This is a genomic window from Pleomorphomonas koreensis DSM 23070, from assembly GCF_000425185.1.
In the GTDB taxonomy this organism is placed as follows: Bacteria; Pseudomonadota; Alphaproteobacteria; order Rhizobiales; family Pleomorphomonadaceae; genus Pleomorphomonas; species Pleomorphomonas koreensis.
In genome coordinates, this window is sequence record NZ_AULH01000008.1 from 113,683 (window position 1) to 170,747 (window position 57,065).

Annotated in this window: 50 protein-coding genes and 2 tRNA genes (2 of these 52 only partly in view); 15 read left to right on the plus strand and 37 right to left on the minus strand. The window is 67.5% G+C overall.

Features of this window, described 5'->3' with window-relative positions:
• From H512_RS0107280 to H512_RS0107290, 3 genes are all read left to right on the plus strand, one after another.
• Positions 1 to 593: the end of an EAL domain-containing protein gene (locus H512_RS0107280; protein ID WP_169507136.1), read on the plus strand. The gene continues 1,888 nt to the left of window position 1, outside the view; only the last 593 of its 2,481 coding nucleotides appear in the window; its start codon lies beyond the left edge, outside the window; its stop codon occupies positions 591 to 593.
• A 462-nt stretch (positions 594 to 1,055) separates the two neighbouring features.
• A complete protein-coding gene (locus H512_RS0107285) occupies positions 1,056 to 1,487 on the plus strand; it encodes a TadE/TadG family type IV pilus assembly protein (protein ID WP_084798348.1) in 432 nt (143 codons plus the stop codon).
• The gene (locus H512_RS0107290; RefSeq protein WP_053239659.1) at positions 1,487 to 3,178 is read left to right on the plus strand and encodes a pilus assembly protein TadG-related protein; all 1,692 of its coding nucleotides are present in this window, start codon (positions 1,487 to 1,489) and stop codon (positions 3,176 to 3,178) included. The genes H512_RS0107285 and H512_RS0107290 overlap by 1 nt, the downstream gene beginning before the upstream one ends.
• Before the next feature lie 127 nt (positions 3,179 to 3,305).
• Here the strand turns inward: H512_RS0107290 and H512_RS0107295 are convergent.
• The 14 genes from H512_RS0107295 to H512_RS0107360 all read right to left on the minus strand — a co-directional run bounded on the left by H512_RS0107295 (position 3,306) and on the right by H512_RS0107360 (position 18,405).
• Positions 3,306 to 3,381 (minus strand) — tRNA-Val (locus H512_RS0107295).
• Between the two features lie 184 nt (positions 3,382 to 3,565).
• Entirely contained in the window at positions 3,566 to 3,910 is a 345-nt protein-coding gene (locus H512_RS0107300; RefSeq protein WP_281170332.1) for an HU family DNA-binding protein, read from the minus strand.
• Positions 3,911 to 4,030: 120 nt separating this feature from the next.
• A complete protein-coding gene (gene lon, locus H512_RS0107305) occupies positions 4,031 to 6,463 on the minus strand; it encodes an endopeptidase La (protein ID WP_026782896.1) in 2,433 nt (810 codons plus the stop codon).
• Between the two features lie 356 nt (positions 6,464 to 6,819).
• A complete protein-coding gene (gene clpX, locus H512_RS0107310; protein WP_026782897.1) occupies positions 6,820 to 8,082 on the minus strand; it encodes an ATP-dependent Clp protease ATP-binding subunit ClpX in 1,263 nt (420 codons plus the stop codon).
• Between the two features lie 199 nt (positions 8,083 to 8,281).
• Entirely contained in the window at positions 8,282 to 8,908 is a 627-nt protein-coding gene (locus H512_RS0107315) for an ATP-dependent Clp protease proteolytic subunit (protein ID WP_026782898.1), read from the minus strand.
• Positions 8,909 to 9,251: 343 nt separating this feature from the next.
• Complete coding sequence (gene tig, locus H512_RS0107320) at positions 9,252 to 10,601, minus strand: trigger factor (RefSeq protein WP_026782899.1); 1,350 nt, start codon at positions 10,599 to 10,601, stop codon at positions 9,252 to 9,254.
• Positions 10,602 to 10,769: 168 nt separating this feature from the next.
• Positions 10,770 to 10,854: transfer RNA gene (locus tag H512_RS0107325), tRNA-Leu, on the minus strand.
• Between the two features lie 237 nt (positions 10,855 to 11,091).
• Positions 11,092 to 11,616, minus strand: coding sequence for a DUF4405 domain-containing protein (locus H512_RS0107330; RefSeq protein ID WP_026782900.1), 525 nt, complete (start codon positions 11,614 to 11,616; stop codon positions 11,092 to 11,094).
• A gap of 100 nt (positions 11,617 to 11,716) precedes the next feature.
• Positions 11,717 to 12,112: a TfoX/Sxy family protein gene (locus H512_RS0107335; protein ID WP_026782901.1), complete on the minus strand. Its 396-nt coding sequence runs from the start codon at positions 12,110 to 12,112 to the stop codon at positions 11,717 to 11,719.
• 41 nt (positions 12,113 to 12,153) lie between these two features.
• Positions 12,154 to 12,816, minus strand: coding sequence for a thiaminase II (gene tenA / locus H512_RS0107340; protein WP_026782902.1), 663 nt, complete (start codon positions 12,814 to 12,816; stop codon positions 12,154 to 12,156).
• Positions 12,813 to 13,949: a tRNA guanosine(34) transglycosylase Tgt gene (gene tgt / locus H512_RS0107345; RefSeq protein ID WP_036790550.1), complete on the minus strand. Its 1,137-nt coding sequence runs from the start codon at positions 13,947 to 13,949 to the stop codon at positions 12,813 to 12,815. The genes tenA and tgt overlap by 4 nt, the downstream gene beginning before the upstream one ends.
• Before the next feature lie 61 nt (positions 13,950 to 14,010).
• Complete coding sequence (locus H512_RS0107350) at positions 14,011 to 17,241, minus strand: efflux RND transporter permease subunit (RefSeq protein ID WP_026782904.1); 3,231 nt, start codon at positions 17,239 to 17,241, stop codon at positions 14,011 to 14,013.
• Positions 17,238 to 18,191: an efflux RND transporter periplasmic adaptor subunit gene (locus H512_RS0107355; RefSeq protein ID WP_026782905.1), complete on the minus strand. Its 954-nt coding sequence runs from the start codon at positions 18,189 to 18,191 to the stop codon at positions 17,238 to 17,240. Before H512_RS0107355 ends, H512_RS0107350 begins: the two co-directional genes overlap by 4 nt.
• A 13-nt stretch (positions 18,192 to 18,204) precedes the next feature.
• Complete coding sequence (locus H512_RS0107360) at positions 18,205 to 18,405, minus strand: YgaP family membrane protein (RefSeq protein WP_026782906.1); 201 nt, start codon at positions 18,403 to 18,405, stop codon at positions 18,205 to 18,207.
• Between the two features lie 169 nt (positions 18,406 to 18,574).
• Between H512_RS0107360 and H512_RS0107365 the strand changes: the two genes are divergently transcribed.
• Positions 18,575 to 19,468: an ROK family protein gene (locus H512_RS0107365; protein WP_026782907.1), complete on the plus strand. Its 894-nt coding sequence runs from the start codon at positions 18,575 to 18,577 to the stop codon at positions 19,466 to 19,468.
• Entirely contained in the window at positions 19,465 to 20,178 is a 714-nt protein-coding gene (locus H512_RS0107370) for a copper homeostasis protein CutC (protein WP_026782908.1), read from the plus strand. Before H512_RS0107365 ends, H512_RS0107370 begins: the two co-directional genes overlap by 4 nt.
• On the opposite strand, the gene H512_RS25690 is transcribed toward H512_RS0107370, so the two are convergent.
• Positions 20,150 to 20,944, minus strand: a complete 795-nt coding sequence (locus H512_RS25690; protein ID WP_053239660.1) for a helix-turn-helix domain-containing protein — start codon at positions 20,942 to 20,944, stop codon at positions 20,150 to 20,152. The genes H512_RS0107370 and H512_RS25690 overlap by 29 nt on opposite strands.
• 12 nt (positions 20,945 to 20,956) lie before the next feature.
• Positions 20,957 to 21,331 carry a cupin domain-containing protein gene (locus tag H512_RS0107380; protein ID WP_026782909.1) on the minus strand — a complete coding sequence of 125 codons (375 nt, stop codon included), beginning with the start codon at positions 21,329 to 21,331 and terminating at the stop codon, positions 20,957 to 20,959.
• Positions 21,332 to 21,521: 190 nt separating this feature from the next.
• Here H512_RS0107380 and H512_RS0107385 point away from each other — a divergent pair, with 190 nt between their 5' ends.
• Positions 21,522 to 22,388 (plus strand): DMT family transporter, encoded by an 867-nt coding sequence (locus H512_RS0107385; RefSeq protein ID WP_026782910.1) that lies wholly within the window; start codon positions 21,522 to 21,524, stop codon positions 22,386 to 22,388.
• A 3-nt stretch (positions 22,389 to 22,391) separates the two neighbouring features.
• On the opposite strand, the gene H512_RS0107390 is transcribed toward H512_RS0107385, so the two are convergent.
• The 3 genes from H512_RS0107390 to H512_RS0107400 all read right to left on the minus strand — a co-directional run bounded on the left by H512_RS0107390 (position 22,392) and on the right by H512_RS0107400 (position 25,065).
• Positions 22,392 to 23,234, minus strand: coding sequence for an alpha/beta fold hydrolase (locus tag H512_RS0107390; RefSeq protein ID WP_026782911.1), 843 nt, complete (start codon positions 23,232 to 23,234; stop codon positions 22,392 to 22,394).
• Positions 23,235 to 23,257: 23 nt separating this feature from the next.
• Positions 23,258 to 24,202 (minus strand): lactate/malate family dehydrogenase, encoded by a 945-nt coding sequence (locus H512_RS0107395; RefSeq protein WP_026782912.1) that lies wholly within the window; start codon positions 24,200 to 24,202, stop codon positions 23,258 to 23,260.
• Positions 24,203 to 24,285: 83 nt separating this feature from the next.
• The gene (locus tag H512_RS0107400) at positions 24,286 to 25,065 is read right to left on the minus strand and encodes an SDR family oxidoreductase (RefSeq protein WP_026782913.1); all 780 of its coding nucleotides are present in this window, start codon (positions 25,063 to 25,065) and stop codon (positions 24,286 to 24,288) included.
• A gap of 537 nt (positions 25,066 to 25,602) precedes the next feature.
• On the opposite strand from H512_RS0107400, the gene glgA reads away from it, so the two are divergent.
• Positions 25,603 to 27,057: a glycogen synthase GlgA gene (gene glgA, locus H512_RS0107405; protein ID WP_026782914.1), complete on the plus strand. Its 1,455-nt coding sequence runs from the start codon at positions 25,603 to 25,605 to the stop codon at positions 27,055 to 27,057.
• A gap of 34 nt (positions 27,058 to 27,091) precedes the next feature.
• On the opposite strand, the gene cydB is transcribed toward glgA, so the two are convergent.
• Both cydB and H512_RS0107415 read right to left on the minus strand, forming a co-directional pair.
• Entirely contained in the window at positions 27,092 to 28,096 is a 1,005-nt protein-coding gene (gene cydB / locus H512_RS0107410) for a cytochrome d ubiquinol oxidase subunit II (protein ID WP_026782915.1), read from the minus strand.
• Entirely contained in the window at positions 28,086 to 29,513 is a 1,428-nt protein-coding gene (locus H512_RS0107415; RefSeq protein ID WP_026782916.1) for a cytochrome ubiquinol oxidase subunit I, read from the minus strand. Before H512_RS0107415 ends, cydB begins: the two co-directional genes overlap by 11 nt.
• Positions 29,514 to 29,952: 439 nt before the next feature.
• On the opposite strand from H512_RS0107415, the gene H512_RS0107420 reads away from it, so the two are divergent.
• Positions 29,953 to 32,286, plus strand: coding sequence for a glucose/quinate/shikimate family membrane-bound PQQ-dependent dehydrogenase (locus tag H512_RS0107420; RefSeq protein WP_026782917.1), 2,334 nt, complete (start codon positions 29,953 to 29,955; stop codon positions 32,284 to 32,286).
• Between the two features lie 62 nt (positions 32,287 to 32,348).
• Here H512_RS0107420 and nirK read toward each other — a convergent pair whose 3' ends face one another.
• A complete protein-coding gene (gene nirK / locus H512_RS0107425; RefSeq protein WP_026782918.1) occupies positions 32,349 to 33,479 on the minus strand; it encodes a copper-containing nitrite reductase in 1,131 nt (376 codons plus the stop codon).
• Positions 33,480 to 33,705: 226 nt separating this feature from the next.
• Between nirK and katE the strand changes: the two genes are divergently transcribed.
• The 3 genes from katE (at position 33,706) to H512_RS0107440 (ending at position 36,733) form a co-directional block, all read left to right on the plus strand.
• Positions 33,706 to 35,817 carry a catalase gene (katE, locus tag H512_RS0107430; protein ID WP_026782919.1) on the plus strand — a complete coding sequence of 704 codons (2,112 nt, stop codon included), beginning with the start codon at positions 33,706 to 33,708 and terminating at the stop codon, positions 35,815 to 35,817.
• A gap of 7 nt (positions 35,818 to 35,824) precedes the next feature.
• Positions 35,825 to 36,433 carry a cysteine hydrolase family protein gene (locus H512_RS0107435; RefSeq protein ID WP_026782920.1) on the plus strand — a complete coding sequence of 203 codons (609 nt, stop codon included), beginning with the start codon at positions 35,825 to 35,827 and terminating at the stop codon, positions 36,431 to 36,433.
• Positions 36,434 to 36,523: 90 nt separating this feature from the next.
• Complete coding sequence (locus H512_RS0107440) at positions 36,524 to 36,733, plus strand: hypothetical protein (RefSeq protein ID WP_026782921.1); 210 nt, start codon at positions 36,524 to 36,526, stop codon at positions 36,731 to 36,733.
• A 145-nt stretch (positions 36,734 to 36,878) separates the two neighbouring features.
• Here the strand turns inward: H512_RS0107440 and H512_RS27330 are convergent, their stop codons facing one another.
• Positions 36,879 to 37,049, minus strand: a complete 171-nt coding sequence (locus H512_RS27330; protein WP_169507137.1) for a hypothetical protein — start codon at positions 37,047 to 37,049, stop codon at positions 36,879 to 36,881.
• Between H512_RS27330 and H512_RS0107450 the strand changes: the two genes are divergently transcribed.
• A complete protein-coding gene (locus H512_RS0107450; protein ID WP_026782922.1) occupies positions 37,036 to 37,830 on the plus strand; it encodes a beta-galactosidase in 795 nt (264 codons plus the stop codon). The genes H512_RS27330 and H512_RS0107450 overlap by 14 nt on opposite strands.
• Here H512_RS0107450 and H512_RS23020 read toward each other — a convergent pair.
• From H512_RS23020 to H512_RS0107525, 14 genes are all read right to left on the minus strand, one after another.
• On the minus strand, positions 37,827 to 38,285 hold the full coding sequence (locus tag H512_RS23020; protein WP_053239661.1) for a hypothetical protein: 459 nt from the start codon (positions 38,283 to 38,285) through the stop codon (positions 37,827 to 37,829). The two genes, H512_RS0107450 and H512_RS23020, sit on opposite strands and share 4 nt — an antisense overlap.
• Before the next feature lie 128 nt (positions 38,286 to 38,413).
• Positions 38,414 to 39,472 (minus strand): LacI family DNA-binding transcriptional regulator, encoded by a 1,059-nt coding sequence (locus tag H512_RS0107460; RefSeq protein ID WP_026782923.1) that lies wholly within the window; start codon positions 39,470 to 39,472, stop codon positions 38,414 to 38,416.
• Positions 39,473 to 39,652: 180 nt separating this feature from the next.
• Positions 39,653 to 40,087 carry an L-fucose mutarotase gene (gene fucU, locus H512_RS0107470; RefSeq protein WP_026782924.1) on the minus strand — a complete coding sequence of 145 codons (435 nt, stop codon included), beginning with the start codon at positions 40,085 to 40,087 and terminating at the stop codon, positions 39,653 to 39,655.
• Between the two features lie 24 nt (positions 40,088 to 40,111).
• A complete protein-coding gene (locus H512_RS0107475; protein WP_026782925.1) occupies positions 40,112 to 41,371 on the minus strand; it encodes a class II D-tagatose-bisphosphate aldolase, non-catalytic subunit in 1,260 nt (419 codons plus the stop codon).
• Positions 41,372 to 41,566: 195 nt separating this feature from the next.
• Positions 41,567 to 42,511, minus strand: a complete 945-nt coding sequence (locus H512_RS0107480; protein ID WP_026782926.1) for an ABC transporter substrate-binding protein — start codon at positions 42,509 to 42,511, stop codon at positions 41,567 to 41,569.
• Between the two features lie 117 nt (positions 42,512 to 42,628).
• Positions 42,629 to 43,651, minus strand: coding sequence for an ABC transporter permease (locus tag H512_RS0107485; RefSeq protein WP_026782927.1), 1,023 nt, complete (start codon positions 43,649 to 43,651; stop codon positions 42,629 to 42,631).
• Complete coding sequence (locus tag H512_RS23025; RefSeq protein WP_053239662.1) at positions 43,648 to 45,219, minus strand: sugar ABC transporter ATP-binding protein; 1,572 nt, start codon at positions 45,217 to 45,219, stop codon at positions 43,648 to 43,650. The genes H512_RS0107485 and H512_RS23025 overlap by 4 nt, the downstream gene beginning before the upstream one ends.
• 83 nt (positions 45,220 to 45,302) lie before the next feature.
• A complete protein-coding gene (locus H512_RS23030; RefSeq protein WP_053239663.1) occupies positions 45,303 to 46,472 on the minus strand; it encodes an iron-containing alcohol dehydrogenase in 1,170 nt (389 codons plus the stop codon).
• 42 nt (positions 46,473 to 46,514) lie between these two features.
• Entirely contained in the window at positions 46,515 to 47,534 is a 1,020-nt protein-coding gene (locus H512_RS0107500) for a zinc-binding dehydrogenase (RefSeq protein WP_026782928.1), read from the minus strand.
• A complete protein-coding gene (locus H512_RS0107505; protein WP_084798351.1) occupies positions 47,531 to 49,024 on the minus strand; it encodes a xylulokinase in 1,494 nt (497 codons plus the stop codon). Before H512_RS0107505 ends, H512_RS0107500 begins: the two co-directional genes overlap by 4 nt.
• Positions 49,025 to 49,369: 345 nt before the next feature.
• The gene (locus H512_RS0107510; protein ID WP_026782930.1) at positions 49,370 to 51,145 is read right to left on the minus strand and encodes an L-fucose isomerase; all 1,776 of its coding nucleotides are present in this window, start codon (positions 51,143 to 51,145) and stop codon (positions 49,370 to 49,372) included.
• A gap of 34 nt (positions 51,146 to 51,179) precedes the next feature.
• Positions 51,180 to 51,896 (minus strand): class II aldolase/adducin family protein, encoded by a 717-nt coding sequence (locus tag H512_RS23035; RefSeq protein ID WP_084798352.1) that lies wholly within the window; start codon positions 51,894 to 51,896, stop codon positions 51,180 to 51,182.
• 16 nt (positions 51,897 to 51,912) lie between these two features.
• Positions 51,913 to 53,388, minus strand: a complete 1,476-nt coding sequence (locus H512_RS23040; RefSeq protein ID WP_036790555.1) for a rhamnulokinase — start codon at positions 53,386 to 53,388, stop codon at positions 51,913 to 51,915.
• 112 nt (positions 53,389 to 53,500) lie between these two features.
• A complete protein-coding gene (locus H512_RS0107525; protein ID WP_156899416.1) occupies positions 53,501 to 54,340 on the minus strand; it encodes a DeoR/GlpR family DNA-binding transcription regulator in 840 nt (279 codons plus the stop codon).
• 197 nt (positions 54,341 to 54,537) lie between these two features.
• Between H512_RS0107525 and H512_RS0107530 the strand changes: the two genes are divergently transcribed.
• The 3 genes from H512_RS0107530 to H512_RS0107540 all read left to right on the plus strand — a co-directional run.
• On the plus strand, positions 54,538 to 54,726 hold the full coding sequence (locus H512_RS0107530; protein WP_026782932.1) for a hypothetical protein: 189 nt from the start codon (positions 54,538 to 54,540) through the stop codon (positions 54,724 to 54,726).
• Between the two features lie 434 nt (positions 54,727 to 55,160).
• Complete coding sequence (locus tag H512_RS0107535) at positions 55,161 to 56,162, plus strand: LacI family DNA-binding transcriptional regulator (protein WP_026782933.1); 1,002 nt, start codon at positions 55,161 to 55,163, stop codon at positions 56,160 to 56,162.
• Between the two features lie 47 nt (positions 56,163 to 56,209).
• Positions 56,210 to 57,065, plus strand: the 5' portion of a protein-coding gene (locus tag H512_RS0107540; RefSeq protein WP_245585365.1) for an ABC transporter substrate-binding protein. Its footprint extends 494 nt past the window's final position; 856 of the gene's 1,350 nt are visible here — the first part of the coding sequence; its start codon is at positions 56,210 to 56,212; its stop codon lies off the right edge, out of view.

Here is a 57,065-nt window from a genome sequence, read left to right on the forward strand (position 1 = left end):
GGCTGATCCTGCCGATCGGCCAGTGGGTGATCGAGCAGGCCTGTCGCGATGCGGCCGCCTGGCCGAAACATATCGCCGTCGCCGTCAATGTGTCGCCGGTGCAGTTCCGCGACAAGGGCTTCGCCGATCAGGTGATCGGGGCGCTCGCCGCCTCCGGGCTGGAGGCGCGCCGGCTGGAGATCGAGATCACCGAGCGCGTGCTGATCGCCGACACCTCGTTGACGCTCGCCCTGCTCCAGCGCCTGCACGAGATCGGCGTCCGCATCGCCATGGACGATTTCGGCACCGGCTATTCCAGCCTCGGCTACCTGCGCAAGTTCCATTTCGACCGCATCAAGATCGACCGCTCGTTCGTCGCCGACCTCGGCGAGGGCGACCAGGAATCGCTGGCCATCGTCCGCGCCGTCGCCAGCCTATCGTCCAATCTCAACATCGCCACCACCGCCGAGGGCGTCGAGACCGAGCAGCAGTTCCTGCGCCTGCGGCAGGAGGGCTGCGACACGGTTCAGGGCTTCCTGCTCGGCAGGCCCATGCCGGTCGATGACGTCGTCCGGATGTTCGCCGACAGCGACAGCGCCATCTCCGCAGCATAGCCGCACCTCACGAGTCACTGGAAATCGGATCCCGGCCGCTCTGCGCCACCGCATCCTCGGAGCTGTGACGGCACATGTCCGTCCACGGCGCTTCCGGCGGCAGTCAGTTCTCCGGAACACCCTGTCACGTTATTTCCACGCAGTTTTGGACCGACATGCGTTCCGGCGCCTCCGGCAATTGTACCCGCCGATCGGCCTCGGCTGACGGCCGGTCGCCATCCCGCCAGAGGTGACAAGGGGCGCCATCGCGGCAATCGCATCGCGTCCGCCCTTCCCTTTCCTCCGGCGACGGAGCGGAGCATCCGGCTTTTCCGCTTTTGCCAATAGGGGGATACAAATCTCCCGAGGCGCTTAGTACACTTTTAATTAGAACTTACTGAATTCATGTCCCTGTAATAGCGACATTCTCATTGGCATCATATCTAATACAGGATGAAATAGACTCAGCAGGACTACCAGGCAATGCAGGTATCCGCCATGCGTCGCTTCTGGATTGATCGAAAGGGAACCGCAGCTGTCGAGTTCGCTTTTGTCGGTCCCCTTTTCGTCATGCTCATGACAGGAGTCGTCTGCTTCGGCAGCTTGTTCGGCATCAATTTCAGCGTGCAGGAACTGACGTCGGAGGCGGCCCGGGCGGCCGTATCCGGCCTGACCGACGGCGAGCGTCAATCGATCGTCCGGTCCTTCATTGCCGGCAACGTCGGAAGCTACCCGCTCCTCGATCCCACGCGGGTTACCGTCGAAAGCCGGACCACCGACAATGCGACGCGGTCCTACACCGTCACCGTGACCTACGACGCCTCCACATCCTACGTCTATTCGTTTTCCGGTCTCATCCCCCTTCCGGATCCCGTCGTCCGTCGCAGTGCGGTCATCCGCCATGGCGGCTACTGATGAAGGAGATCGTGGTGCATCGTGCCGCGCTGACTTTCGCGCGCCAATGTCAGGGCGCCATCGCTCCACTGACGGCTGTCGTCATGACGGTGATCATCGGCTTCGCGGCGATCGGCCTGGATGTCGGCAGCTTCTATCTGGCGCGGCGCACCCTGCAAACCACCGCCGATCTTGCGGCCATCGCCGCGGCCAACGATATCGGCAACGCTCGCAAGGCCGCTCTCGCCACGATAACGGCGGCCGGCTATCCGGCCGACACCCTGACCAGCATCGAGACGGGCACCTATTTCGCCGACAAGGCTTTGGCGGTCGATCAGCGGTTCAAGACATCCGGCAGTTCGCCCGTCAACGCCGTACGCATCGCCCTCAACAGCCAAACGCCGATGTTTTTCGGTCGCGCCCTGCTGTTCCTGACCGGCCGCTTGTCGGACACCGGCGCCCGGAACGGCGTCGAGATCAGCGTTCGGGCCACCGCCACCACCAGCCGCTTCGCCAGCCTGTCGGTGGGGTCACGGCTTGCCAGTCTCGACGGCGGCATGTTGAACGCCTTCCTGGGGGCACTGCTCGGCACGAAGCTGTCGCTGTCGGTCATGGACTACGACGCGCTCGCTTCGACCAACATCGACCTGTTCACCTTCAGCCAGGCTCTTGGCAGTCAGATCGGGCTGACCGCCGTTTCCTACCAGGAGATCCTCGCCGCCAACGTCACGACCGGACGATTGCTCAGCGCCGCGGTTTCGGCGGCGCGGGCATCCGGTGGCAATTCGGCGGCGACCGCCGCTCTGGTGACGCTGGCCAACGCCACGGCGACTGCCTCGGGCAGGATCAGCCTGTCCAGGCTGATCGACCTCGGGCCCTTCGCCAAGATGCCGGTCGAAGACCGGCCGCTCATCGGCGCACGTGTCAACGCGCTGGATGTCGTGAGAGCCGTCGCCGAACTGGTGGGGAGTGGCCGGCTGGTCAAGACCTCCGTCTCCCTCGGACTGCCAGGGATAGCATCCGCCTCGTTGAGCATCGCCGTCGGCGAGCAGCCGGTCGGCAGCCCGTGGTTCGCCGTCGGAGCCGAGGCGGTGTCGGTGCACACGGCGCAAACGCGCGTGCTGCTGGATCTGGCGCTGGTCGGCGATTCCACCTTCTCGCTGGTCAGCCTTTCTCTCTATGTCGAAGCGGCGGCGGCCACGGCCACCATCCAGCGGATAAGCTGCTCGGATGGTTCGGTGCAGGTTGCCGTCAGGCCGTCGGTCATCGACCTGTGGATCGGCAGCGTCAGCGACGCCGAGATGACCAACATGAAGGTCCGCCCCACGCCCAAACCGGCAACCCTGGTCAACGTTCTGCTGCTCGCCCAGATCAGCGGCCTGGCCCATGTCACCATTTCCAACATGGATGACGTCAAGCTTGCCTTCAGTGCCGCCGACATCGCCGGCGGCAAGCCGAAGACGGCCAGTACCAGGGACTTCCTGACCAGCCTGACCGCGTCGCTGCTCGGCGACCTGAAGCTCTATGTCAACAATCTCAGCCTGCTGCCCACCGCGCTGCTGAATACGCTGCTGACCAACATCCTCGTCAAGGTGACGGCGCCGATCGATACGCTGCTCTATCGAACGCTCAGCCTGCTCGGCATTGGTCTCGGCAATGCCGACGTCTGGGTGCACGGCATGCGCTGCGAAGGCGCGGTGCTGGTCGGATAACCGCGGAGAGGAAATCAGCCGATCGATACCGGCCGGGTTTCAGGCGCCGGAACGAGCCGCAAGCCGTCTGCTGCCGCAACATGCAACATGCGGACAGGTGTCGTCGTCTTGATTGTCCGGGAAATAATGGTGGGCGGTGACGGTCTCGAACCGCCGACATCCAGTGTGTAAAACTGGCGCTCTACCAACTGAGCTAACCGCCCGCAGCGATCACCCGACAGGGCCGATCGGCCCCCTGCTCTAAACACTCGGCCACCCGAATGCAAGATCATCGGCCGCCCGCCGGCAAGGGCGGAGCGGAGCAAAAAAGGCGCGACCGTTGCCGGCCGCGCCATTCAAACTCCGACCGGGCTCCGATCCGGGAAAGGACCGGCACGAACCGGCAGATCAACCGTTGACCGCGTCCTTGAGGCCCTTGCCGACGCGGAACTTCGGCTGCTTGGAGGCGGCGATCTTCAGCGGCTCGCCCGTCTGCGGATTACGGCCCTCGGAGGCGGCGCGCTCGGTCACAACGAAGTTGCCGAAGCCGACGATGCGGACTTCGTCGCCCGCCTTCAGCGCTTCGGTGATCGTCGCGAAGACCGCGTCGACGGCGGCACCGGCCTGCGCCTTGTTGAGCGACGCCTTCTCGGCGACCTGCGTGACCAGATCGTTCTTGTTCATGTCGTGTCCCTTTGTCTGACTCTTTCGGCAGCGGACTTGTCCGTCGCCCCGGCGGCACGTTTCCCGGATTTCCGGGGAAAATCAAGTGCGGAAAGACCGCTTATGCGCGATTTTTTGACCGGAGACGAAAAAGACCCGGGCTTTGGAGGCCCGGGCCGGAAATTTGTATGACAAGCGGACGCCGTCGGTTCAGTGCGCGGTCACCGCCGACAAATCGGCGGCATCACCGTCGGCGACCGGCGCCGAGGCGACTTCCTTCGATTCGTCCCAGGCGATCGGCTCCAGCGGACGCACCAGCGCCACCTTCAGCACGTCGTCCATGTGCGCCACCGGAATGATCTCCATGACGCTCTTGACGTTCTCCGGGATGTCGGCGAGGTCCTTGGCGTTCTCGTCGGGGATCATCACCGTCTTGATGCCGCCGCGATGGGCGGCGAGCAGCTTCTCCTTGAGGCCGCCGATCGGCAGCACGCGGCCGCGCAGCGTGATCTCGCCGGTCATGGCGACGTCGTGGCGCACCGGCACGCCGGTCATCACCGAGACGATCGAGGTGACCATGGCGATGCCGGCCGACGGACCATCCTTGGGCGTCGCGCCCTCCGGCACGTGCACGTGGATGTCGCGCTTGTCGAACATCGGCGGCTCGATGCCGAAGTCCACCGCCCGCGAGCGGACGTAGGACGCCGCCGCCGAGATCGACTCCTTCATCACGTCCTTGAGGTTGCCGGTCACCGTCATGCGGCCCTTGCCGGGCAGACGCACGCTTTCGATGGTCAGCAGCTCGCCGCCGACCTCGGTCCAGGCCAGACCGGTGACGACGCCGACCTGGTCGGTGCCCTCGGCCTCGCCGTGGCGGAAGCGCGGCACGCCGAGATACTGCTCGACCTTGTCCGGCGTCACGGTGATCGACTTTAGGGCGCCCTTCGACTTCTGGAGTTCCGTCACCGCCTTGCGGGCGAGCGACATCATCTCGCGGTCGAGATTACGGACGCCCGCCTCGCGCGTGTACTGGCGGATCACCGTGCGGATGGCGTCGTCGGTGATCTCGTACTCGCCCGCCCGGAGACCGTGGTCGGCGATCGACTTCGACAACAGGTGCCTTTTGGCGATCTCGACCTTCTCGTCCTCGGTGTAGCCGGCGATACGGATGATCTCCATGCGGTCCATCAGCGGGCCGGGGATGTTCAGCGTGTTGGCCGTGGTGACGAACATCACGTCCGAGAGGTCGTATTCCACCTCAAGGTAGTGATCCATGAAGGTGTGGTTCTGCTCGGGGTCGAGCACCTCCAGGAGCGCCGACGACGGATCGCCGCGGAAGTCCATGCCCATCTTGTCGATCTCGTCGAGCAGGAACAGCGGATTGGACTTCTTGGCCTTCTTCATCGACTGGATGACCTTGCCGGGCATCGAGCCGATGTAGGTGCGGCGGTGGCCGCGGATCTCGGCCTCGTCGCGCACGCCGCCGAGCGACATGCGCACGTACTCACGGCCGGTCGCCTTGGCGATCGACTTGGCGAGCGAGGTCTTGCCGACGCCCGGCGGGCCGACGAGGCAGATGATCGGCCCCTTCAGCTTGTTGGCCCGGCTCTGCACGGCCAGATACTCGATGATGCGCTCCTTGACCTTGTCGAGGCCGAAGTGATCCTCGTTGAGCACCGCCTCGGCATAGGCGAGGTCGTCGCGCGTCTTGGAACGCAGCTTCCAGGGGATGCCGAGGATCCAGTCGAGATAGTTGCGCACCACGGTGGCCTCGGCCGACATCGGCGACATCTGCCTGAGCTTCTTCATCTCGGCCGTCGCCTTCTCGCGGGCCTCCTTGGAGAGCTTGGTCTTCTTGATGCGCTCCTCCAGCTCGGCCAGCTCGTCCTTGCCTTCCTCGCCGTCGCCGAGTTCCTTCTGGATCGCCTTCATCTGCTCGTTGAGGTAGTACTCGCGCTGCGTCTTCTCCATCTGCCGCTTGACGCGGCTGCGGATGCGCTTCTCCACCTGGAGCACGGAAATCTCGCTCTCCATCAGGCCAAGCACGCGCTCCAGCCGCTCGACCACCGATTTCAGCGACAGCACGTCCTGCTTCTCGGAGATCTTGACGGCCAGATGGCTGGCAATGGTGTCGGCAAGCTTGGAATAGTCGTCGATCTCCTTGATGGTGCCGAGCACCTCGGGGGAGACCTTCTTGTTCAGCTTGACGTAGTTGTCGAACTCGACCAGCACCGAGCGGGCCAGCGCCTCCACCTCGACGCGGTCGCTTTCCACCTCTTCGAGCGGACGAACCTCGGCCTCGAAGTAGTCGGTACGGTCGATGAAGTTGACCACCTCGGCGCGGCGTGCGCCCTCGACCAGCACCTTGACGGTGCCGTCGGGCAGCTTCAGGAGCTGGAGAACCGTGGCCAGCGTGCCGACGGTGTAGATGTCGGCGGCGGCGGGATCGTCGTCGGAAGCGTTGCGCTGCGTCGCCAGCAGGATCTGCTTGTCGGCCGTCATCACCTCTTCGAGGGCACGGATGGACTTCTCGCGCCCGACGAACAGCGGCACGATCATGTGCGGGAAAACGACGATGTCGCGAAGCGGCAGGACGGGGAGGACGTCCCGTTCGGCGCCAGTCGTTGGGGTGGATGCGGCCATGGAGGAGGTTCCTTATCTGGTGGCCCGCCGGCTGGCCTGTCGGCGCCGGCGTCCGTCGCACGCGGTTACGGCGGGGGCCGCCGACCGCAAAAGTCGGAAGGCCCGGATTCGGCAACGGGTGAGAGGATCGGGAGAGATGATCCGCTTGCTGGCCGTCCGGTCCGCCCCGTCATGGGCGCAAGGCCGGACGCCGTCCCGTTTCCGTCGCCGCCGCGTAAGCGGATACATGGATCGCGGCGACTGTGCTTTCAAGGTCTTGACACGAACCTGTCTCAGGCCCCGAGCATCAGCGTCCCCGGCCCTGAAGCGGGCCGGGCATGAGGCGGCGAACGACGCGTCGCCGCCCGGAGCGGTCGTCAGGCACCCGTGCCGGTGTCGTCCAGACGCTCGCCGTAGACATAGATCGGCTTGGCCTTGCCGACGACGACGTCGGCGGAAATCACCACTTCCGACACGTCCTCGAGGTTCGGCAGCTCGTACATGGTTTCGAGCAGGATGCCCTCCATGATCGAGCGCAGGCCACGGGCGCCCGTCTTGCGGTCGATCGCCTTGCGGGCGATGGCGCTGAGCGCATCGTCCTGGAACGACAGCTTGACGTTCTCCATCTCGAACAGCCGCTGGTACTGCTTGACCAGGGCGTTCTTCGGCTCGGTCAGGATGATCACCAGCGCGCCCTCGTCGAGGTCTTCCAGCGTGGCGAGCACCGGCAGGCGGCCGACGAACTCGGGGATCAGGCCGAACTTCAGGAGGTCTTCCGGCTCGACCTGGGCGAACAGCTCGCCGGTGCGCCGGTCCTCGGGGGCCGCCACCTGCGCCTGGAAGCCGATCGACGTCGACTTGCCGCGCGCCGAGATGATCTTCTCGAGGCCGGCGAAGGCGCCGCCGCAGATGAACAGGATGTTGGTGGTGTCGACCTGCAGGAATTCCTGCTGCGGATGCTTGCGGCCGCCCTGCGGCGGCACCGAAGCCACCGTGCCCTCCATGATCTTCAGGAGCGCCTGCTGCACGCCCTCGCCCGACACGTCGCGGGTGATCGACGGATTGTCGGACTTGCGGCTGATCTTGTCGACCTCGTCGATGTAGACGATGCCGCGCTGCGCCCGCTCGACGTTGTAGTCGGCGGCCTGCAGGAGCTTCAGGATGATGTTCTCGACGTCCTCGCCGACGTAGCCGGCCTCGGTCAGCGTCGTGGCGTCGGACATGGTGAACGGCACGTCGATGATGCGGGCGAGCGTCTGGGCGAGCAGCGTCTTGCCCGAGCCGGTCGGGCCGATCAGCATGATGTTCGACTTGGCCAGCTCGACGTCGTTGTTCTTCGAGGCGTGGTTGAGGCGCTTGTAGTGGTTGTGGACGGCCACCGCCAGCACCTTCTTGGCCTTGTCCTGGCCGATGACGTAGTCGTCGAGCACCTTGCGGATTTCCGAAGGCGTCGGCACGCCGTCACGCGACTTGACGAGGTTGGACTTCGACTCCTCACGGATGATGTCCATGCAGAGTTCGACGCATTCATCGCAGATGAACACCGTCGGGCCCGCGATGAGCTTGCGGACTTCGTGCTGGCTCTTGCCGCAGAACGAACAGTAGAGAGTGTTCTTCGACTCGCCGCTAACCTTGGTCATCCAATCATTCCCGCTCGGTTGCCGGGCGCCCCGTCTCCCCGCTTGCGCGGAAAAGGCCGGACCGACCGTCCCTCTCGATCCCTTTCCGGTGACCGGACCCGCTGGAACCGCCACCGGCGCATATTGCGCAACAAGGACTCAAGATAGCTTTAACGTACCGATCTCACGCGCCGTCGCCAGCCGCCGGCAAACCTCTTGCTCAGGGCTGCTCGGGAACCGCCCGGCTGGCGATGACATCGTCGACGAGACCGAAGGCCTTGGCCGCGTCGGCGTCCATGAAGTTGTCGCGCTCCAGCGCTTCTTCCACGGCCGCGAGGTCGCGACCGGTGTGCTTGACGTAGATCTCGTTGAGGCGGCGCTTCAGCTTCAGGATCTCCTGGGCGTGCAGCATGATGTCCGCCGCCTGGCCGCGGAAGCCGCCCGACGGCTGGTGCACCATGATGCGCGCGTTGGGCAGCGAGAAGCGCATGCCCGGATCGCCGGCCGCCAGCAGCAGCGAGCCCATCGACGCCGCCTGGCCGATGCAGAGCGTCGACACCTTCGGGCGGATGAACTGCATGGTGTCGTAGATGGCGAGGCCGGCCGTCACATAACCGCCGGGCGAATTGATGTAGAGGGAGATCTCCTTGTTGGGATTCTCCGACTCCAGGAACAGCAGCTGCGCGCAGACCAGCGTGGCGACGCCGTCGTCGATGCCGCCGGTGATGAAGATGATCCGCTCCTTGAGGAGGCGCGAGAAAATGTCATAGGCGCGCTCGCCGCGGTTCGTCTGCTCGACGACCATCGGGACCAGCGTACTCATGGTGAAATCGACCGGATCCTTCATGCGTTTCCTCGGCGTTCGACGGACGAACCGCCCTTTCCGCTCCCCCGTTCGGGGCGCCAGCGGACGGCGGTGGCGTCGCTTGCAAATCAGTCTTGCCGTGATCGTTACATCCCAAGCTGACGCTTGGCTACACCAAAGCCTCTGAATTTTCGGTGCATGGTGTACGGCCTGCCATGCCCTTTGAACAGCGGGGAAAGTCCCTTCTCTGGGCACTTATGCATCGCCGGCCGGCTTCGCAAGTCGTCTGGAACGACACGCAAACCTGCCCCCCGCAAAACGAGAACCGGCCAGGGCGTCGCCGCCCCGGCCGCTGACCTCGTCAGGGGATGGGAGGAAAGGCCGATCAGACGGCCGGCTCCTCGTCGTCCTTGAACAGCTCTTCCTTGGTGACCGTCTTGTCGGTGACCTTGATCAGGCCCAGGAGAACGTCGACCACCTTCTCCTCGAACACCGGCGCCTGCAGCGAGGCAAGCGCGTTGGCATCGCGACGGTAGAAGTCGAACACCGCCTTCTCCTGACCGGGGAACTGGCGGGCCCGCTCGATCAGGGCGCGCTGCAGCTCCTGCTCGTTGACCTGCACCTTCTCGCGCTCGCCGAACTTCGACAGCACGAGACCGAGACGGACGCGGCGCTCGGCGATCTTGCGATAGTCGGCGCGGGCCTTCTCCTCGGTGGTCTCCTCGTCCTCGAAGGTCTTGCCGGCCGACTTCATCTCGGCTTCGACCTGACCCCAGATGGCGTTGAATTCCTGATCCACCAGCGTCGCCGGCAGCTCGAAGGAATACTGCGCGTCGAGCGCGTCGAGCAGCTGGCGCTTGACCTTCTGGCGGGTCTGGCCGCCGTTCTGGGACTCGATCTGCTGGCGGACGATGCCCTTCAGCGCGTCGAGGCTGTCCATGCCGAGCGTCTTGGCCCAGTCGTCGTCGAGCTTCATCTCGCCAGGGGCGGCAACCTCGAACACCTCAATGTCGAAGGTAGCCGGCTTGCCGGCCAGATGCTTGGCCTGGTAATCCTCGGGGAAGGTCACCTCGATGACCTTCTTGTCGCCGACCTTGAGGCCGATCAACTGCTCCTCGAAGCCGGGGATGAAGCGGCCCTGGCCGAGGAAGATGGCGGCGCGGTCGTCGGCGCCGCCCTCGAAGGGCTCGCCGTCGATCTTGCCGAGGTAGGAGATGGTCAGCCGGTCGCCGGTCTCGGCGGCAGCGCCTTCCTCGCGGGCGACATAGCTGCGGGCGCCCTCGGCGATCTGGGTCAGGCGCTCGTCGACTTCCGAATCGCTCACCTCGACCACCGGCCGCTCGATGGCGATATCGTCGACCGGCGCCAGCTCGAACTCCGGCACGATCTCGTAGGAGAGGTCGTAGGCGAGGTCGAGGTCGCCCGACAGGATCTTCTCGGCGTCCTCGTCGGAGAGCTTGATCTGCGGCTGCATGGCCGCCTTCTCGGAGCGCTCCTCAAGAGCCTTGTTCGACGTCTCGCCGATCACCGTGTTGACGATCTCGGCCATGGCCGACTTGCCGTAGAGCTTCTTGAGATGGCCCTTCGGCACCTTGCCCGGACGGAAACCGCGGATCTGGGCGCGGCCCTTCAGATCCTCGAGATAGGCGTCGAGCTTTTCGGCGAGTTCGGAGGCCGTGACGACGATCTTGAGCTCGCGCTTCAGGCCTTCGGTCGAGGTTTCAGTCACCTGCATGGATGTTTTCTTTCGTCTCTGATCCCGAGAACGCCTCGAAGGCCCCTCCGGCGGTCTTCCCATCCGGCCCGGTCCGAAGAAGCGGTCCAATTCTGCCTTCACCACCGGTGGGACGCCGAAGGCGTGCCCCACACCGACCGCATCACCCTCGATCGCGGCGGGCCAATCTGGTGCGGGCGAAGGGACTTGAACCCCCACGGCTTTCGCCACTGGAACCTAAATCCAGCGTGTCTACCAATTCCACCACGCCCGCGATCGAAACCGCGCCGACCATCGCCTCCGATGCTCGAAGCGGGGTCTCCATAGCAAACTTCCCCGCAGGCACAAAGCAAAAAGGGGACGATTCGTCACGAACCTCCCCTTTGGTCGAGTTTGCCGGCTGAGCCATCGGACCGAAAAGCGGATTCACTTTTCGGGAAAGCCCGAAGCATGCGCAAGAGGCCGGAGCGGCGGCCGGCATTTATCCGGCCATCCGACGCTCCCGTTTCGGTCAAGGTACCGGCCGGGCCGTGGCGGCGCCCTTGTCGAGCGCCGCGCCGATCAGCTCGATGCCGTCGCGCCCCGACGCCTTGGCGAGCGCCGATACCGTGTCCTCCGCCGACGTCACCTCGACGCCGAGCGCTTCGAGGCGGGCGATCACCGTGTCGGCGTCGGTATGGCCGAGCGCCGCCAGCGCCGTCACCGAGGCGCCGTCGAGCACACCGAGCACCGCCATGCGCGGGTTGCCACCGCCTCCGCCTGCACCGGCATAGGCGAAGGCGGCGGCCGCCGCGAGGCAGACGACCGTCGACACCCACATCGCCGAACGGCGGAAATAGCCGAGAAGCGTCCGCCAGTTGCGCCAGACGTGCAGCCCGAAGGGCACGATCAGCGCCATGGACAGCACCTCGTGCATGGCCCGGAAATAGGCGTTGCCGACGTGGAAGAACAGCGCGACGCCGGATACCAGCGAGATCAGGAACAGCCACGTGGTGAGCGGCGTGGCGTAGCGCATCAGGATATCTCTGACGGACATGGGACTCTCTCGGGAGGCCGCGCGCCGAAGGAGCGGCGGAACCGTTGCCGGTCTACCACCTGGCCGGGCAACGATCCTCTCAGAAGTCCACCAAAGTGTATCAGTCGGTATCGGTGGCCACCCTCTTGCGGCGGCTGGCCTTGCGGGCCTTTTCCTCCGCCTTGGCCGCCTCGGCGCGGCGGGCGACGCGAACGGCCGCCCGGCACCAGTCGAGGAACTCGTCCGGCTCGTCATAGAGCCGTTCCGGCGCCCGCCAGTAGGACATCTGGGTGGTACGGCCGTCCTTGGTCACATACTCGAACTGCGGGCAGCCTTCCTCGATGAAGCGGCCGCGCGTCTCGTCGTCGACCTTGAAATAGAGGCTGCCATCGCCCTCGATGGCGAACGCCAGGCCGTCCTGGTAGATGGTCAGGCCGCCGAACATCTTGCGGAAGCTGACCCCGCCGAGCGGCTCCGTCAGCTCGCGCAGGAACTCCCTGAATCCGTCGTCCGCCATCCTTGCCCCCAACCATCGACGTCAGGAACATAAAGCGAACATCAAGCCCTGTCGAGTCCCATCTGCCAGAAGGCGGTCTCCAGCCGGCTCGCCTGCGCGAACAGGCCGGCGAGCTGGCGGAAGCGCGTTTCCCCCACCCCGTCGCCGGCCAGCGCGTCAAGATGGGCGATGGTGGACGCGGCGACCTGCTGGTAGCCGTCGCCGGCGTATTCGGCGATCCATGGCGCGTAGGGGTTGGTCGCGGCGAGCGCGCCGGGAACGGCGGCCAGCCGGCGGCCGATCTCCGCATAGCCGATCATGCAGGGGGCGAGCGCCACATGCAGATCGAGAAGGTCGCCGCGCACGCCCCAGTCGAGCACGAAGCGGGTGTAGGCGACGGTCGGCAGATCCTCGTCGGCCGCTTCGAGATCGGCGGGCGTCAGGCCCCAGCCCTGGCAATATTTGACGTGCAGGGCCATCTCGCCATCGAGGATGGCGCGCAGCCCGTCGAGGCCGTAGCGCATCTCCGCGAGAGTCCGGCCCTTGTAGGCGGCGAGCGCGTAGGCGCGGCCGAACTGGATCAGGAACAGGTAATCCTGCACCAGATAATGGCGGAAGGCGGCTTCCGGCAGCGTGCCGGCCGCCATCGCCTCCACGAAAGGATGCGTCACATAGGCGCGCCAGTCGTCGCCGGCCGCCGCCACCAGACGGTCGTAGAGGCTCATGCCGCCTCCCCCCGTGCCCAGGCCGCCTTGGTCTCGGCCTTGAAGTCGGCGAAGCGGCCGGCCGCGATGGCGTCGCGGATGCCGGCCATCAGGGACTGGTAATAGGCGACGTTGACCCAGGTCAGCAGCATGGCGCCGAGCGTCTCGCCGGTGCGGACGAGATGATGGATGTAGGCGCGCGAATAGTCGCGGGCGGCCGGGCAGTCGGACGTCGGGTCGATCGGCCGGGGATCGTCCATGTGGCGGGCGTTCTTGAAGTTGAGCTTGCCGAAGCGGGTGTAGGCGAGGCCGTGGCGGCCGGCCCGCGTCGGCATGACGCAGTCGAACTGGTCGATGCCGCGGGCGACGCTTTCGATGATGTCGTCAGGCGTGCCGACGCCCATCAGGTAGCGCGGCTTGTCCCTCGGCAGGATGGGATCGACGACGTCGAGCATCTCCAGCATCACCGCCTGCGGCTCGCCGACCGCGAGGCCGCCCACCGAATAGCCCTCGAAGGGCATGGCCGAAAGCTCCAGAGCGCTCGCCTGCCGCAGCGCCGGCACGTCGCCACCCTGCACGATGCCGTAGAGCCCCTGCCCTTTCTCCGGCCCGCCCATCGCCTCGAACTGCCGGCGCGACCGCTCGGCCCAGCGCAGGGAGAGGCGCATGCCGCGCTCCACTTCCTTCGGCTCGGCCGGCAGGCGGACGCATTCGTCGAGTTGCATCTGGATGTCGGAACCTAGCAGGCCCTGGATCTCGATCGACCGCTCCGGCGTCAGCTCGTGCCGGCTGCCGTCGATGTGGCTCTGGAAGGTGACGCCGCGCTCGTCCATGCGCCGGAGCTTGGCCAGCGACATCACCTGAAAGCCGCCCGAGTCGGTCAGGATGGTCTTGTCCCAGGTGGAGAACTTGTGCAGGCCGCCGAGCGCCGCCACCCGCTCGGCGCCGGGCCGCAGCATCAGGTGATAGGTGTTGCCGAGGATGACGTCGGCACCGCTTGCCTTGACGTCGTCCATGAACATCGCCTTCACCGTGCCGAGCGTGCCGACCGGCATGAAGGCCGGCGTGCGGACGACGCCGTGCGGCGTGGTGATCTCGCCACGGCGCGCCCGGCCGTCGGTGGCCTGGAGGCGGAAGGAAAAAGGCTGGCTCATCGGGCGGATACTCCGGGGTTCGCCCGCCAATAGCGAAAAACGCCGCCGGCAACAACGGCCGTCAGCTTCGGAGCAGCCGATAGATCGCCGGAATGACCAGCACGGTGAGCAGCGTCGACGATGCCAGGCCAAACAGCAGGGAGATGGCGAGCCCCTGGAAGATCGGATCGGTCAGGATCACCGCCGCGCCGATCATCGCCGCCAGCGCCGTCAAGAGGATCGGCTTGAAGCGGATGGAACCGGCCTCGATCAGGATGTCGGAGAGCGGCCGCCGCCTCACATGCGGCACCCCCTCCGCGTCCTTCACCGTCACCTCGCGCGGCGCGTGGCGGATGAAGTCGACCAGCAGGATCGAGTTGCGGACGATGATGCCGGCCAGCGCGATGAAGCCGATCATCGACGTCGCCGTGAACGGCGCATGGAACAGCCAGTGGCCGCCGAGGATGCCGATGAAGGTCAGCGGGATCGGCGTCAGGATGACCAGCGGCAGCTTGAACGAGCCGAACTGCGCCACGACGAGGATGTAGATGCCGAGCACGGCGATGGCGAAGGCGGCGCCCATATCGCGGAAGGTCACCCAGGTCACCTCCCACTCGCCATCCCACAGCAGCGTCGACTGATGCTCGTCGGAGGGCTGGCCGTGCAGGGCGATGACCGGCTTCTCAAGGCCGGTCCAATCCTGTCGGTCGAGCGCCTCCTGCACCGCCAGCATGCCGTAGAGCGGCGCCTCGAAGGCCCCGGCCAGTTCCGCCGTCACCATCTCGGCGAAGCGGCCGTTGTGGCGGAACACCGGGTAGGACGCTTTCTCCTCGCTCACATGCACCACGTCGCCAAGCTCGACGACGCCACGGTCGCCGGGCAGCACGTTGGCGGGGATCGGCGTGGTCAGCGCCGTCTCGTCGAGCACCTTGTCGCCCTTCGGCCGCTCGACGACGATCGGGATGGCCGCCCGGCCGCCGCCGCGATGCGAATAGCCGACCGTCGACGAACCGCCCAGAATGGCCAGCGTGTCGAACACGTCGCTCTCCTCGACGTGGAAGAAGTCGAGATCGTCGGTGGAGATGGTGGCCCGGAGACGCCGGGCCGGCACGCCGAACGAGTTGTCGATATCGACGACGAACGGCACCTCGCGGAAGGCGGCTTCCACCTTTTCGGCCGTGCGGCGGCGGGTATCGGCGTCGGGGCCGTAGATCTCGGCGAGCAGCGTCGCCATCACCGGCGGACCGGGCGGCGGCTCGACCACCTTCAGCGACGTGCCGGCCGGCACGGTGAGCGCTATCACGCGTTCGCGGAGATCGAGGGCGATGTCGTGCGACGCCCTGTGGCGATCGCCCTTCGGCGTCAGGTTGACCTGCACGTCGCCGAGCTGCGGCTCGGCGCGTATGTAGGAATGGCGAACGAGGCCGTTGAAGTTGAACGGCGCCGCCGTGCCGGCGTGCGTCTGGACGGACACCACCTCCGGCAGATCGAGCGCCACCCTGGCCACCGCCTGCGCCACGGCGTCGGTTGCTTCCACCGACGCCCCCTCGGGCAGGTCGATGGTGACGGCCAGCTCCGCCTTGTTGTCGAAGGGCAAGAGCTTCACGGTGACGTGCTTGGTGTAGAAGAGGGAGAGCGAGCCGAGCGTCAGCACGCCGACGGCCAGCAGGAAGACGAGGCTCCGGCGCTTGCTGGCCAGGATCGGCCGGGCCACGGCGGCATAGCCCCGGCCCAGCACGCCACCGGCGCCGCCGCCCTCGTGGGCGTGATGCACCGGCCCGTGGCCGGCCACCTTCAGCATCAGCCAGGGCGTGACGATCACCGCCACGAAGAAGGAGAAGATCATCGCCGCCGAGGCGTTGGCCGGAATGGGGCTCATGTAGGGGCCCATCATGCCGGAGACGAACAGCATCGGCAGCAGCGCCGCGACGACGGTCAGCGTCGCGACGATGGTCGGATTGCCGACCTCGGCGACGGCTTCGATCGCCCCGTCGCGCCGGCTCTTGCCGCCGCCCAGCGCCCAGTGGCGGGCGATGTTCTCGATCACCACGATGGCGTCGTCGACCAGGATGCCGATCGAGAAGATCAGCGCGAACAGCGACACGCGGTTGAGCGTGTAGCCCATCACCTTGGCGGCGAACAGCGTCAGGAGGATGGTGACCGGGATGACCACGGCCACCACCACCGCCTCGCGGAAGCCGATCGCCACCCAGACGAGGGCGATGATCGACAGCGTGGCGAGGCCGAGGTGGAACAACAGTTCGTTGGCCTTCTCGTCGGCCGTCTCGCCATAGTCGCGCGTCACCTCGACGCTGACGCTGTCGGGAATCACCCCGCCTTCGAGGCTTTCGACGCGGGTGAGGATGGCGTGGGCGACGGTGACGGCGTTGGCGCCGGCCCGTTTGGCGACGGCCAGCGTCACCGCCGGCCGGCGTTCGATCGAGCCGTCGGCGGCCTTGCTGACGGTGGAAACGTAGAGGTCGGCGGTATCCTGGACGAAGGACACGTCGGCGACGTCGCGCACGTAGACCGGCCGGCCGTCGCGCGTCGTCAGGAGAAGGTTGGCGATCTCGGCCGGCGATTGCAGCGTCTCGCCGGCCACCACCTGGATTTCCTCGCCGCCCTGCCGCACCGTGCCGGTCGGGAACGACCGGTTGGCGGAAGTGACCTTGCCGGCCAGTTGTTGCAGCGTCACGCCGTAGAGGGCGAGCCGGTCGGGGTCGGGCGCGACGCGGATGGCGTCGCCGGTCTCGCCCACCAGATAGGTGAGGCCGACGTCATCGACCTTGGCGATCTCCGAGCGCAGCTCGCGGGCGACGCGGGTGAGATCGGCGGCGGTGACTTCGGCGGCCGCCCCCGGCTTCGGCGACAGCGTCAGCGTGACGATGGCGACGTCGTCGATGCCGCGTCCGACGATGCGCGGCTCGGGGATGCCGACCGGCATGCGGTCGAGATTGGCCCTGATCCGGTCGTGGACGCGCAGCACCGCCGCGTCGGCCGATGTGCCGACCAGGAAGCGGGCGGTGACCATCACCTGCTCGTCGCGCGTCTGCGAGTAGACGTGCTCGACGCCGGGAATCGCCTTGACGATGGTCTCCAGCGGCTCGGTGATCAGCTTGCCGGCATCCTCGGCCTTCAGGCCGGGCGCCGAGACATGGATATCGACCATCGGCACCGAGATCTGCGGCTCCTCCTCGCGCGGCAGCGTGACGAGGGCGACGAGGCCGACCGCGAAGGCGGCCAGCAGGAACAGCGGCGTCAGCGCCGAGCCGATGAAGGCACGGGTGAGATGGCCGGCAATACCGAGCTTCATGGCAACACCACCGCATCGCCGGCGGCAAGGCCGGACAGGACTTCCACGTCGTCGCCGTGCCGCTCGCCGAGCACCACCGTGCGGTCGAATTCGCCGCCGGCCGCGGCGACGCGTAACGTGTCGATGCCGGAGCGGCTGGTCACCGCGCTGGCCGGCACCATCATCGCCGGCCGCGAGCCGACCGGCACCCGCACCAGCAGGCGGGCGTCGACGAAGGCGGTCGGCAGATCGGGCACGTCGACGTCGGCGGTGACGCGGCCGCCCTGGATCAGCGGATAGACCTTGACCAGCCGCCCGGCGAGGCTGCCCTCCGCCGTCTCGACGGCGAGCGAGGCGCCCTCCTCAAGCAGCGAGGCGTGCCGCTCGGGAATGGACAGGCGCAGGAAGAAGCCGCCGCCGCCCAGCGTCGCCACCGTCTCGCCGGCCATCACCACCGACCCCCGCTTCGAGGCAAGCGTCAGCACCCGGCCGGCGGCCGGCGCCAGCACCTCGCCCTCGGCACCCTGCTGCAGCACCACCTGCCGCTGCGCTTCCGTGGCGGCGATCTGGTTGCGGAAGACATCGACCTGCGTCGAAAGCTGGTCAAGCCGCTGGCTGGTGGCAACGCCCCGATCGACCAGCGTCTGGCCGCGCTTCAGCTCCGATTCGGCGTTCTGAAGCTGGGCGGCCAGCGCCTTGAGCTGGGCATCGAGCGCCGACACCTGGAAGGCGATCTTGTCGTCGCGCACCGTGGCGATGCGCTGCCCCGCCGTAACGGTATCACCCTCCGAGACGTCGAGCGACACCAGCGTGCCGCCGATGCGGGCGCGGGCGGCGAGAGCGTCGCGCGCCTCGACACGGCCGTAGACCGCCTTCCATACGGGGACAGCCACCGGTTGCACGACCAGCGTGCCGGCCGGGGCGGCGGTGACGAGGCCGAGCGACAACAGGACGGCGAGGACGAGACGCATGACGATTCCCCGATCAGAAAGCGGCGCCGGGGCGAACGCCCAACTTGCGGAAGACGATCGCCGCCGGACAGAAGCCTGTGAAAGCCGATTGCAGGAGGTTAAGGCCGACGAACACTGTCAGCCATACGAAATAAGGCGACACGTAATAGGTGAGCAGCAGCGACAGCAGCAGCATGCTGCCGGCGAAGGCGAGAACGACACGATCAAGGCTCATGGGACATCTCCATCAAAACGTATATTATAATATACTCATATAATAGGAAAAGCAAGGGGCAACCATAAGGAGTTGCCCTCATTCCGGCCGACCGGTCGCCGCGGCCGCGCCCGTCGCTTTCCGCTGCGCTTTGGTGATAGCTTCGCCCGCGAATCTCGGAGAGGAATGCATGGTCATCGCTTTCGACATCGGCGGCTCGAAAATCGCCGCGGCGCGGGTTGGCGCCGATCTGGCGGCGGTCGAAATCGGCCGCCTGCCGACGCCTATCCACGACTACGGTGCCTTCTGCGCCGCCATCGGCAAGCTGGCCGGGCCGGGCGACGAGCCGATCGGCATCTCGATCGCCGGCGTGGTCGATCCGCGCGACGGGCGGCTCACCGTCGCCAACATCCCCTGCGCCGACGGCCGGCCGCTGGCCGCCGACCTGGAGGCGCGACTCAAGCGCCGCGTGCGCGTGCTCAACGACGCCAAGGCGTTCGCCCTGGCCGAAGCTGCCGTCGGCCTCGGCAAGGGCCATGCCGCAGTGTTCGCGGCGATCATCGGCACCGGCATCGGCGGCGCCTTCGTGCTGAACGGGCGGCTGGTGATGGGCTCGACCGGCAGCGCCGGCGAGTGGGGCCACGGCCCGGCGGCGGCCAACCGCACCGGCGTCTCGCTGCCGATCGTCCGCTGCGGCTGCGGCCGGCCCGGCTGCGTCGACACCATCGGCGGCGCCCGCGGCCTCGAACGCCTGCACAAGCACCTGTCGGGCCTGGAGGCGGACAGCCCGGCCATCCTTGCCGCCTGGCAGGCCGGCGAACCGGCCGCCGTCCGCACCCTCGACGCCTATCTCGACGTGGTCAGCGGCGCGCTGGCCAATGCCGTCAACATCCTCGACCCCGACATCGTGCCGATCGGCGGCGGCCTGGCCCGCAACCCGGCGCTGATCGCCGCCATCGACGCCGAGGTTCGCGCCCGCGCCCTCGGCATGCGCGGATCGGCGCTCTGCGTGCCCACCGAGACCGGCCCGGAGAAGGGCCTCGTCGGCGCGGCGCTGCACGTCATGGAGACGGCGCAGCCATGACCGTCCGTCTCGAAGTCTGCATCGACGACGTCGCCGGCCTCGACGCCTGCGCGCGCGGTGGCGCCGACCGCGCCGAGCTTTGCTCGGCGCTGGACCTCGGCGGCCTGACGCCGTCGCCCGGCCTGATCGCCGCCGCCGCCAGGGCGTCGGTGCCGGCCCGCGCCATGATCCGGCCGCGCGCCGGCGACTTCCGCTTCGGCGAGGCCGAGGTGGAGGTGATGCTCGCCGACATCGCGGCGGTGCGGGCGGCCGGCCTCGCCGGCGTCGTGCTCGGCGCCGCGACGGCGGCGGGCGAACTCGACCGGCCGCTGCTGGCCCGCCTCGTCGCGGCGGCCCGCGGCCTCGGCAAGACGCTGCACCGCGTCGTCGATCTCATGCCCGACCCGGTCGTTGCCGTCGATATCGCCGTCGATCTCGGCTTCGACTGCATCCTGACCTCCGGCGGCGCGCTCCGCGCCGAGGACGGCGCCGCCGTCATCGCCGCCATGGTGGAGCGGGCGAACGGCCGCATCGCCATCATGGCCGGCAGCGGCGTCGCCCCCGGCAATGCCGCCGCCCTCCGCCGCGCCACCGGCGCCGGCTGGCTGCACGCCTCATGCGCCAGCGCCGAGCCCAGCGGCGGCGACATCCGCCGCTTCGGCTTCGGACCGGCCGAACGGCGCCGCACAGACCCCGACCGCATCAGGGCGCTGAAGGCCGCCGCCGGCTGACGGCGGAACTTCGCCGCACCTGCCGCGCCCAGAGACCGGGCGGCACTCCCATCAGCCGCCGGAAGGCGCGGCTGAAATGGCTCTGGTCGGCAAATCCGAGCGCCGCCGCCGCGTCGGCGATGGCCGCGCCGCCGAGAATGAGGCGCCGCGCCAGACGGAGCCGCGCTTCGAGCCGGTGCTCGGCCGGCGTCAATCCATAGAAGCGGCGGTAAAGACGGTGCAGGTGGAACGGCGACAGGCCGACCTGCCGGGCCAGGGCGGAGAGGTCCAGCGGCCGGCCGAGGTCGCCGGCGGCGACGCGCCGGGCAAGCCGTACCGGCCGGCAAGCGCCTGGAGGCGCATCGCGCGAGGCCATCAGCGGGCCGGTCAACTCCAGCAAGGTCGAGACGAGCGGCCCGATGTCGGCATCGCCGGCCTCCGCCGCGCCGTGCAGGGCGTCGAAGGCGTCCGACCACGCCCGGTCGCGAACGATTCCCGCCGTCCAGCCAGGGATGGCAAAGGCGGCCGGATCCACCGCGACGATGCGATGGCCGCCGCCGGTGGCGGCCGATAGGGCGTGCGGAACGTCGGGCGGGATGACGAAGCCGTCGCCGGCCTGCAGCCGCCACGTTTCGCCGGGCAGCGTCAGGACCCGGCTCCCGGCATCGACCCGGCCGGCCACCAGCGAGCGGTGCGCGTGCATCGGCGTCGCCGGGGCGCTGCCCGCGCAGCGGACGGTGCCGACGCGCCCCGTGCCGTCGAGCCCGTGCCGAATGATCGCCGCCACGTCTCTGCCCCGTCAGTTGATTGCCGGCGAGAACAACGCCATCAGCACCATACCATCGGCGCCGGCGACGATCGAGTGCGGCCGCCCGCGCGGGATCACCATCAGCGCGCCCGGCGCGTAGGCCACCTGGTGGCCGTCAAGCTCCGCCCGCCCGTCGCCGGACACCACGAAATGCTGCTCGGTCTGCCCGTCGTGGCGGTGCGACAGCATGGCGCCACCCGGCGCGATCCGCACCATCAGCGTCGAGAAGGCGCCGCCGGTGGCTGTTCCCACGACGAGCGGCTTCAGCTCGACGCCGGGGAAAGCCGGATGGGCCGACCAGCCGTCGGCACCAGATGTCGGAGCGGCCCTGTTTCCCTCGGCCAGCCGTTCGGTCATCGTCGTCATGATCATCTCCATCCGGCAGCATGCGGACATGACGAAGATAGCCGGCGGCGCGCCTTGCGGATTGGACGATCTTGCTTTTTTGGCGATTGCCGCCGCTTGCGAGCCGCCCACCCCTCGCCTAACCTTGACGGGACTGAGTCCGGCGGCACAGGGACGCGATACGGGACTCCGCGACACTGGGGGATCCTTCGTGGCCATCAGCGACAACATCAGGGGCGCCGTGCTTACCGTCTGCGCCTTCGGCATCTTTTCGTGCGCCGATACCGTCGTCAAATTCGAGAGCCAGTTCCTGTCGGTTCCTGCCGTCACGGCGATGGTCACCGGCGCGGCGACGCTGTTCGTGGCGCTCTACGCAGTTCTCAAAGGCGAGGGTCGCACCCTTCTGCCGGCAACGCCGGCCTTCACGCTCGGCCGCGGCGCGCTCCTGGCCAGCGAGACGGCGATCATCTACTACGCCTTCTCGGTCATCCCGCTCACCGATGTCTACGTGCTGACCTTCCTGACGCCGATCTTCGTGTCGGTGATCGCCGTGCTCGGTCTCAGGGAACGGCCGTCGCCGCTGGTGGCGGCCGGCGTGGCGCTCGGCTTCGTCGGCGTGCTGGTCGCCTTCCAGCCCGGCGCCATGGGCCTCAGCCTCGGCCATATCGCCGCCGCCGGCTCGGCGCTGATCTTCGCCGTGACGCTGGTGATGATCCGCATCGCGCCGCCGCGCGAATCCGACCTGGCGCTGGTGATCAGCCCCTTGGCCATCCTGGCGATCGGCAGCGGCCTAGTCACCGCGTTCAGCGGCGGCTTTCCGGCCATCACGGCCGGCGAAGCGGCGATCCTGCTGCTCGGCGGCGCCTGCCTGTTCGCCGGCAACCTGTTGATCGTCCGTGCCTATCGCCTCGGTGCCGCCTCGTTCCTGGCGCCGTTCCAGTATTGCCTGATCTTCTGGGGCGCGCTGGCCGGCTGGCTGGTGTTCGGCGCCTCGGTGGAGCTGTTCACCTGGATCGGCGCGGCGATCATCATCGCTGCCGGCCTGATGGTGCTGAAGGCCGAACGGGCGCCGGCCTGAGCCTCAGACCGTCCGGAGGAAGGCCAGCATCTCCGCCGCCAGCACAGGCAGCTCCGGCGGCGGCAGTTCGTGGCCGACGCCGTGCAGCACGGTGAACCGCGCGCCGGCGATGCCCTCGGCCAGCGCCCGGCCGTTGACCAGCGGCAGCACCGGGTCCTCGGCGCCGTGGATCACCAGCACCGGCTGGCGGATGTCGCGGAAGCGGCCCGTCCAGTCGCCGTCGAGCGCCAGCCGGCTATGGTTGAAGGCGGCGGCGATCGTGCCGGTGCGATCGAGGACGCGCTCGATTACCGCCCGTTCGCCCCTGGCGTCGAAGCCGTGACGGGAGCCGGCGCAGAGCAGCGATCCGTCGAGGAGGAAGCCGGCCACCGCCGCCCGGTCGCTCCAGTCGAGCGTCGCCGCCTCGTCGAAATGCGCCATGACGGCGTCGGAGATATGGGAGAGCGGCTCGCCGTCCCAGCCGAGCGGCTCGCTGGCGATCAGCGTCAGCGACCGCACCCGTTCGGGCTGCGTCAGGGCGGCCATCTGGCCGATCAGGCCGCCGAGCGACATGCCCACAACATGCGCCGCCGGCAGATCATAGCCGTCGAGCACGGCGAACAGATCGCCGACCATGTCCTCGACCGTATAGCCCGGCTCGCCGGCCGGGCCGGTGGTCGACTGGCCGGTGTCGCGGTGATCGAAGCGGATCACCCGGAAGCCGCCGGCGGCGAGGCGCCGGCAGAGCGCGTCCGGCCAGCCGAGCATGGAGGCGGTCGCCCCCATCACCAGCACCAGCGCCGGGTCCTCCGGCGCGCCGAAGCTCTCGGTCATCAGCGAAACCGGTCCGTTGGCCACCTGTTTCATCGCTGCCTCCCTGTTCGTTCCCGTCAGCCGGTCCGCCGCCCCTCGGCCTCATCGAGCAGCGCCAGCACGTGGGCGTGCGACGCCTCGAAGGCGGCCTGCTCCTCGTCGGTGAAGCGGCAGGCGACGACGCGCTCGCGGCCGGCCCGGCCGATGACAGAGGGCACGCTCATCACCACGTCGGAGACGCCGTATTCGCCGTCGAGCAGCGTGCCGACCGGCAGCACCGAGCGTTCGTTGCCGGCGATCGCCCGGATGATGCGGAACACCGAAGCGGCGATGCCGTGGTTGGTGTTGCCCTTGCCGGCGAAGATGTCGAGACCGATCTGCAACACCCGCCGCCGGACCTCGGCGCGGTCGATCGGCGGCAGGCCGTTGAGCTGGCAATAGCTGTCGACGTCGAGGCCACAGACGTTGCAGAGGCTCCACGGGATGAAGCCGGTGTCGCTGTGGTCGCCGAGAACCCAGCCGAAGATGTTCTTCGGGTCGATCGCCACGTGCTCGCTGACGATGCGCATGAAGCGGGCGGTATCGACGATGGTACCGAGGCTGATCACCCGCTCCTTCGGGAAGGAGGAATGACGCAGCACCACCTGCACCAGGATATCGACCGGATTGGTGACCATCAGCACGATGGCGCCGGGCGAGGTCTTCTCCACCTCGGCGATGATCGACCGCATGATGGCGCTGTTGATGCGGGCGAGCGCGTCCCGCGTCTGGCCGGCCTTGATCTGGGCGCCGGCGGTGATCACCACGATGTCGCTGCCGGCGGCGTCGGCGTAGTCGCCCGAAACGAGGCGGGGGTTCTGCGCGTAGATGAAGGACGTCGTATGCGAGAAGTCCCAGATTTCCGCCTGCGCCTTGGCCACCGCCTGGTCGATCACCACGATCTCCGAGGCGATGCCGCTGTTGAGGAGATGGCCGACCACCTCGGTGCCGACCGCCCCCATGCCGATGACCGTGATCTTCATCGCCGCCCCCGCCGCTGCAACCGCTGACCGAAGTCTAGATCACGTTCGCGGCGGCGGGGCAATTGCCGGGATGTCGCAACGCGTCAGCGCAAAAGGCCCTGGCCGCCGTCGATCCACACCGGGGTGCCGGTGATGTGGGTGGAGGCGTCGCCGACCAGGAAGGAGATCAGCCGGGCGACATCCTCCGGCTGGCCGGGATCGCCGCCGGTGATCGGTATCTCGCCTTCCGGCCACTCCACGGGAACGGCGGTCTCGTGCTCGCCGCGCACCGTCGTGTTGTCGTCGATGCTGGTCTCGATCGCTCCCGGACAGACGGCGTTGACGCGGATGCGGTAGCGGCCAAGCTCCAGCGCCAGTTGCTGGACCATGGCAAGCTGGGCCGCCTTGGTCGCGGCATAGGCGGTGGCGCCGGGGGTGGTGAAAGTGCGCGTGCCGTTGATCGAGGAAACGATGACGATCGCCCCGCCCTCGCCGCGCTTCATGTGCGGCACCGTCGAGCGCAGCGTCAGATAGGTGCCGCGAAGGTTGACGGCGATCGTCTTGTCCCACTCCTCGGGGGTGATGTCCTCGATCGGTGCCCACGTGCCGTTGATGGAGGCGTTGGCCACCACGGCGTCGAGCCGGCCGAAGCGCTTGACGAGGCGGGCGATGGCCGCTTCCATCTCGTCCTCGCGGGAGATGTCGGCGTCGAGCGTCTCGGTGTCGGCGCCCGCATCCCGCAGCAGCGCCGCCACCTCGTTCAGTTCCGATACCGTATGCCCGAGCAGGCCGACGGCGAAGCCGTTGCCGGCCAGCTCGATGGCGGTGGCCCGCCCGATGCCCGAACCCGCTCCCGTCACCAAGGCGACTTTTCCTGTGCTCATGTCCCCCTCCCAACCGTTTTGCGATGGATCGCAGCCCGACGCTCCGTCCGGTTGCATCGGCGCTGCCTTTTGACCTCGCTTCTAGTGGCCCCCGACCTTTTGTGATGCCGGCCCCCGTCTTCCGGCGCAGGACTCACTGGAGTATGATGCTCGCTGGAATCTCCACTTGCTGGTTGTACGCTTTTCAGCGTTTGACGGTTCCCGCGTCCAGAAATCCGTCCGGTCTGTTTCGATTTCCCGGCACACCTCGATCGGCGAGCGTTCAGGCTTCTCCTGTCGTCGGTCGAACCGCGTTGCTCGACGATTGTTCCCTTGCGTCTGCTTTCCCCCATTTCACGGGGAACAAATTCATGACGGCCCAGTTGCGCAATGTCGTTTGGGGCGAGGGATTGCAGCCCGTCGTCCGGCAGGGAGAGGTTGATGCAGTTGACCCGGAAAATCGAAACCCCCGAACCGGACGGCGACGACAACAGGGCCTTCCGCCTGGTCTCGCCGGATGCCGGACGCGACAATCGCCCGGTCCGCCTGTTCGAGCCGCTGACCATCCTTGCGGTGGCTTCGGAAGTGTTCCCGCTGGTCAAGACCGGCGGGCTGGCCGATGTCATCGGCTCGCTGCCCAAGTCGCTGCTGCCGCAGGGCATTTCGACGCGGACGCTGATCCCGGCCTATCCCCTGGCGCTCGCCAACTGCCGGCGGCGGGAAGCGATCGGTCGCCTGTCGGTACTCGGCGCGGACGCCACGGTCTGGCGGGGCCATTGCGAGGGACTGGAGTTGCTGCTGCTCGATTGCCCGGAGCTGTTCGAGCGGCGCGGCGGTCCCTATATCGACGGTCACGGCCGCGACTTTCATGACAACTGGCGGCGCTTCGCCGTCCTGTCGGCCGCCGCCGCGCAGATCGCCGCCGAGGGCATCGGCGGCTGGCGGCCCGACGTCGTCCATCTGCACGACTGGCAGGCGGCGCTCACCGCCGCCTACATGCGGGCGGCCGGCCTCGATCTGCCGATCGTGCTCACCATCCACAATCTCGCCTTCCAGGGCCAGTTTCCGGCCGGAGTATTTCCGGCGCTCGGCCTGCCCGACCATTTCTCAAGCGTCGACTGCCTGGAGTATTACGGTGACATCAGCTACCTGAAGGCCGGCATCCGCCTCTCGGATGCGGTGACCACCGTCTCTCCCACCTACGCCCGCGAAATTCTGACCGAGGAGCAGGGCATGGGCATGGCCGGCGTGCTCCAGTCGCGGCGGCAGGTGCTCTCCGGCATCGTCAACGGCATCGACCAGACCATCTGGAACCCGTTCACCGATCCCCACATTCCGCAGAACTACGACGCGCGCAGCATCGACCGGCGGCGGGTGAACCGGACGATGATCGAGCGGCAGTTCGGCCTGACGCCGGGCGACGGGCCGATCCTCAGCGTCATCAGCCGCCTGACATGGCAGAAGGGTATCGACCTCCTGGCACCGCTGGTCTCCGGCATCGTCGAGCGCGGCGCCCGGCTGATCATCCTCGGCGAGGGCGACCCCGGCATCGTCTACGGCCTACTGGAGCAGGTGCGGCAGCATTCCGGCCATGTCGTCATTCACGTCGGCTACAGCGAGGAGTCCGCTCATCTGCTGCACGCCGGCAGCGACATCGTGCTGCAACCGTCGCGTTTCGAGCCCTGCGGCCTCACCCAGCTCTATGCGCTGCGCTACGGGGCCATCCCGATCGTCGCCCGCACCGGCGGTCTGGCCGAGACGGTGATCGACGCCAACGAGGCGGCGGCATCGGCCGGCGTGGCCACCGGTTTCAAGTTCCATCCCGGCTCGTCCGACGATCTCTACCACGCGATTCACCGAGCGCTGACCGCCTTCGACAATGTCGATTTCTGGCGTGAATTGCAGACGCAGGCGATGCGCACCGATTTCGGCTGGAGCCGCAGCGCCGAGCGTTACGCCCGGCTCTACCGGCAGCTCGTCCGCAGCCGCGTGGCGGCGCGGCGGGAAGCCTGAGCCGTTCAGCCCGCGTCAGCCGGCTGCGCCTCAATCAGTGGTAGCCTTCCCCCGGCCGCACCTTGCCGCGGAACACCCAGTAGGCATAGGCCGTGTAGATAAGGATGATCGGGATCAGCACCGCCGCCCCCACCAGCAGGAAGGCAAGGCTGGCCTCAGGCGCGGCGGCCTCCGCGATGGTCAGCGACGGCGGCACGATATAGGGATAGAAGCTGATGCCGATGCCGGCATAGCCGAGCACGAACAGGCCGAGCGCCGCCAAAAACGGCTGGAGGTCCTTCTCACGGTTGAGGCCGGACAGGATGGCGGCGGCGGCCGCCAGCACCAGGAGCGGCACCACCACGCTGAAGATCACCGTCGGGAAGCTGAACCAGCGGCCGAGATAGTGCGGCGCGATCAGCGGCGTCCACAGGCTGAACACCGCCATGCCCGCCAGCGTCAGATAAGTGGCCGGCCGGGCGATCTGCCGTGCCCGGGCGGCGAGGTCGCCGGTGGTCTTCATCGCCAGCCAGGTGGCGCCGAGCAGCGCGTAGCCGACGACCAGCGACACGCCGGTCGCCACCGAGAAGGGCGTCAGCCAGTCCCACCAGCCGCCGGCATAGGCACGGTCGACCACCGGGATTCCCTGGATCAGCGTGCCGAGCGAGATGCCCTGCATGAAGGCGGCGATCATCGAGCCGCCGGCAAAGCCCCAGTCCCATACCCTCAGCCAGCGCTTGGTGCGCCAGCGATACTCAAAGGCGACGCCGCGGAAGATCAGTCCGAGCAGCATGGCGATCAGCGGCGCGTAGAGCGCCGGCAGCACCGTGGCATAAGCCAGCGGGAAGACGGCGAGCAGGCCGCCGCCGCCCATCACCAGCCAGGTCTCGTTGCCGTCCCACACCGGCGCCACGGTGTTCATCATCGTGTCGCGGTCGCCCTTGTGGCGGAAGAACGGGAACAGGATGCCGATGCCGAGATCGAAGCCGTCCAGCACCACGTAGGCGAGTACCGAGAAGGCGATCAGAAAGGCCCAGACGAAAGCGAGGTCAATGCCCATCGGTATCTCCCTGCAGTTTGGGCTGCGCCGGACCGGGCGTGATGCCGGCCGTTCTGACCGGCCCCTTGTCCAGCTCCTCCTCCGCCGTATCGACCGTTTCGGCCGGCAGACGCGCCAGCAGGCGGAAGATGTAGAAGACGCCCGCCCCGAACACGAAGAAATAGACCAGCATGAAGGCGATGAGCGAGGCGGCGACGGCCGGCGTGGCGATCGGCGACACGGCATCGGCCGTCAGCAGGTGGCCGTAGACGAGATAGGGCTGGCGACCGACCTCGGTGGTGATCCAGCCGGCCAGCACGGCGACAAAACCGGCCGGCCCCATGGCGACGGCGGCCCTGAGCAGCCAGCGATCCTCGGTGAGCCGCCCGCGCCACCAGGCGACGGCCGACCACAGCCCCAGCAGCAGCATCGCCATCCCGAGCCCCACCATGACGCGGAACGACCAGAAAACCACCGCGACGGGCGGCTGCAACTCGTCGGGAATGGTGTCGAGGCCGGCGAGCGGCTCGTTCCAGCCGTGCTTGAGGATCAGGCTGGAGAGGCCGGGGATCGATATCTCGTAGTCGACGCGCTTGTTCGCCTGATCGGGCAGGCCGAACAGGATCAGCGGCGCGCCGTTGGGATGGCTGTCGAAATGGCCCTCCATGGCCATCACCTTCGCCGGCTGGTGTTCCAGCGTGTTGAGGCCGTGCTGGTCGCCGGCGAAGATCTGTAGCGGCGCCACCACCGCCACCATGCCCATGGCCATGGCGAACATGGTGGCGCTGCGGCGCGGCGCCAGCCCGCGCAGCAGGTGCCAGGCGCCGCAGGCGCCGACCGCCAGCGCCGTGGTGAGATAGGCGGCGAGCACCATGTGCACCAGGCGGTAGGGGAAGGACGGATTGAAGATGACCGCCCACCAGTCGAGCGGCACGAACTGGCCCGCCTCGTTGATGCCGAAGCCGGCCGGCGTCTGCATCCACGAATTGGCGGCAAGGATCCAGGTGGCCGACAAGAGCGTGCCGAGCGCCACCATGCCGGTGGCGAAGAGGTGCAGGCCGGGGCCGACACGCTTCAGGCCGAACAGCATGACGCCGAGGAAGCCCGCCTCAAGGAAGAAGGCGGTCAGCACCTCGTAGCCCATCAGCGGCCCGATCACCGGCCCGGCCTTGTCGGCGAAGCTGCTCCAGTTGGTGCCGAACTGGTAGGACATGACGATGCCGGAGACGACGCCCATGGCGAACACCACGGCGAAGATCGTCTTCCAGAACTCGAACAGCTCCTCGTAGACCTGCCGCTTGGTGATCAGCCACAGCGCATTGAGAACGAACAGATAGCTCGCCAGCCCGATGGTGAAGGCGGGAAAGAAGATATGGAAGGAGATGGTGAAGGCGAACTGAAGCCGCGCCAGCAGCAGCGCGTCGAAGTGCTCAAGCATGACACGCGCCCCTTGCCTTGCCGCCCGGTCCGGACGATCGGCGAAGGGCCGGAGAAATGCGGCTGGCGGACATGGTCAACCTCCCGAGAACCGATACGGGTGTAACCCGTATCCGCCGTTCGGGTTCCATGCCGATGCGTCCGGCGCCAAAAACAAACCACCACCGCGCCGGCCCGCCAGCCGCGCGACAGGGGTTGCCCCCTTTCCGACTGTCGACGCGGCCGCGATGCCGCCATCCGCATCGCCACGACGACCGGCGCGGCAAGGATGATCGACGGCGGCGGACTTTCCCTCCTCTCGCCATGGATTGATACCAGCGGCCCAACCCCGCCTGCCCCGGTTTGTTCCGGCGCCCTGCCCGAAAACCGCGTTGTGATGGAACGAAAAGCCGCCTCGGCGCTTGTCTAGGCACCGCCATCCGTGCCGGAGCGACCGCGCAATGATCATCTTCACCGTTTTTCTGATGGGTCTGTTCGGACTGATCCTTCTGGGAGGCGGATTGAATCTCCTCCTCCTCGGCGGCAGCGCCTACTACCTGATCGCCGGCATCGGCCTGCTGCTCACCGGCTTCCTCCTCTACCGCCGCAATGCCCATGCGCTGACCGTCTTCGCCGTGGTGCTGCTCGGCTCGCTCGGCTGGGCGCTGTGGGAAGTCGGCTTCGACTGGTGGCAACTCGGCCCGCGCGGCGGCGTGCTGGTGCTGCTGGGCATCTGGCTGATGCTGCCTTTCGTGCGGCGGCGGCTCGATGGTGCCGCAGTGTCGCCGCGCCTGTCGGCCGCGCCGGCCCTGATGCTCGGCGTGGCCTGCCTCGCCTCGGCGGCCGTCGCCGGCGGCTCGATGTTCGTCGATCGCTACGACGTCGCCGGCCGGCTGCCCGACCGCCAGACCCCGACGGTCGACCACGGCGGCAACGTGCCCGACGGCGAATGGTGGCAATACGGCCGCACGCCCTACGGCCAGCGCTATTCGCCGCTCACCCAGATCAACGTCGGCAACGTCGGCTCCCTCAAGGAGGCCTGGCGCTATCAGACCGGCGACGTCAAGCAGCCGGGTGATGTCGGCGAGACCACCTATCAGGTGACGCCGCTCAAGGTCGGCGACACGCTCTACCTCTGCACGCCGCACAACTGGGCCATCGCCCTCGACGCGACGACCGGCAAGCAGAAATGGAAGTACGACCCCAACGTCGGCCTCAACCCCGACCGCCAGCACCAGACCTGCCGTGGCGTCACCTACTATCGCGACACCGCCGCCACCGCCGGCACAGCCTGCGCCGAGCGCGTCTACCTGCCGACCTCCGACGCCCGGCTGATCGCCCTCGACGCGCAGAACGGCGCCGTCTGCACCAGCTTTGCCGATGGCGGCACGCTGCATCTCGAAAGCGGCATGAAGTACCAGCCGAAGGGCTACTACTATTCGACATCGCCGCCGGTAATCGCCGCCCGCAAGATCATCATCGGCGGCGCCGTCAACGACAACTATTCCACCGAGGAGCAATCCGGCGTCATCCGCGCCTTCGACGTCGACAGCGGCGCGCTGATCTGGAACTGGGATTCCGGCAATCCCACCGAGACGCTGCCGTTACCAGCCGGCCAGACCTACACCACCAACTCGCCCAACAGCTGGTCGGTGTTCAGCGTCGACGAGACGCTCGGCCTCGTCTACATCCCGCTTGGCAACCAGGTGCCCGACCAGCTCGGCATGGGCCGCAGCGAAAATGTCGAGAAATACTCATCGTCGATCGTCGCCCTCGACATCGATACCGGCCGCGACCGCTGGGTGCGACAGACCGTTCATCACGATCTCTGGGACATGGACGTACCGGCCCAGCCGGCTCTCCTCGACCTGACGCGTCCCGACGGCACCACCATCCCGGCGCTGGTCGGCCCGACCAAGCAGGGCGACATCTACGTGCTCGACCGGCGAACCGGCGAACCGATCCTGCCGGTGACGGAGGTCCCCGCGCCGGGCGGCACCATTCCGGAAGACTTCTCGTCTCCCACCCAGCCACTGTCCAGCCTCACCTTCACGCCCCCGCCGCTTCAGGAGAAGGACATGTGGGGCGTCACCATGTTCGACCAGCTGGCCTGTCGCATCCGCTTCCACGAGTTGAACTATGCCGGCCGCTACACGCCGCCGTCGCTGAAGGGCTCGCTGATCTATCCCGGCAACTTCGGTGTGTTCAACTGGGGCAGCGTGGCGATCGATCCCGAACGGCAGGTGATGTTCGGCATGCCGACCTACCTCGCCTTCACCTCGCGCCTGGTGCCGCGCGCCGAGGTTCCGCCACGCGGCCAGGACGAGAAGGGCAGCGAGCAGGGCCTCAACCGCAATGATGGCGCACCCTACGGCGTCTACATGGGGCCGTTCCTCGGCCCGTTGCAGATCCCGTGTCAGGCGCCCCCGTGGGGCTACGTCGCCGCCGCTGATCTCACCACCGGCCAGATTATCTACAAGCACCGCAACGGCACGGTCCACGACATGACCCCCCTGCCCTTGCCCTTCGAGGTCGGCGTGCCCGGCATCGGCGGCCCGATGATCACCAAGGGCGGCGTCGCCTTCCTGGCGGCGGCGGTCGACAACTATCTGCGCGCCTACGATCTCTCCACCGGCCGCGAACTGTGGAAGGGCCGGCTGCCGGCCGGCGGACAGGCGACGCCGATGACCTACGCCCTCGACGACGGCCGCCAGATGGTGGTGATCGTGGCCGGCGGTCATGGCTCCATCGGCACCAAGCCCGGCGACTACGTCATCGCCTATTCGCTGCCCTGAGCCTCGTGCATCCGGACCGGGCCGCCGTCCGCCTCACTGGCGGGCGGCGGCCCGTTTTCCGTTCAGCCCTTGATCGGCCCCGGCGCGCTGACCTGGGTCATCAGGTCGTGGTTCCAGGCGCCTTCCACCTTGACGTGAGCGGTGGCGCCAAGCTGCTCGGCCTTGATCAGGTTGTGGTCGACGTAGTTGTAGATGCCCGGCTGATGGAAGGTATAGACCATCGCTCCGGCGCTGCCGCCGCGGATGAACCAGGTCTCGAAATCGCGCTGCGGCGGGTTGGAGAACTTGCCGTGCTCCCAGACCCAGTCGGCGTGGCCGCCGATCAGATGCGGCCGGCAGTCCATCATGGCCGACGAGTGGATGAACAGCACCGTCTCACCGACCTCGGCGGTCATGGCGTTGTCACCCGTCAGCGAGCCGACCTTGCCGTTGAACACCGTGTGGGTGGGGATGAGCTTGGTCATCACCTCCAGCGTGTCGGCGAAGGCATCGCCGGCGCTTTCGTAGCTGCGATAGGCGCCATTCTCGTCGCGCGGCACGTAGAGATCGAACTCGCCGATCGTGTAGGCGCGGTCATAGTGGATCGGCTTGCCGGCAGCATCCTTCAGGCCGTCGCGCGGCAGCACCATGATCGCCCCGCTCATGCCGGACATCACGTGCCAGGAGATCATGCCCGGGGGAGCGCAGTGGTAGATGAACACGCCGGCCCGCGTCGCCTTGAAGCGTAGCGTTGCCTGCTCGCCGGGGTTGACCAGCGTCAGCTGCGCGCCGCCGAGGGCACCGGTCGCCGCGTGAAAGTCGATGTTGTGCGGCATGCTGTTGCTGTCGGGGTTGATCAGGGTCAGCTCGACATAGTCGCCCTGGTGCACCACCATGGTCGGGCCGGGCAGCGAGCCGTTGAAGGTCAGCGCCTGAAACGACGTGCCCTCGCCGTCGATGACGATCTCCTTCTCGGCGATGGTCATGCTGAACTCGACGATCTTCGGCCCGCCCTTGGCCACCTGATCATGCTTCATGACGTTCGGCGGCGGCACCAGTTCGGCCTTGACGCGCGGCAGCTTGGCAAGCGCCCTGGGGTCGGCGACGGTACCGCCGGTGGGATCGTCGGATTCGTCGAGGGCGAGCGTCGGAGTGGCCGAAACCACGGCGGCGACGGCGGCGGCGCCGAAAAGAGCGGAACGACGGGTCAGCATGGTCTGTCTCCTTGTGCGCGATGACTGCAGAGGAAACCCCGCTTCGCGCGTTCTGTTCCTTGGCAGTCGCCTCTCCCGGCCGCTTCCAATCGATTATTCTCGCCTCTTTGCGGAACAAAATCCGGCACCTCGGGTTCTACCGTCCATTGCAGGACGGGGGAGCACGGCAGGAAAGGACCCATATCCGCCACGCACCCTCGGCCCGACCAGCGAGGGAGCGACGGACATGGCCAGGAAGGCGACGGCAGAGACGCGGACCACGGCGAAGGTGCACGACCAGACCCTGAAGCGGGGCGAAGGCGGCGAGTTGCACCAGATACAGGCGGGCGATATTCCGACCCTCACCACCGCGCAGGGCGCCCCGGTCGCCGACGACCAGAACACGCTGAAGGCCGGCGCCCCCGGCCCCGGCCTGATCGAGGACTTCCACTTCCGCGAGAAGATCTTCCATTTCGACCATGAGCGCATTCCCGAGCGCGTGGTGCACGCACGCGGTTACGGCGCCCACGGCTATTTCGAGACCTATGACTCGCTTGCCGATATCACCCGTGCCGACATCTTCCAGCGGCCTGGCGAGAAGACGCCGGCCTTCGTGCGCTTCTCGACGGTGGCCGGCTCCAAGGGCTCGTTCGACCTCGCCCGCGACGTGCGCGGCTTCGCCGTCAAGCTCTATACGAAGGAAGGCAACTGGGACCTCGTCGGCAACAACATCCCGGTGTTCTTCATCCAGGACGCCATCAAGTTCCCCGACGTCATCCACTCGGTGAAGCCGGAGCCCGATCGCGGCTTTCCGCAGGCCCAGTCGGCGCATGACAATTTCTGGGACTTCATCTCCCTGACGCCGGAATCGATGCACATGGTCATGTGGATCATGTCCGACCGGGCGATTCCCCGCTCCTTCCGCTTCATGGAGGGCTTCGGCGTCCACACCTTCCGCTTCCTCAACGCGCGCGACGAATCGACCTTCGTCAAGTTCCTGTGGAAGCCCAAGTTCGGCCTGCAATCGGTCGTCTGGAACGAGGCGGTGAAGATCAACGGCGCCGACCCGGACTTCCACCGCCGCGATCTCTGGGAGGCCATTCACGCCGGCGATTTCCCCGAGTGGGAACTCTGCGTGCAGCTGTTCGATCAGGAGTTCGCCGACAGCTTCGACTTCGACGTGCTCGACCCGACCAAGCTGATCCCCGAGGAGATCATCAAGCCGCGTCCCGTCGGCCGGCTGGTGCTCGACCGCATGCCCGACAACTTCTTCTTCGAGACCGAGCAGGTCGCCTTCATGACCCAGAACGTGCCGCCGGGCATCGACTTCTCCGACGATCCGCTGCTGCAGGGGCGCAACTTCTCCTACCTCGACACGCAGCTCAAACGGCTCGGCAGCCCCAACTTCACGCATATCCCGATCAACGCGCCGAAGTGCCCGTTCCACCATTTCCAGCAGGACGGCCACATGGCCATGCGCAACCCGGCGGGACGCGCCAACTACCAGCCCAATTCCTGGGGGGAAGGCCCGCGCGAGGACCCGGAACGCGGCTTCCGTTCCTTCCGCCAGCCGATCGACGCGCCCAAGGCGCGGCTCAGGCCGGAAAGCTTCGCCGACCACTACAGCCAGGCGCGGCAGTTCTTTAACAGCCAGACGGTGACCGAGCAGAAGCATATCGCCATGGCGCTGACCTTCGAGCTGAGCAAGTGCGAGAACCCGCTCATCCGCGAGCGCATGGTCTCCCACCTCCTCAACATCGACGAGGCGCTCGGCGCCACCGTTGCCGACAAGCTCGGCATCGACAGGCTGCCCAAGCCCGCCGATCCCGCCGTGCCGCCGCGCGACGACCTGCCCGCCTCGCCCGCCCTCAGCATCATCGAGAACGGCCCGAAGAATTTCGCCGGCCGCAAGCTCGGCGTGCTGGTCAGCGACGGCTGCGACGGCAAGCTCCTCGAAGCGCTGCGCGCGGCGATCGATCAGGAGGGCGCGACGACCGAGCTGATCGCTCCCAAGGTCGGCGGCGTCGTCACCGCCGACGGTACCCACCTGCCGGCCCGGCACATGATCGACGGCGGCCCCTCGGTGCTGTTCGACGCCGTGGCGCTGGTGCTGTCCAAGGAAGGCGCCGCGATGCTGGCGAAGGAGGCGGCGGCGCGCGACTTCGTGGCCGATGCCTTCGCCCACTGCAAGTTCATCGCCTTCAGCGCCGAGGCCGCGCCGCTGCTCGAAAAGGCCGGCGTGGCGCCCGACGCCGACGAGGGCCTCGTCCGCCTCGACCGGTCCGCCGCGGTGGCCGCCTTCGTCGAAAGCTGCCGCAAGCTGCGCCTCTGGGCGCGCGAGGCGGCGGTGAAACTCTGAGACGGCGATGGGCGACCGGGGCCTTGTCCACGGCCGGCTGGGCGCCGGCAGCCTGCACCTCTGCGTCGACATGCAGCGGTTGTTCGCGTCCGGCTACCCATGGGCGGTGCCCTGGCTGGAGCGGGTGGTGCCGGTGATCGAGACGCTGTGCGCCCGCCACGCCGAGCGCACCCTGTTCACGCGCTTCGTCCCGGCCGACCGGCCCGGCGAGGGGCGCGGCGGCTGGGCGCGCTATTATCGGCGCTGGGCCGAGGTGACGCTCGAAGCCATCGGCAGCGACGCCGTGCGCCTCGTTCCGGCCCTCGAACGCTTCGTGCCGCCGGCTCGCGTGCTCGACAAGCGCGTCTACGCGCCATGGACCGAGGGGCGACTCGACGCCCTGCTGGCCGGCTCCGGTATCGACACGCTGGTCATCACCGGCGGCGAGACCGACGTCTGCGTGCTGGCCACGGCGCTTGGCGGCATCGACCGCGGCTATCGCGTCGTCCTGGCGAGCGACGCCCTGTGCAGCTTCTCCGACGACACCCACGACGCGCTGATGGAGCTTTATCTCACCCGCTTCAGCGAGCAGCTGGAGGTCGCCACCACCGAGGAAATCCTCGCCGGCTGGCCCTAGACGCAGGCAATTGGGGCGGGAACCCGCAACCATCTCGCGGGTTGGAAATCCAGCAAGCCCGATCCGTCCACTCTCGAACGGGAGAGCCCCATGACCAGCCGCCTGGAAACGCTCGAGGACGAGTATCGCGACTATCTCATCGAGAGCGGCGAGCCGCCCGAACAGGTGCTCCGCCTTACCGCGCGCGACTTCGTCGATCGCAACGAGGCGCTTGCCGACCCCGGCCAGCGCCTCGGCGGCGACCTCTGCGATCCCCGCATCACCGAAATGGCCGCCCTTCTGGCCGGCTACCGGTCCTGACGCCCGCCGAGGCATATCAAACCCCCACCTTGGGCGCCTGCCTCGGCCAACTTGCCCCTCGCGTGTCCCGGATACACCGGCACGCAGGGGTATTCTTTTTTGCGCGCGACCAGCGCAAAAACCGGCCTCAGCCGCCCGGCGAGCGCTAGAAATCGAAGATGCCTTGCGTCGCCAGCGCAGCCGCGCCGCGCGCCCAGGAACCCGGCACCCCGTCCGGCAGCAACTCCGGCTTTGCGAAGAACACGCTGCCCTCCATCGCCCGCCGGATCGGCCCGATCAGCGCTTCGCCGAACTGCATCGCCTTGCCGCCGACCACGATCACCTCGGGGTCGAACAGGTCGACGAGATCGGCCGCACGGCCAGCCACGGCTCGCGCCAGCACGCCGGCAGAGCGAGCCCGGTCTACCGCGTACAGCCGCCGCATCACCTCGCCGCCGGCCGAGCACTATCGCGACAACCCGCATGTCATCGGCTGGCAGGCCGACAACGAACTGAACACCACCGTCTCCACCTCCTATTCGGAGGCCACCTCACGCGAGTTCCGCCGCTATCTCCGCCGCCGCTACGAGGAGGCGACCCGCTTCGCGTCCGACATCACCCGCATCAAGGGCGACCTCATCGGCACCTCGTTGCGCATGGACGTCGGCATCGCCGGCGCCGACTTCGACAACCACGTCATCCGGACGCAGGCGCCCCGGTTGAGTCTCGCGCGGCTGTACGGCATCCGGGTCGAGAAGTGCGGCCGGGTGGCCGAGCCCCGCTCCGACGGCCTGTTCCCGCTGCCGCCCGCTGAAGCCGGGTTGAACGAGCCGGCAGAGCGTTTCCCGGCCGGCTCGACGGCGCGCCGCTACCGCTTCACGCTCGGCCACCGCGAACGCGAGGCGGCCCATCTCTACGAGTTGCTGGACACGCACGGCGATGTCGGGCTGCCCGGCCGCTGGAGCAACCGCCTCGCAAGCGGTCGCGCCGCCGTCACCAGCCGCGAGGTTGGCGCCGGGCGGGCGGTCTACGTCGGCACCGATCTCCTGACCGGCAAACCGGTCGACGGCACCTTGCCGCTCGAAGCCCGCGGCTGCGCCGTCGTCCGGCTGGGCTAGATGCCCTCGACCGGCTGCGACAGGGACATGCGCGGCGCGTCCATCTTCGGCGAGAACACCACCGCCGTCACCGGCACGTCGCCTTCGGCAACCGGCACGAAATGCGCCTTGCCGGCGGCAATGTTGAGCTGGGTATCCGGCTGGATGCGGACGATTTGCAGCGTGTCCTCGTCGACGGTGCCGTCCGTCACGTCGGCGAAGGCCATCAGCGCCGTCCCCGAGACGAAGAAGAAGCCCTCGTCGTCGTCATGCGTCTCGAGTTCGCTGAACACGGGCGTGTGCTTCCAGGCGCGCAACACGCCGCCGCTCACCTCCGAGCTATGGAAGGAGGCGACGAGCGGCGTCGCCTTCCAGACGAAATAATCCTCCTTGTAGGGATCGAAGTCGCGTTCGGTGACGACCGTGACGCCCTTGATGGCGGTGTCGGCGATGTCGGTGATCCTGACTTTCCTCATGTCTTTCCTCCCTTGCCCCGACGGCGGTCTTTGCAAAGCCGCCCTCGTCCTCGATGATCACGCAATACTAAAACGTATTAGTATATGGATGAAATGAATCCCTCGGGGGCCGGTCGCCGGCGGCCGGTTCAGCCGTCCGGCGAGCGGTCCTCCGTGCCGGTCGGCACCATCAACTGGTAGGGAACGGAAACGGTGACGCCGGTATCGAGCGGCGCTCCGGAGCGGAACAGGTCGAAGGCCGCCCGCATGATCCCCTGCGAGTCCTGCTTGACGCTGAAGATCTTAAGGTCGGTCAGCAGGCGCATGTAGGGATGGTAGTCGAACACGCCATAGTGGATGTGGCGGCAGAGTTCCGATGCCTCGGGGAAGAAGCGGATCAGCCCTTCCATCGGCAGGATCGAGTTGACGAACATGCCGCCGACGTCGTCGTGCTCGCGGAGATGGCGGCTGATGATCTCGTAGGACGCCTCGGCGTCGAACGGCGACCAGATCACCTGATCCTCGGAGAACGGCAGGCCGGCCTCGGCGAGCGCCGCCTTGAAACCCTCCAGTCGCAGCCAGGTCACCTTGTGGTTGGCCATGCCGCCGAAATAGTAGATGCGGCCGCCCCGCCCCTCGCGCGCCATCGAGGCGATGACGGCGCGGCCAAGCTCCAGCGCCGCGCCGAAGTTGTCGGTGCTGACGGTGTTGCGGTCGTTGGCCTCGGCATCGATGAAGATCTGCCGCGCGCCGCCGTTGGCGCCCAGCGCCGACACTTCCTCGATCTCCATCGGGTTGGCCACGAAGACGCAGTCAACCTGCTGCGACAGAAAGTAGCGCATGGCGCTGAGTTCTTCCGCCCGCTCGTATTGGGTGACCGAGATCAGCGCCAGCTTGCGCTCAGCGCGCGCCAGCGCCTCGAAGGTCTCCGCCATCTCGCCGAAGAAGTGGTTGCGCAGCGTCGGCACCATCAGGCCGAGGATGTCGGTGCGGCCGGCCCTCAGGTTGCGGGCGTGCAGGTTCGGCTGGTAGTTGAGTTCCCGCGCCTTGGCGAGGATCAGGTCGCGGGTGTCGTTGGAGATGTTGAAGTCGCCGGCGCGCCCGTTCAGCACCATGCTGACCGTGGTGACGGAAAAGCCGGTGACCTGCGAGATCCCCTTGATCGACACCGGCCGCGTGCCGGAGGATTTGGCCTTCTCATCCCGCATCGGGTCAGCAACCTTTCAGGCGCGACAGGACGATGTCGCGAAGCGCGCTTGCCGGATCATCCGCGTTCGCGCGTCGGCATCGACCGAAAGGGCCGTATATCCTTCCATCCGGACGCATTCAAGTTGCCGCAGGCGTCGGCCGCCATGCGGTGATGCGTCCGGGGCCGGTATCCGGCCGTTTCAGTCCACCGGCGTCACGCCCTTCTTCAGGATGATGTTGCCGTATTTCGCCGTCTCGCCGGTCAGCACCACCGCGAAGGCGGCCTTAGCCCGATCGTAGAAGGCGAAGCGCTCGATGTGCCGGGTGGGCGGCGCGTCCGGGGCCTGACGCTCGATCGCCGCCCGGTAGCGGGCGAGCACCGCCGGATCCAGCGTGTCGCCGGGCACCGCCGCCATCATGACGATAGGGTCGTCGACGTAAGGGTCGAGCACGAAGAGCGGCAGGATCGCCTCGATCAACGCGGGTATGGCGAGGCCGTCGGCGCGGATCACCCTGCTGTTGCAGGTGTCGCCGGGGAAATGGGCGTCGGCGAGAACGATCTCGTCGCCGTGCCCCATGCGATGGAGCGTCGACAGGAGATCGGGGGAGAGAAGCGGGGAAATGCCGCGCAGCATGGACTTTTTCCTTTTCCGGGATGATCAGGCGACGCCGGCGTCGAGATAGAGATCGACGATGTCCGCCACGTGGGAGATCATCAGGTCGGTGGGCGTCGGCACCAGGCCGCCCGAGCGCAGGGCGCGATATTCGCGCGGCAGGTACTGGCTGATCAGCGCCTCGGGAATGCCCCCATCGAGATTGGCGACGAGTTGGTCGATGGCCGCCCTGATCTCCGGCCGGCCGAGATAATAGCGGGCGCGGTCGGAGTAGCTGTAGACGAGCTTGTAGTCGATCTCGGCCGCATCGCCGGTGTAATAGGCCTTCCAGTAACGCGGGTCCGCCTTCATGGTCGCCGTCAGCACCTCGCGGAAGCGCGACGGCACGGCCGGCCGCATCTCCCCCTCGATCATCTCCAGCGCCAGCAGGGCCTCGCGCAGCGCGTAGGTCAGCCACGGGCCGACTTTCAGGATGCAGAAGTGGTCGGCGGAAAGGCGGGCGAGATTGGCCGGCGACTGGTAGTCGGTGGAATGCGCCTCGAACACCATGCCGGGATGGTCGAGGATGGCGCCGGACAGCGCCGGCACCGGCACGTAGTCGTGCACCATGCCGTCGCCGAACTCGACGCCCGGCTGCACCACCAGGCCGGTGACCCGATCCCAGGCCGCGTCAAGGCCGCGCCGCTTGAACGCCGCCTCGAAGGCGGCCAGCGTCCGCTCGACGTCGGCGGGCCGGGTGACGTGCAGCGCCTCCTCCTGGACGACGCCGCCCGGCGTCGGCACCTCGGTGCCGATGATGTAGACCGGCGGCGTTCCGGTGAAGCTCGCCTCGGCGACGGCCGCCATGTCGGCGGCGCGCTCGGCGACGATCTCGTCGGTCAGCGGCGCCTTGTCGTCGGCGCAGACGAAGGAGGCGTCGAGATGGATCTTGCGATAGCCGGCCTTGACGTAGCTCTCGACGAGATGGCGCGTCTCGGCCATCGCCTCGACCGAACCCCGGCCGCGCCAGCTGTTGGGACCGAGGTGGTCGCCGCCGAGCAGCACCAGCTCGCGCGGGAAATCTTCTTCATCGGCAAGCTCATAGACCAGTTGGGCAAAATCGGCCGGCCGCAGACCGGTGTAGCCGCCGTACTGATCCACCTGGTTCGAGGTGGATTCCACCAGCGCGAAGGTGCCGCGCCGACGCGCCGAGCGGAACAGCGCCCTCAGCACCAGCGGATGCGCCGAACAGATCGAGGCGATCACCCCGCCCTTGCCGGCGCGGTTGCGTTCGAGGGTTTCGCGATAGAGTTCAAGCGACTTCATGACAGGTCTCCGGTGGCGCCGGGCGCGGCCTTGTCGCGCAACGGCAATCGGCAGGCGGATCGGCGGCCGCTTCAAGAGGAGCGCCTCCCCCCGTCGGCGCTCCCCTTGCAGGCGGCGCGGCCGCTCGGCGGCACGCATCCGCAACGGTTCCATCCCGGCGCCACTCGGGCGACCGGCGCCGGGACGGATTGTCGATCAGTAGAGAACGTTCTGGGCTTCCGGCTTGTCGAGGTTGTCCTTGGTGACGAACACGACGCCGGTGTCGATCATCTTCTCGACCTTCTCGCCGCCAAGGATCTTGGCGATGGTCTCGACGCCCTTCTCACCCATCTGGAACGAGCCCTGCACGGCGATGCCCTGCAAGGTACCGTTGCGGACGAAGTCCTGAAGGTCCTGGTTGCCGTCGAAGCCGATGCCGACGACCTGACCCGCCTTGCCCGACTGGGCGAGCGCGCGGCCCATGCCGGCGGCGGTCGGCTCGTTGGCGCCGAAGATGCCCTTGAGGTCCGCGTTGGCCGAGAGCACGTCGACGGTCTGGTTCAGCGCCGTCGCCATCTGCGACTGCGAGTAGTAGGGACCGACGATCTCCAGCTTGGAGTTGGCCTTGATATAGTCGGTGAAGCCACCGACGCGGCCGATTTCCGAGCCGACGCCGGCGACATAGGACATGATGGCGATCTTGCCCTCGGTGCCCACCGCCTTGATCATCGCCTCGGCGCACAGCTCGCCGGCCTTCTTGTTGTCGGTGGCCAGGAACGCCTGATAATACTTCTCGCCATCGGGGGAGATGGCGCTGTCGATCAGCACGACCGGAATGGAATTCTCCCAGGCCTTCTTGATCGACGGCACGAGAGCGTCCGGATCCGACGGCGCCAGCACGATGCCCGCCACCTTGCGGTTGATGGCGTTCTCGACCATGTTCACTTCGTCGGCGACGTTGGCCTCGGCGGCCGGTCCCTGGAAGGTCATGGTGTAGTCGGGCAGCTTTTCGATGGCGGCGCTGGCACCCTTGTTGACGTTCTGCCAGAAGTTCGAGTTCGCCGTCTTGACGATGACGGCAATCTCGCCGGCGGCCAGCGCGGCCGGAGCCGTGAAGGCGACCAGGGCAGCGGCGAGCACGCCGCAGGCAAGCTTCTTCATGATGATCTCCTCTCCATTTGGGTGTTTTTCAGTCCTCGGATGCAGCCCCGTTCCTCTACCGGGTATGCTGCGGCACGGCGGCGGATGCACCCGCCGCCGGATGGGGTGGGACCGACGTCAGCGCTTGGAATTGCGCATCTGGTCGATCCAGACCGTGCCGATGATCACCAGGCCGATGATGATCATCTGGATGAAGCTCGAGACGCCGTTCATGTTGAGGCCGTTCCGGAGAATGCCGATGATGAAGGCGCCGATGATCGTGCCGGAGATGGTGCCGACGCCGCCGGCCAGCGACGTGCCGCCGATCACCGCCGCGGCGATGGCGTCAAGCTCGTAGGCGACGCCCTCGTTGGGCTGCGCCGTAACGAGGCGCGACATCAGCACGCAGCCGCACAGGCCGGCCAGCAGGCCCGACAAGAGGTAGGCACCGATCTTGGTGCGGCTGACGTTGACGCCCGACAGGCTCGCCGCCTCCTCGTTGGAGCCGAGGGCGTAGAGATGGCGGCCGAAGGTGGTCTTCTGCAGGATGACCGCCACGACGATGGCCAGGACGATCATCAGGATCACCGGATAGGGAATGCCGGGGAAGATCACCCGCGGGAAGCCGTTGGCGCCCTCCTCGACGACGCGCCACAGCGAGCCGTTGCCGAGTTCGCCGAAGCTTTCGCCGAGGCCGGAGATGGCCCGGGCGCCGGTGAACTGCAACGCCAGACCGCGCGCCACCATCATCATGCCCAGCGTGGCGATGAACGGCGGCAACCGCATGCGGGTGATGACGAGGCCGTTGACGGTGCCGCACACCCCGCCGGCGATGATGCCGAACAGCATGGCGACCGGCACCGGAAAGCCCGCCTTGACCGCCAGGCCGGCGATGACGCCGGACAGCGCCAGCACCGAGCCGACGCTGAGGTCGATGCCGCCGGTGATGATGACGCAGGTGGCGCCGAGGCCGAGGTAGGCGATCGTCGACGTCTGCAGCGCGATCGTCACGCCGTTGCTCATGGTCAGAAAGGCGTTGCTCGTCACGGAGAAGGCGAAGACCAGCAGCAGGAGGCCGGCGAGTGCGGCAAACTTCTGAATCAGCTCTTTGCGGTCCTGCAACCGCTTGGCATCCCTGGATGCACTGTCAATGGTAGTCATCTCGCTCCTCCAGCGATCGTATTCGTGAAGTTCATGCTTTTGACGCCGGAGGCGTATTGCATGATTTCTTCCTGGCTCGTCTTGGCGGTCTCCAGGATGCCGGTCACCTGACCTTCGTGGAACACCACGACGCGGTCGGTCATGCCGAGAATTTCCGGCAGCTCCGAGGTGATCATCACCACGCCGATGCCCTCACTCGCCAGCTTGTCGAGCAGCTGGTAGATGGCGAACTTGGCGCCGACGTCGATGCCGCGCGTCGGCTCGTCGAAGAACAGCACGCGGCTGTCCCGGAACAGCCACTTGCCGATCACCACCTTCTGCTGGTTGCCGCCCGACAGGTTCTTGGCGATCTGGTCGATGGACGGCGTCTTGACGTTGAGCTTGACCACCGTTTCGCGCGCCGCCCTCGCCTCGCGCGCCTTGTCGATGAAGCCGCGCCGGCTCACCGCCTCCATGTTGGCCATGGTGATGTTTTCCTTCACCGTCATCTTGACGGCGAGGCCGTTCAGCTTGCGATCCTCCGACAGGTAGGCGATGCCGGCGGTGATGGCGTCGATCGGCCCGCCGATCGACAGCTCCTGATCGCCGAGCATCACCTTGCCGCCGGTCTTGTGGTCGGCGCCGAAGATGGCGCGCGCCGTCTCGGTGCGACCGGCGCCCATCAGGCCGGCGAAGCCGAGGATCTCGCCGCGCCGGAGGTCGAAGCTGACCTTATGCCGGCTGCCCGGCCGGGTCAGATCAACCACCCGGAAGATCACCTCGTCGGTCGTCGTCGAGGTACGGGGCGGGAACTTGTCCTCCAGCGCGCGGCCGACCATGGCCGCCACGATGTCGTTGACCGTCACGTCGGCGAAGTCGCGCGTCGACACGTAGCCGCCGTCGCGCATCACCGTCACGCGGTCGGCGATGCGCCTCAGCTCCTCCAGGCGATGCGAGATGTAGATGATGCCGACGCCATCGCTCTTCAGCTCGCGAATGATCTCGAACAGCCGGTCGATCTCCGACTCGGTCAGCGACGAGGTCGGCTCGTCCATGATCAGCACTTCGGCGTTGAGCGACAGCGCCTTGGCGATCTCCACCATCTGCTGGCGGGCCACGGTCAGCGTCAGCACGAGGTCCGATGCCCGGATGTTGACCTTCAGCCGGTCGAGGAACACCTGGGCGTCGCGCTCCATCTTCTTCCTGTCGACGAACCAGCCTTTCTTCGGCTCGCGTCCCAGGAAGATGTTCTCGGCCACCGACAGATGCGGCACCAGATTGAGTTCCTGGTGGATGATGGTGATGCCGGCCGCCTGGGCGTCCTGGATGGTCGCGAACCGCCGTGGCTCGCCCTTGTAGACCACCTCGCCCGCGTCGGCATGGTAAAGCCCGGTGATCACCTTCATCAGCGTCGACTTGCCGGCGCCGTTCTCGCCGCAAAGGGCATGGACCTCGCCGCGACGCAGGTCGAAATGCACGTCGTCGAGCGCCAGCACGCCGGGAAACCGCTTCACGATCCCCTTTGCTTCGAGGATGCTTCCCCCTCCCCCGGCCGCCCCGACCGGCGGCGCCACATTCAGCGCAGTCATCCGTTCCTCCCGCCTGTCATCCTTTCCGAAGTTTTCGCGGTCCGCCGTGGCGGCGGCCGGGCCTCCTCCCGGCCGCCATCACCTCAGGCGGCCCGGAAGCTCCGGAGATAGATGTTCCGCATGTCGTCTTCGCTCGGCACCACCGGGTTGCCCTGGCTGTCGGGGAACTCCATGGCGTGCTTGAGGATCGGCGCGAGGTCGTCGGGCGTGATGCCGAAGTCGTCCAGCCGGCAGTAGAGGCCGATCAGCTTCAGGAACTTCTCGATCTCCAGCGGGAACGAGGCGGCGGCGGCCTCGTCCGACGCGGCGGCCAGCGCCGGATTGAACAGCCGGGCCACCTTGGCGAACTTGGCGACGGCGCCGCGCCAGGTGAACTCGGCGAAGGCGGGATAGATCACCGCCAGCGACTCGCCGTGGCTGACCTTCGGGAAATGGCCGCTGATCGGCTGTCCGGCCGCATGCGGCAGCGTCGTGCCGACGTTGGCGAGACACTGGCCGGCCAGCGTATCGGCCCAGGCGAGATCCTCGCGCGCCGCGAGGTTGCCGCCGTTGGCCACCGCCACCGGCAGGCTGCGGATGACGCGCACGATGGCGTCGAGGGCGATGGAGTCGACCGCCTCCGAGGCGCCGGTATTGATGTAGGACTCGAAAGTGTGGGTGAAGATGTCGAAGCCGGTGGAGGCGGTGACGCGCGGCGGCACCGAGACCATCAGCTCGGGATCGACGATGGCGACGCGGCAGAGAAGATTGTCGTTCCACATCGCCGACTTGCAGTTCTCGGCGGTGTTGGTGAACACCGACACCTTGGACGTCTGGGTACCGGTGCCCGACGTGGTGGAGATGGCGACGATCGGCAGCGTGGCGGAGGTCGGCTTCTTCTTGAAGTAGAGGTAGTCCCAGGCGGTGCCCGGATGGGTCGCCGCCACGGCGATCGCCTTGGCCGTGTCGATGGCGCTGCCGCCGCCCATGCCGACCACCGCCTTGACGCCTTCTTTGCGGGCAAGCTCGGCGCCGCGCTGGATCGAGTCGAGCGTCGGGTTGGGCACCACGTCGGAGAAGCGCACGTAGCGGACGCCGGCGGCGGCGAGCGACTCCTCGACCTCCGCCACTCTGGCGGCGGCGACTTTCAGCAGCGTCGGATCGACGACGAACAGCACGATGTCGGCGATCTCCCGCACGGCGGCGCCGGTTTCGGCGCGGCGGCCGGCGCCGAACAGCAGGCGGGTGGGCTGGTAGTAGTTGAAGCTTTTCATGGCGTCCTCGCTTTGATGGTCATGTCACCGGGGTTGCCGGCATCAGGATTGGCAGTCGACGATGAGCTTGCCCTTGAGCGCGCCGGGCGTGCTCAGCAGGCCGACGATCTCGTCGGCACGGGAGAGCGGCACCACGCGGTCGATGAGGGCGGCGATGTCGTAGTCGCCCCGTTCGAGCCCCGCCGCCGCGTACTGCCATTCCCAGCCGGGGAACGGCGCCGAATAGTTCATCCACGATCCCTGAACGGTCAGCTCCTTGCGGTTGATCAGCTCGAACTCGGCCGGTTGCAGCGTCAGCGGCACGTGCGGCGTGCCGACGAACATCACGTGCGCCCTGGGGCCGGCGATGCGCAGCGCCAGGAGTTCCGCCGCCGGCGCGCCGGCCGTCTCGAACACGTCGTCGAAATCGGTCTCGATGTCGGCGGCGCGGCTGTCGAACACCCGGTCGGCGCCGAGCTTCAGCGCCGTTTCGAGGCGCGGCGGATCGACGTCGAACACCGTCACCGAGCCGGCGCCGAGGCGCTTGAGGTTTTGCAGCAGCAGCAGGCCGATGCCGCCGGCGCCGACCAGCGCCGCCCGCCGTCCCGGCCGGAAGTCCATGATGTTGACGGCGTGCAGGCCGACGGTCAGCGGCTCCATGAAGGCGGCGGCGGCCGGATCGACGCTGTCCGGCATCAGGAAGGCGTTGCCGGCCGGCATGGTGACGTATTCGGCGAGGCCGCCCTGCCGGCGCGAGCCGATGAAGTCGTAGCCCTTGCCGAGCGAGAAATTGCCGAGCGCGCTCTGCGGGTGATCGAAATTGGGGATCAGCGGCACGCAGGCCGCCTGACGGCCGACCAGCGCGGCGTCGACGCCCTCGCCCACCGCGTCGATCCGGCCCGAAAACTCGTGGCCGACGACGATCGGATAGAAGTGGGCGCCGGTCTTGACGATGCGTGGAATGTCCGAGCCGCAGACGCCGCAGCGCGCCACCCTGATGCGGACTTCACCCGCCGCCGGCAGCGGCGTGGCGATCTCTTCGACCCGGAGATCACCGGGAGCGTGGACGACGGCGGCCTTCATGCTTTCACCTCGGACGGATAGCGCAGAACGGCGAGCCGGGAGAGAACGTCCGACAGCCCGGCATAGGCGTCCTGGAAAACGGCGTACAGATCGCAATAGAAAGCGGCGGCGGCCGGATCGGGGGAGAAGGCTTCGGGAGGAGAAAGCCTGCCGATCGCGTCGGCGCGCGAGGCATAGAGACCGACGCCCATGCCCGCCAGGATGGCCGAACCGAGTGTCGCGGTCTCCGCCTCGGGTGGAACGGAGAGCGTCATTCCGGTCACCTCGGCGAACAGCCGCCGCCAAGTCGTGCTGTTGGTGATGCCGCCGGTGAGCACGGCCCGCGGGGGCCGGCCGCCGGCCAACGTGTCGAAGGCATGGCGGGCGCCGAAAGCGGTGCCCTCCATGAACATGCGGGCGAGATGGCTGCGGCGGACGGCCGGCGTCAGGCCGATGATCGCCCCGGACATGTCGCCCTTCCAGAACGGCGCCCGCTGGCCGACCATGTAGGGCAGGAAGAACAGCGCCGCCTCGCCGGTCCGCGTGTCGTCGACCAGACGGCAGAGTTCGCCGAAGTCGATGTCGCCGAGCAGGTCGCGGAACCAGCTGAGCCCGGCGCCGCCGAAATCGACACCGCCGTTGACCAGCCACAGGCCCGGCGTGCCGGCCTCGTAGATCAGGCCGCGACCGTCGAACACCGGCGCATCGACGAGCATGCCGACATTGGTGACCGTGCCGGCCGAGATATAGGCGTCGTTCGGCAGCAGCAGCCGGCAGCCCAGCGTCGCCGCCACGTTGTCCATGGCGCCGGCCACCACCGGCGTGCCGGCCGCAAGCCCGCTCCAGGCCGCCGCCTCGGCCGTCACCTTGCCGACCACCTCGGAACAGGCCACCACCGGCGGCAGCTTGCGGCGATCGAGGCCGCGCGCCTCGATGAGCGTGTCGGAATAGTCGCCAGTCCTGAGGTCGCAGATCTGCGACAGGCCGCCTTCGGAGCGGTCGACGGAGGCGACGCCGGTCAGCCGCCGCACCAGGAATGCGTTGGTGTGCAGGAAGTGGGCGGCGTGGGCGTAGACCTCCGGCTGATGGTCGCGGACCCACATCATCTTGGGTGCGAAATTCGAGGCGTCGCTGCGGTTGCCGTTGATGGCGATCTGCTCCGCCTCCGCCGCCGCGTCGAGGCGGGCCTCGGCGGCGGCGCGACGGTCGAGCCAGATCATCGCCGGACCAAGCGGCGCGCCGTCACTATCGACAGGCAGCGCCAGACTCGACATGCCGTCGACGCCGATGCAGGCGATGGCCGAGGCCGGCACGCCGGACCGCCCGGTCAGCTCGGACACGGCGGCGCCAAGCGCCCTCAGCCAGTCCTCGGGGTCCTGCTCGGCACGCCCTGGGCCGGGATAGGACGTCGCATATTCATGGCGTGCTGCGGCGACCGGCACCAAGTTCCGATCGTATAGCGACGCCTTTAAACTGGACGTGCCAATATCTATGCCCAAAAGATAGTCCATCGGGCCACCCTTCACTGGGGTCGATCAAGTTGTTTGGAGAGTTCACCTCCCGTGAACTTCGCAGCGGAGGTAGCATGGCCCCTTAGGTCGGTCAAGCTAAAACGTCACAGTACGACGTTTTAGTAAGCCGGCGCCGGTTGGAGCGTCCCAAGCGCCGTCACGACGCGGCACCCTCCCCCAAGAAAAACCTGGGGGCTCATGCAGCTTTTCATGTATTGCGAGATTGCAGTCCGCCGGCATGCCGTGCCGACGGCGGCCGGCCACCGCGCCGGCCTTCTCGGCCCGCGCGCCGGTCATCGGGAAAGGCGCCGTTCCGGAGGGAGCGCCTCCGGAACGGCCGGCCGGTCAGCCGTAGAGCGGGCCGTAGGCGCCGCAGGCGCGGTAATCGGCGCCCTCGGGATCGGAGCCGAACAGCGTCCAGGCGCTCGGGCGGAAGATGTTCTCCCGCTCGACGTTGTGCATGGCCACGGGAATGCGCAGCATGGCGGCGAGCGACAGGAGGTCGGCGCCGATGTGGCCGTGCGAGATGGCGCCGTGGTTGGCGCCCCAGGCGCCCATCACGTCGTAGGTCGAGCGGAACGATCCGCTGCCGGTGAGGCGCGGCGCGAACCAGGTGGTCGGCCAGGTCGGGTTGGTCCGGAGGTCGAGCGTGTCGTGCACGCCGTCGGGCAGCGTCACCGAGTGGCCCTCGGCGATCTGCAGCACCGGCCCGAGCCCGTCGACCAGGCTGAGGCGCGTCATGGTCAGCGGCATGCCGCCGCGCGTCGTGAAGTCGGTCGAGAAGCCGCCGCCGCGGAAATAGCCGAGATCGGCCGGGCAGAAGCGGGTCGCCGCCATCGTCGCCTTGATGTCCTCCTCGGTCACCTCGGAGAAGCGCTTGATGCCCGGCCGGCCGTCGACCGTCATCTCGCCGGCCGCGTCGAGGCAGGTGGCGCCCGAGTTGATCAGGTGGATGAGGCCGTCGGCGGCCACACCCGTCGGCTTCCAGCCGGTGACGCGCTCGATCGCCTCGGCGCTCCAGTAGGAACGGACGTCGGAGAAGATCTGCGCCTCGCCGGTCAGCAGGTTGCCGAACAGCATGCCGGCGCCGTTGAGGCAGTCGTTCTCGGTGGCCATGATCAGCGGATGGCGCGGACCGTTCCAGTCGAACGACGAGTTCAGGATGGTTTCCATGAAGTCGCCGTTCGGCATGAAGTCGGTCCAGTGGCGCTGGCCCTGGAAGCCGGCGGCAATGGCGTTGTGGCCCTTCGATTCCTCATGGTAGCCCATCTCGGCCAGCACCGGGTTGCCGACCATCAGGTCGCGGGCGATCAGCGCCATCTGGACGACGATCTCCCATTCCTCGGCCTTCTGTGCGGCGCTGTGGCGCAGTGCCTCGTCGTTGAAATCGCGCCCCTCGATGCAGTTGGCCCGCGTCCAGGCGATCGCCCGCGCGAACTCCGCCTTGTCGAAGATGCCGAGCTTGATGCGGCGCTGGACCTCGCTCATGTCGACGCATTCGGCGCGGATGCCCAGCCACTTCTGGAAGAAGGGCTGGTCGACGATCGAGCCGGCGATGCCCATCGATACGCCGCCGAGGCTGAGATAGGCCTTGCCGCGCATCTCGGCCACCGCGAGGCCGGCGCGGGCGAAGCGCAACAGCTTGTCGCGCACGTCGGCGGGAATGCTGGTATCGGCGCGGTCCTGCACCTCATGACCATAGATGCCGAAGGCCGGCAGGCCCTTCTGGTTGTGGGCGGACAGCACGGCGGCGAGATAGACGGCGCCCGGCCGCTCGGTGCCGTTGAAGCCCCACACCGCCTTGGGGATCAGCGGATCGAGGTCCATGGTCTCCGATCCGTAGCACCAGCAGGGCGTCACGGTGATCGACAGGCCGACATTCTCGCGCCGGAACTTGTCGGCGCAGGCCGCCGCCTCGGCGAAGCCGCCGATGGTGGTGTCGGCGATGACGCACTCGACCGGCTTGCCGTTGGCCCGACGCAGGTTAGCCGTCAGCAGATCGGCCGTGACGCGCGCCATGGCCATGGTCTGCTCCTCGAGGCTGTCGCGCACGCCGGCGCGGCCGTCGATGGTGGGGCGGATGCCGATCCGGGGCGGTGTACTGTCGAAAACGCTGTTCATCTCGCTTGTCCTTCCCTTGTTCTGATGGCTACCCTCAAGGCCGCGCGGCGCCGGCCCAGGCCGGCGGCATCACGCGATCCGGATCGTCGATGTCCTCGGCCGTCAGCTCCGCGGCCTGCTTGCCGTAGGTCCGGAAGCGCTTGAGCACGACATCCATCTCGCCGTCGCTCAACTGGACGCCGCCGCCCAGCAGGCGGACGCCGATGGCGAGACGAGCGAGGTATTCGACCTCCCTGAGCACGTTGAGCGCCGCCGCGGCCGAGGCGCCGAGGGCGATGACGCCGTGGTTGCCGAGCAGGCAGGCGTTGCGGGGGCCGAGCGCCTCAAGGGCGAGGCGCGACAGTTCCGGCGTGCCGAACGGCGCGTAGCCGGAGCACTTGATCACCTTGCCGCCGGCAACGCCCACCATGTAGTGGACCGGTTCGATGTCCAGCCGGCAGCAGGCGAGGATGGCGCAGTTGGGGGCGTGGCTGTGCACCACCGCGCCGGCATCGGGACGGGAACGCAGGATGTCGTAGTGGAAATGCCACTCCGACGAGGGAACGAAGTCGCCGTAGTAGCGGCCCTCCATGTCCATCTCGACGATCTGCTCCGGCGTCATCCTGTCGTAGGCGATGCCCGACGGGGTGATCAGCAAGCCGCCGTCGACGCGGACGCTGAGATTGCCGGCGGCGCCGGAATTGAGCCCCTCGGCGTTCATCTTGAGGCAGGTGTCGATCATGTCCTGCCGTAGCGACAGATGGCGGGTCATCGGGGAGTATCCTTTCTCAGGCGGTATTCCGCCGGCGCTGGCGCAGGCGATCGAAGCGCCGGACGGCCTCGTCGAGGCCCGGCAGAGGGTGAGGCTCGGAAACCACCGGCGGGAAGGAGCGGGCCACCAGGCGGCGGCCCTCCTCCCATGACGGCAGCACGCCGAGGGCGATGAACTGGGTGATGGCGTTGCCGATGGCCGTCGCCTCGATCGGCCCGGCGACGGCCGGCAGGCCGGTGGCGGCGGCGGTCAGCCCGTTGAGAAGCCCGGCCCGCACGCCGCCGCCCACCATGTGGACGCGGTCGAAGCGGCGGCCGGTCACCCGCTGGAGATCGGCCAGCGTGAAGCGGTAGTTGAGCGCCAGGCTGTCATAGGCGCAGCGGGCCACCGCCGCCCGGCTGTCCGGCACCGGCTCGCTGGCCTCGCGGCAGGCGGCGCGGATTTCGGCCGCCATGTCGGCCGGCGCCATGAAGCGCGGATGCGCCGGATCGACGATCGAGCGGAACGGCGGCTCGGCCGCCGCCTCGGCGGCCAGCGAGGCTGCCGTCGAGCCGTCGGCCAGCCCGCGCAGGATTTCCTGGATCAGCCAGAGACCTGTTACCGTCGACTGCACGCAATAGGTGTCGCCGTAGCCGGTCTCGTTGCCGAGGCCGGCGGCGAAGGCATCCGGCCCGACAAAGGGCCGCGGCGACACGGCGCCGATGATCGACCAGGTGCCGCAGGAGATATAGGCCCAGTCGCCCGCCTCGACGGCCGGCACCGCCACGATGGCCGACTGGGTGTCGTGGGCGGCCGGCGCCACCACGCGCGTCGCGCCGAAGCCATGGCGGCGGGCGATGTCGGGCCGCAGACCGCCGAGCAGCGTGCCCGGCCGCACCACCGGCCCGAGGGCGCCGGCCGGCAGGCCGAGCGAGTCGAGCGCCGTCTGCCACCAGGCGCCGTCGAGCGTCAGCATCTGCGAGGTCGATGCCAGCGTGCGTTCGTTGGCCGCCTCACCGCTGAGAAGATAGTGGACGTAATCGGCGGTGAGGAGAACGTGGCGGGTCGCCTTCATCGCCTCGGGTTCGAGCCGGGCCGCCGCATAGAGTTGATAGAGCGTGTTGATGGCCATCAGCGGAATGCCGGTGGCCGCGAACACCGCCGCCTCGTCGGCGTGCCCGGCGAGCCAGCGCTCCATCCAGCCGTTGAAATAAGGATCGCGATAGGCGCGCGGCCGCATCGCCGGACGGCCGTCGGCACCGACCAGTACGACGTCGACGCCCCAGGAATCGGCGCCAATGCCGAGCGGCGCCGGGCCGGAGGCGGCCGCCGCCGCCATGCCCTCATCGACGGCCGCGAACAGCCCGTCGTGATCCCAGAAGCGACCACCGTCGTCGACGCTGGCGTTGGGACGGCGCGACAGTTCGCGGGCCGTGAGGCCGCCATCGTCGAGCGCCACGTCGATGACGCGCACGCTGGACGCGCCGTAGTCGACGGCGAGACACCGAGCCATGATTTCTCCTCCGCCTCCCGTCCTCCCGGGAGACACTCCTCGGCAACGCCGGCCAACCCCATGGCGCGGCGTCGCAAATCCCCCTCCGCCGGGTTTTCGGCCCGGCCGCCGGTCACGAGCCCGGCTTGTCCGTCTCCGCCTCCTCGGCGACGGGCGCGATCAACACCTCCACGCCGGCGTCGAGCAACCGGGCATGGTCGGCATCCGTTATGCGGTCATCGGTGACGAACACGTCGATCTCAGCCAGCGGACACAGGATGAGGCTGCGCCGCTCGCCGAATTTCGAGCTGTCGGCCAGCACCACCAGCCGGCCGGCGTGTCGGCGCAATACCCGGAAAACATGGATCGGCAGGCTGTCCTCCTCCATGATTCCCGCCTCGCCCACGCCATGGCAACCGACGAAGAACGAGCTGGCGGCGATGTTGTGGGCCAGTTCGTCGCCGGACGGGCTCAGCACCACGCCCTGGCGCGCCAGCACCTCGCCGCCGGTCAGAAACACCCGGTTGGTTCCATGGCTCGACAGGCGGCTCGCCACCGGCAGGGAGTTGGTCAGCACCGACAGCCCGGCATCCGGCAGCCGCGCGGCGAATTCCGCCACGGTGGTACCGCCGAACAGGATCACCGTGTCGTCGTCGGCCACCAGATCGCGGGCCCGCTCGGCGATGGCGCGCTTGGCGGCGGCATTGCGGCCTTGCTCGTGCTGGAAGTGATAGGAGGCCAGCGGCGCGCGACTCTCGGTGGCCGGCGCCACGCCGCCGCGCACCTTGCGCAACCGCCCGACGCTTTCGAGCAGATCCACGTCGCGCCTCAGCGTGGCCGACGACGCATCGACCAGGCTCAGCAGCTCGTCATAGGAGACCGCTTCCCGACCGGCGAGAGACTTCAGGATCGCGTGATGGCGCTCTTCTCGCAACATGAGCCGAACACTGCATCCGGCCGTGTCGGCCGTCAATCGAATTTCTCATTTCATATCATTTCCTGTCAAAAATAACCCCAAGAATATCCATATATTGACATTATATATCATATATCGTCACGACCGAACGCATGCGATCCACGATGGCGGCGCCGGTACTATCAGCCCTTCGGCGCCGTATTCCGAGCATCCCCGGCCTTGGCGCGGGCCCGACCATCCGGAGAAAGCGGCGGATGGAGAGCGCCGCCCAAGCCGGCTTGCAGATGAGTGCAGGCGCACAGGACATGAAAGGGAGGTCGACCGGCCGCATTCAGACCATCAAAGGGCATCGACTGATGCACGACCTTGATATCCGGACACAATTTTTCAAAGCTCTCGAATGCTGGACGGAACGTCGCTCCTCCTTCTCGGACGGTGAATGAGAACTACCCGGGCAAGGGAATCCTCCGAGTGCAGACACCGCCCGGTGGAGTGTGACGGCGAAGGAATTCCCATTTGGACGAGGCTTGGGTGGTCCGCCGATGCGGCAGGCGACGGCACCGATCACGCCGGCCGTATCACTGCGCAACCGGCTGGCCAAACACCGCTGCCAACCAGTGATCCCGCTCCCAAGGCACAAGCTCCCGCGCTTACGATCGAGCCGTCCACAAACAGCGCAGCGCCATCAAACGCTTCTTCTGTCATCCCAAAGGCTTCCGCAGAATCCGTGCCCGCCACGACAAGCGAGCCGGCACCTTTCTGTCCGCCCCCATCGTCGCAGCCATCATCCGCCGGGCCAGCAGACTCTGGATCCGGACGCCAAATCGATTTGCAAATCGATTTGCAAATCGATTTGCGGCGTGTTATCGCAGAAATCATGACGACGATTTCCAAAGTTGCAGAACTGGCCGGGGTGTCGCGGACGACCGTCTCGCACGTGATCAATCACGCCGAACGCGTATCGCCCCTGCTCCGGGCCAAGGTCTCGGCGGCCATCGCCGAACTCGGCTATCTCCCCAATTCGCAGGCGCGCAGCCTCCGGACGGGGCGGACCAACGTGATCGCGGTGCTCATCCCCGACGTCCTCAACCCGTTCTATACCGAGCTGGTCAAGGCCATTCAGGGCGCGCTCGAGGAGCTGGGCCTCGATACCTTGATCTTCAACACCGACGTGCCCGGCGGCCGCTCGCAGATCCACGGCGACGAATATCTGCGGCAGATCAGCCAGCGCGGTGTCGACGGGCTGATTGTTGGCGATTTCGCGCTGCACGGCATGCTCGATCGCCTGCGGGAGCTGACAACCCCCACCGTGTTCATCGGCTCCCTGCCGGAGCCGATCGTCGACGTGGTGGAACTCGATGACTACAACGGCGCCGCCCAGATGGCCGAGCACCTGTTGTCGCGGGGGCACCGGCGCATCGCCGTCGTCAGCGGCCCGGCCAGCTTCCGCGAGGCCGACCGGCGCACGCGCGGCTTCGCCGACGCGCTGGCCAAGGCCGGCCATCCGCTCGACCGCGCGCTGTTGCGGGAGGGAACCTATCTGCAACCGTCGGGGCGCGCCGCGGTAGCCTGGCTGTGCGAGGAACACGGACACGACATGCCGAGCGCGGTGTTCTTTGCCAATTCCCTGATGGCCATCGGCGCGCTGACCGAATGCTACGACCGCAAGATCCGCATTCCCGAGGACATCGCGGTCGCCACCTTCGATCAGATCGCCCAACTGGAGGACGTCCGGCCGCGCCTGACGACGGTCGGCAACAGCCCGGCGGAGCTGGGGCGGCGAGCCGTCTCCATGCTGCACGAACGCCTTGCCGGGCTCGACGAACCACCACGCAAGTTCACAGTACCCTGTTTTCTGCAAGCATTTGATACTGCCTAGTTTTCACTAGGGAGAAGGCGCGTGGGGCTGGTAACTGGGAGGAAAAAGTGACCAGAAGCACAAGCAACTCGGAAAACAAGTTCCGCATCTCGCGCCGCCGCATCCTGCAGGCCGGCGCGGGCCTCGGCGCGCTGGCGATGCCCTTCATCAACACGCGCTATTCCTTCGCGGCCGGCGCGCCGCTGAAGTTCTGGCAGTTCTACGCACCGGGCGGCGACGTGCCGGCGCAGTCCAAATGGTTCGAGGATGCCGTCGCCGGCTGGAACGCCAGCCACGACCAGAAGATCGAACTCGAATACGTGCCGAACAGCGACTACATGAACGGCACCAAGCTCTCCACCGCCTTCGCCTCGGGAACTGGGCCGGACATCTTCATCGTCAGCCCCGGCGACTTCCTGAGATACTACAACGGCGGCGTGCTGCAGGACCTGACGCCCTACATCGATGCCCAGGCGCAGGCCGACTTCCCCGAAAGCGTCATCGCCAACCGCAAGGTCGACGACAAGATCTTCGGCATTCCCATGGAAGTCGAGCCGATGGCCATGTTCTACTCGATCAAGGCCTTCGAGGAAGCCGGCCTCAACGAGAACGACGTGCCGACCACCTGGGACGAACTGCTGGACGTGGCCGGCAAGCTGACCACCGACAAGCGCTACGGCGTGCTGTTCGACACCAACCCCGGCTACTATCAGAACTTCACCTGGTATCCCTTCCTGTGGCAGGGCGGCGGCGAGTTCCAGGGCGCCGACGGCAAGTCGGCCTTCAACTCGCCGGCCACCGTGCAGGCGCTCAAGTTCTGGCAGGACGCGGTGAAGACCGGCGTCGCGCCGCGCCAGGTGCTCGGCGGCGGCGGCTTCGCGGCGGCGGCCAACCTCGGCTCGGGCTTTACCGCCATCCAGAACG

What these genes read in the sequence shown, in the direction of transcription:
- H512_RS0107415 (WP_026782916.1), bottom strand. Translation starts at nt 29,513, where the DNA reads ATGCTTGAGCACTTCGACGCGCTGCTGCTGGCGCGGCTTCAGTTCGCC.
- tgt (WP_036790550.1), bottom strand. Translation starts at nt 13,949, where the DNA reads ATGAGCCAGCCTTTTTCCTTCCGCCTCCAGGCCACCGACGGCCGGGCG.
- H512_RS23035 (WP_084798352.1), bottom strand. Translation starts at nt 51,896, where the DNA reads ATGACCCGCCATCTGTCGCTACGGCAGGACATGATCGACACCTGCCTC.
- katE (WP_026782919.1), top strand. Translation starts at nt 33,706, where the DNA reads ATGGCCAGGAAGGCGACGGCAGAGACGCGGACCACGGCGAAGGTGCAC.
- H512_RS0107460 (WP_026782923.1), bottom strand. Translation starts at nt 39,472, where the DNA reads ATGCGGGATGAGAAGGCCAAATCCTCCGGCACGCGGCCGGTGTCGATC.
- H512_RS0107315 (WP_026782898.1), bottom strand. Translation starts at nt 8,908, where the DNA reads ATGAAGGATCCGGTCGATTTCACCATGAGTACGCTGGTCCCGATGGTC.
- H512_RS0107335 (WP_026782901.1), bottom strand. Translation starts at nt 12,112, where the DNA reads ATGGCGGACGACGGATTCAGGGAGTTCCTGCGCGAGCTGACGGAGCCG.
- fucU (WP_026782924.1), bottom strand. Translation starts at nt 40,087, where the DNA reads ATGCTGCGCGGCATTTCCCCGCTTCTCTCCCCCGATCTCCTGTCGACG.
- H512_RS0107505 (WP_084798351.1), bottom strand. Translation starts at nt 49,024, where the DNA reads ATGGACTATCTTTTGGGCATAGATATTGGCACGTCCAGTTTAAAGGCG.
- cydB (WP_026782915.1), bottom strand. Translation starts at nt 28,096, where the DNA reads ATGGGCATTGACCTCGCTTTCGTCTGGGCCTTTCTGATCGCCTTCTCG.
- H512_RS0107475 (WP_026782925.1), bottom strand. Translation starts at nt 41,371, where the DNA reads ATGAAGTCGCTTGAACTCTATCGCGAAACCCTCGAACGCAACCGCGCC.
- H512_RS0107440 (WP_026782921.1), top strand. Translation starts at nt 36,524, where the DNA reads ATGACCAGCCGCCTGGAAACGCTCGAGGACGAGTATCGCGACTATCTC.
- H512_RS0107330 (WP_026782900.1), bottom strand. Translation starts at nt 11,616, where the DNA reads ATGTCCGTCAGAGATATCCTGATGCGCTACGCCACGCCGCTCACCACG.
- H512_RS0107370 (WP_026782908.1), top strand. Translation starts at nt 19,465, where the DNA reads ATGACCGTCCGTCTCGAAGTCTGCATCGACGACGTCGCCGGCCTCGAC.
- H512_RS23040 (WP_036790555.1), bottom strand. Translation starts at nt 53,388, where the DNA reads ATGGCTCGGTGTCTCGCCGTCGACTACGGCGCGTCCAGCGTGCGCGTC.
- H512_RS0107400 (WP_026782913.1), bottom strand. Translation starts at nt 25,065, where the DNA reads ATGAGCACAGGAAAAGTCGCCTTGGTGACGGGAGCGGGTTCGGGCATC.
- H512_RS0107485 (WP_026782927.1), bottom strand. Translation starts at nt 43,651, where the DNA reads ATGACTACCATTGACAGTGCATCCAGGGATGCCAAGCGGTTGCAGGAC.
- H512_RS0107395 (WP_026782912.1), bottom strand. Translation starts at nt 24,202, where the DNA reads ATGAAGATCACGGTCATCGGCATGGGGGCGGTCGGCACCGAGGTGGTC.
- H512_RS23030 (WP_053239663.1), bottom strand. Translation starts at nt 46,472, where the DNA reads ATGAAAAGCTTCAACTACTACCAGCCCACCCGCCTGCTGTTCGGCGCC.
- nirK (WP_026782918.1), bottom strand. Translation starts at nt 33,479, where the DNA reads ATGCTGACCCGTCGTTCCGCTCTTTTCGGCGCCGCCGCCGTCGCCGCC.
- H512_RS0107535 (WP_026782933.1), top strand. Translation starts at nt 55,161, where the DNA reads ATGACGACGATTTCCAAAGTTGCAGAACTGGCCGGGGTGTCGCGGACG.
- H512_RS0107530 (WP_026782932.1), top strand. Translation starts at nt 54,538, where the DNA reads ATGGAGAGCGCCGCCCAAGCCGGCTTGCAGATGAGTGCAGGCGCACAG.
- H512_RS0107480 (WP_026782926.1), bottom strand. Translation starts at nt 42,511, where the DNA reads ATGAAGAAGCTTGCCTGCGGCGTGCTCGCCGCTGCCCTGGTCGCCTTC.
- H512_RS0107420 (WP_026782917.1), top strand. Translation starts at nt 29,953, where the DNA reads ATGATCATCTTCACCGTTTTTCTGATGGGTCTGTTCGGACTGATCCTT.
- H512_RS0107510 (WP_026782930.1), bottom strand. Translation starts at nt 51,145, where the DNA reads ATGAACAGCGTTTTCGACAGTACACCGCCCCGGATCGGCATCCGCCCC.
- tig (WP_026782899.1), bottom strand. Translation starts at nt 10,601, where the DNA reads ATGCAGGTGACTGAAACCTCGACCGAAGGCCTGAAGCGCGAGCTCAAG.
- H512_RS23025 (WP_053239662.1), bottom strand. Translation starts at nt 45,219, where the DNA reads ATGACTGCGCTGAATGTGGCGCCGCCGGTCGGGGCGGCCGGGGGAGGG.
- tenA (WP_026782902.1), bottom strand. Translation starts at nt 12,816, where the DNA reads ATGAGCCTCTACGACCGTCTGGTGGCGGCGGCCGGCGACGACTGGCGC.
- H512_RS0107390 (WP_026782911.1), bottom strand. Translation starts at nt 23,234, where the DNA reads ATGAAACAGGTGGCCAACGGACCGGTTTCGCTGATGACCGAGAGCTTC.
- H512_RS0107500 (WP_026782928.1), bottom strand. Translation starts at nt 47,534, where the DNA reads ATGAAGGCCGCCGTCGTCCACGCTCCCGGTGATCTCCGGGTCGAAGAG.
- lon (WP_026782896.1), bottom strand. Translation starts at nt 6,463, where the DNA reads ATGGCCGCATCCACCCCAACGACTGGCGCCGAACGGGACGTCCTCCCC.
- clpX (WP_026782897.1), bottom strand. Translation starts at nt 8,082, where the DNA reads ATGACCAAGGTTAGCGGCGAGTCGAAGAACACTCTCTACTGTTCGTTC.
- H512_RS0107365 (WP_026782907.1), top strand. Translation starts at nt 18,575, where the DNA reads ATGGTCATCGCTTTCGACATCGGCGGCTCGAAAATCGCCGCGGCGCGG.
- H512_RS0107380 (WP_026782909.1), bottom strand. Translation starts at nt 21,331, where the DNA reads ATGACGACGATGACCGAACGGCTGGCCGAGGGAAACAGGGCCGCTCCG.
- H512_RS0107360 (WP_026782906.1), bottom strand. Translation starts at nt 18,405, where the DNA reads ATGAGCCTTGATCGTGTCGTTCTCGCCTTCGCCGGCAGCATGCTGCTG.
- H512_RS0107285 (WP_084798348.1), top strand. Translation starts at nt 1,056, where the DNA reads ATGCAGGTATCCGCCATGCGTCGCTTCTGGATTGATCGAAAGGGAACC.
- H512_RS0107435 (WP_026782920.1), top strand. Translation starts at nt 35,825, where the DNA reads ATGGGCGACCGGGGCCTTGTCCACGGCCGGCTGGGCGCCGGCAGCCTG.
- H512_RS0107350 (WP_026782904.1), bottom strand. Translation starts at nt 17,241, where the DNA reads ATGAAGCTCGGTATTGCCGGCCATCTCACCCGTGCCTTCATCGGCTCG.
- H512_RS0107355 (WP_026782905.1), bottom strand. Translation starts at nt 18,191, where the DNA reads ATGCGTCTCGTCCTCGCCGTCCTGTTGTCGCTCGGCCTCGTCACCGCC.
- H512_RS0107290 (WP_053239659.1), top strand. Translation starts at nt 1,487, where the DNA reads ATGAAGGAGATCGTGGTGCATCGTGCCGCGCTGACTTTCGCGCGCCAA.
- H512_RS23020 (WP_053239661.1), bottom strand. Translation starts at nt 38,285, where the DNA reads ATGAGGAAAGTCAGGATCACCGACATCGCCGACACCGCCATCAAGGGC.